This is a genomic window from Kribbella monticola, from assembly GCF_003261635.1.
GTDB classification, from domain to species: Bacteria; Actinomycetota; Actinomycetes; order Propionibacteriales; family Kribbellaceae; genus Kribbella; species Kribbella monticola.
In genome coordinates this window covers 229871-285637 of the sequence record NZ_QFXK01000034.1, presented here as the reverse complement: position 1 = coordinate 285637, position 55767 = coordinate 229871, and the positions used below count along the sequence as shown (strand labels likewise).

The 55767-nt window shown below is 67.7% G+C and carries 53 protein-coding genes and 2 tRNA genes (2 of these 55 only partly in view); 40 read left to right on the top strand and 15 right to left on the bottom strand.

The genetic code is table 11. The features are described from left to right. The 7 genes from DIZ26_RS25935 to DIZ26_RS37985 form a co-directional block, all read left to right on the top strand. Nucleotides 1-1168 carry the 3' portion of an ATP-binding protein gene (locus DIZ26_RS25935; RefSeq protein WP_198676287.1) on the top strand. 884 nt of this gene lie to the left of the window's left edge, so 1168 of the gene's 2052 nt are visible here — the last part of the coding sequence; the start codon falls outside the window, past its left edge; it ends in the stop codon at nt 1166-1168. A 288-nt stretch (nt 1169-1456) separates the two neighbouring features. Next, nucleotides 1457-5269, top strand: coding sequence for a phage tail protein (locus DIZ26_RS25930; RefSeq protein WP_198676286.1), 3813 nt, complete (start codon nt 1457-1459; stop codon nt 5267-5269). A 50-nt stretch (nt 5270-5319) separates the two neighbouring features. Continuing rightward, nucleotides 5320-6108: an eCIS core domain-containing protein gene (locus DIZ26_RS25925; protein ID WP_112246013.1), complete on the top strand. Its 789-nt coding sequence runs from the start codon at nt 5320-5322 to the stop codon at nt 6106-6108. Between the two features lie 287 nt (nt 6109-6395). Then, entirely contained in the window at nt 6396-7949 is a 1554-nt protein-coding gene (locus tag DIZ26_RS25920; RefSeq protein WP_112246010.1) for a phage tail sheath family protein, read from the top strand. 41 nt (nt 7950-7990) lie between these two features. Next, a complete protein-coding gene (locus tag DIZ26_RS25915; RefSeq protein WP_112246009.1) occupies nt 7991-8434 on the top strand; it encodes a phage tail protein in 444 nt (147 codons plus the stop codon). After that, entirely contained in the window at nt 8434-8964 is a 531-nt protein-coding gene (locus DIZ26_RS25910) for a hypothetical protein (RefSeq protein ID WP_232828598.1), read from the top strand. The genes DIZ26_RS25915 and DIZ26_RS25910 overlap by 1 nt, the downstream gene beginning before the upstream one ends. Then, nucleotides 8961-9119: a DUF6760 family protein gene (locus DIZ26_RS37985; protein ID WP_166678503.1), complete on the top strand. Its 159-nt coding sequence runs from the start codon at nt 8961-8963 to the stop codon at nt 9117-9119. The genes DIZ26_RS25910 and DIZ26_RS37985 overlap by 4 nt, the downstream gene beginning before the upstream one ends. Before the next feature lie 21 nt (nt 9120-9140). Here the strand turns inward: DIZ26_RS37985 and DIZ26_RS25905 are convergent, their stop codons facing one another. Continuing rightward, nucleotides 9141-9455, bottom strand: coding sequence for a hypothetical protein (locus DIZ26_RS25905; RefSeq protein ID WP_112246005.1), 315 nt, complete (start codon nt 9453-9455; stop codon nt 9141-9143). A gap of 757 nt (nt 9456-10212) precedes the next feature. Here DIZ26_RS25905 and DIZ26_RS25900 point away from each other — a divergent pair. Genes DIZ26_RS25900 through DIZ26_RS25865 form a run of 8 tightly spaced genes read left to right on the top strand, consistent with a single transcriptional unit; the run spans nt 10213 to nt 17878 of the window. Then, nucleotides 10213-11706 carry a hypothetical protein gene (locus DIZ26_RS25900; protein ID WP_157979816.1) on the top strand — a complete coding sequence of 498 codons (1494 nt, stop codon included), beginning with the start codon at nt 10213-10215 and terminating at the stop codon, nt 11704-11706. Between the two features lie 25 nt (nt 11707-11731). Beyond that, entirely contained in the window at nt 11732-12172 is a 441-nt protein-coding gene (locus DIZ26_RS25895) for a phage tail protein (protein ID WP_112246000.1), read from the top strand. Beyond that, nucleotides 12172-12909, top strand: coding sequence for a CIS tube protein (locus tag DIZ26_RS25890; RefSeq protein WP_112245999.1), 738 nt, complete (start codon nt 12172-12174; stop codon nt 12907-12909). Before DIZ26_RS25895 ends, DIZ26_RS25890 begins: the two co-directional genes overlap by 1 nt. Further along, a complete protein-coding gene (locus tag DIZ26_RS25885; protein WP_112245997.1) occupies nt 12909-14660 on the top strand; it encodes a VgrG-related protein in 1752 nt (583 codons plus the stop codon). Before DIZ26_RS25890 ends, DIZ26_RS25885 begins: the two co-directional genes overlap by 1 nt. 10 nt (nt 14661-14670) lie before the next feature. Further along, complete coding sequence (locus DIZ26_RS25880) at nt 14671-14952, top strand: PAAR domain-containing protein (RefSeq protein WP_112245994.1); 282 nt, start codon at nt 14671-14673, stop codon at nt 14950-14952. 1 nt (nt 14953) lies between these two features. Beyond that, nucleotides 14954-15388, top strand: coding sequence for a GPW/gp25 family protein (locus DIZ26_RS25875; protein ID WP_112245992.1), 435 nt, complete (start codon nt 14954-14956; stop codon nt 15386-15388). Nucleotide 15389: 1 nt separating this feature from the next. Next, a complete protein-coding gene (locus DIZ26_RS25870; protein ID WP_112245989.1) occupies nt 15390-17336 on the top strand; it encodes a putative baseplate assembly protein in 1947 nt (648 codons plus the stop codon). Beyond that, nucleotides 17336-17878, top strand: a complete 543-nt coding sequence (locus DIZ26_RS25865; RefSeq protein WP_112245986.1) for a phage tail protein — start codon at nt 17336-17338, stop codon at nt 17876-17878. Before DIZ26_RS25870 ends, DIZ26_RS25865 begins: the two co-directional genes overlap by 1 nt. On the opposite strand, the gene DIZ26_RS25860 is transcribed toward DIZ26_RS25865, so the two are convergent. Both DIZ26_RS25860 and DIZ26_RS25855 read right to left on the bottom strand, forming a co-directional pair. After that, complete coding sequence (locus DIZ26_RS25860; RefSeq protein WP_112245983.1) at nt 17844-20615, bottom strand: AAA family ATPase; 2772 nt, start codon at nt 20613-20615, stop codon at nt 17844-17846. The genes DIZ26_RS25865 and DIZ26_RS25860 overlap by 35 nt on opposite strands. Before the next feature lie 35 nt (nt 20616-20650). After that, nucleotides 20651-22714: an NlpC/P60 family protein gene (locus DIZ26_RS25855; protein WP_157979815.1), complete on the bottom strand. Its 2064-nt coding sequence runs from the start codon at nt 22712-22714 to the stop codon at nt 20651-20653. Nucleotides 22715-22832: 118 nt separating this feature from the next. Between DIZ26_RS25855 and DIZ26_RS37555 the strand changes: the two genes are divergently transcribed. Next, nucleotides 22833-25205 carry an Hsp70 family protein gene (locus DIZ26_RS37555; RefSeq protein ID WP_157979814.1) on the top strand — a complete coding sequence of 791 codons (2373 nt, stop codon included), beginning with the start codon at nt 22833-22835 and terminating at the stop codon, nt 25203-25205. Nucleotides 25206-25246: 41 nt separating this feature from the next. Here the strand turns inward: DIZ26_RS37555 and DIZ26_RS25835 are convergent, their stop codons facing one another. Continuing rightward, complete coding sequence (locus DIZ26_RS25835) at nt 25247-25804, bottom strand: hypothetical protein (protein WP_157979813.1); 558 nt, start codon at nt 25802-25804, stop codon at nt 25247-25249. Here DIZ26_RS25835 and DIZ26_RS25830 point away from each other — a divergent pair. Next, nucleotides 25782-26129 (top strand): hypothetical protein, encoded by a 348-nt coding sequence (locus DIZ26_RS25830; RefSeq protein WP_157979812.1) that lies wholly within the window; start codon nt 25782-25784, stop codon nt 26127-26129. The two genes, DIZ26_RS25835 and DIZ26_RS25830, sit on opposite strands and share 23 nt — an antisense overlap. A gap of 343 nt (nt 26130-26472) precedes the next feature. Here DIZ26_RS25830 and DIZ26_RS25825 read toward each other — a convergent pair whose 3' ends face one another. Continuing rightward, on the bottom strand, nt 26473-27003 hold the full coding sequence (locus tag DIZ26_RS25825; protein ID WP_232828597.1) for a hypothetical protein: 531 nt from the start codon (nt 27001-27003) through the stop codon (nt 26473-26475). A gap of 92 nt (nt 27004-27095) precedes the next feature. After that, nucleotides 27096-29669 (bottom strand): aminopeptidase N, encoded by a 2574-nt coding sequence (gene pepN / locus DIZ26_RS25820; protein ID WP_112245970.1) that lies wholly within the window; start codon nt 29667-29669, stop codon nt 27096-27098. Nucleotides 29670-29841: 172 nt separating this feature from the next. Here pepN and DIZ26_RS25815 point away from each other — a divergent pair, with 172 nt between their 5' ends. From DIZ26_RS25815 to DIZ26_RS25790, 6 genes are all read left to right on the top strand, one after another. Further along, nucleotides 29842-30438: a mycothiol-dependent nitroreductase Rv2466c family protein gene (locus DIZ26_RS25815; RefSeq protein WP_112245967.1), complete on the top strand. Its 597-nt coding sequence runs from the start codon at nt 29842-29844 to the stop codon at nt 30436-30438. Between the two features lie 186 nt (nt 30439-30624). Next, the gene (locus DIZ26_RS25810; protein WP_112245965.1) at nt 30625-31671 is read left to right on the top strand and encodes a hypothetical protein; all 1047 of its coding nucleotides are present in this window, start codon (nt 30625-30627) and stop codon (nt 31669-31671) included. A gap of 19 nt (nt 31672-31690) precedes the next feature. Further along, on the top strand, nt 31691-32164 hold the full coding sequence (locus DIZ26_RS25805; protein WP_112245963.1) for a ribose-5-phosphate isomerase: 474 nt from the start codon (nt 31691-31693) through the stop codon (nt 32162-32164). Nucleotides 32165-32311: 147 nt separating this feature from the next. Then, the gene (locus DIZ26_RS25800) at nt 32312-33142 is read left to right on the top strand and encodes an Fpg/Nei family DNA glycosylase (RefSeq protein WP_112245961.1); all 831 of its coding nucleotides are present in this window, start codon (nt 32312-32314) and stop codon (nt 33140-33142) included. A gap of 45 nt (nt 33143-33187) precedes the next feature. Beyond that, entirely contained in the window at nt 33188-34375 is a 1188-nt protein-coding gene (locus tag DIZ26_RS25795) for a PP2C family protein-serine/threonine phosphatase (RefSeq protein WP_112245959.1), read from the top strand. 194 nt (nt 34376-34569) lie between these two features. Then, nucleotides 34570-35016: a hypothetical protein gene (locus tag DIZ26_RS25790; RefSeq protein WP_232828596.1), complete on the top strand. Its 447-nt coding sequence runs from the start codon at nt 34570-34572 to the stop codon at nt 35014-35016. A 12-nt stretch (nt 35017-35028) separates the two neighbouring features. Here DIZ26_RS25790 and DIZ26_RS25785 read toward each other — a convergent pair whose 3' ends face one another. The 3 genes from DIZ26_RS25785 to DIZ26_RS25775 are packed head-to-tail and all read right to left on the bottom strand — an operon-like array spanning nt 35029 to nt 36197. After that, nucleotides 35029-35409, bottom strand: a complete 381-nt coding sequence (locus DIZ26_RS25785) for a PIN domain-containing protein (protein ID WP_112245956.1) — start codon at nt 35407-35409, stop codon at nt 35029-35031. Next, nucleotides 35409-35696, bottom strand: a complete 288-nt coding sequence (locus DIZ26_RS25780) for a type II toxin -antitoxin system TacA 1-like antitoxin (RefSeq protein ID WP_112245953.1) — start codon at nt 35694-35696, stop codon at nt 35409-35411. Before DIZ26_RS25780 ends, DIZ26_RS25785 begins: the two co-directional genes overlap by 1 nt. Nucleotides 35697-35729: 33 nt before the next feature. Continuing rightward, entirely contained in the window at nt 35730-36197 is a 468-nt protein-coding gene (locus DIZ26_RS25775) for a MarR family winged helix-turn-helix transcriptional regulator (RefSeq protein ID WP_112245950.1), read from the bottom strand. A 60-nt stretch (nt 36198-36257) separates the two neighbouring features. Here DIZ26_RS25775 and DIZ26_RS25770 point away from each other — a divergent pair, with 60 nt between their 5' ends. From DIZ26_RS25770 to DIZ26_RS25750, 5 genes are all read left to right on the top strand, one after another. After that, nucleotides 36258-36437, top strand: coding sequence for a hypothetical protein (locus DIZ26_RS25770; protein ID WP_112245947.1), 180 nt, complete (start codon nt 36258-36260; stop codon nt 36435-36437). 47 nt (nt 36438-36484) lie between these two features. Next, nucleotides 36485-36922 (top strand): nitroreductase family deazaflavin-dependent oxidoreductase, encoded by a 438-nt coding sequence (locus tag DIZ26_RS25765; RefSeq protein ID WP_112245944.1) that lies wholly within the window; start codon nt 36485-36487, stop codon nt 36920-36922. Between the two features lie 54 nt (nt 36923-36976). After that, nucleotides 36977-37414, top strand: coding sequence for a nitroreductase family deazaflavin-dependent oxidoreductase (locus DIZ26_RS25760; protein WP_112245942.1), 438 nt, complete (start codon nt 36977-36979; stop codon nt 37412-37414). Nucleotides 37415-37542: 128 nt separating this feature from the next. Then, on the top strand, nt 37543-38274 hold the full coding sequence (locus DIZ26_RS25755; RefSeq protein WP_112245939.1) for a CDP-alcohol phosphatidyltransferase family protein: 732 nt from the start codon (nt 37543-37545) through the stop codon (nt 38272-38274). Beyond that, the gene (locus tag DIZ26_RS25750; RefSeq protein ID WP_112245936.1) at nt 38275-39144 is read left to right on the top strand and encodes a hypothetical protein; all 870 of its coding nucleotides are present in this window, start codon (nt 38275-38277) and stop codon (nt 39142-39144) included. Here DIZ26_RS25750 and DIZ26_RS25745 read toward each other — a convergent pair whose 3' ends face one another. Further along, nucleotides 39145-40332, bottom strand: coding sequence for an AAA family ATPase (locus DIZ26_RS25745; protein ID WP_112245933.1), 1188 nt, complete (start codon nt 40330-40332; stop codon nt 39145-39147). A gap of 32 nt (nt 40333-40364) precedes the next feature. Beyond that, nucleotides 40365-41276: a LysR family transcriptional regulator gene (locus DIZ26_RS25740; RefSeq protein WP_232828595.1), complete on the bottom strand. Its 912-nt coding sequence runs from the start codon at nt 41274-41276 to the stop codon at nt 40365-40367. 50 nt (nt 41277-41326) lie between these two features. On the opposite strand from DIZ26_RS25740, the gene DIZ26_RS25735 reads away from it, so the two are divergent. Together DIZ26_RS25735 and DIZ26_RS25730 are read left to right on the top strand one after the other, a co-directional pair. After that, entirely contained in the window at nt 41327-42277 is a 951-nt protein-coding gene (locus DIZ26_RS25735) for a Gfo/Idh/MocA family protein (RefSeq protein WP_112245927.1), read from the top strand. After that, nucleotides 42274-43212: a quinone oxidoreductase family protein gene (locus DIZ26_RS25730; RefSeq protein WP_112245924.1), complete on the top strand. Its 939-nt coding sequence runs from the start codon at nt 42274-42276 to the stop codon at nt 43210-43212. The genes DIZ26_RS25735 and DIZ26_RS25730 overlap by 4 nt, the downstream gene beginning before the upstream one ends. Before the next feature lie 49 nt (nt 43213-43261). Here DIZ26_RS25730 and DIZ26_RS25725 read toward each other — a convergent pair whose 3' ends face one another. Both DIZ26_RS25725 and DIZ26_RS25720 read right to left on the bottom strand, forming a co-directional pair. Beyond that, nucleotides 43262-45118, bottom strand: a complete 1857-nt coding sequence (locus DIZ26_RS25725; RefSeq protein ID WP_112245921.1) for an ABC transporter ATP-binding protein — start codon at nt 45116-45118, stop codon at nt 43262-43264. Then, nucleotides 45115-46779 carry an ABC transporter ATP-binding protein gene (locus tag DIZ26_RS25720; RefSeq protein ID WP_232828594.1) on the bottom strand — a complete coding sequence of 555 codons (1665 nt, stop codon included), beginning with the start codon at nt 46777-46779 and terminating at the stop codon, nt 45115-45117. Before DIZ26_RS25720 ends, DIZ26_RS25725 begins: the two co-directional genes overlap by 4 nt. A 386-nt stretch (nt 46780-47165) precedes the next feature. Between DIZ26_RS25720 and DIZ26_RS25715 the strand changes: the two genes are divergently transcribed. Continuing rightward, on the top strand, nt 47166-47888 hold the full coding sequence (locus tag DIZ26_RS25715) for a transporter substrate-binding domain-containing protein (RefSeq protein WP_112245915.1): 723 nt from the start codon (nt 47166-47168) through the stop codon (nt 47886-47888). Nucleotides 47889-47914: 26 nt separating this feature from the next. Further along, a complete protein-coding gene (locus tag DIZ26_RS25710; RefSeq protein WP_157979811.1) occupies nt 47915-48385 on the top strand; it encodes a GNAT family N-acetyltransferase in 471 nt (156 codons plus the stop codon). 455 nt (nt 48386-48840) lie between these two features. Here the strand turns inward: DIZ26_RS25710 and DIZ26_RS25700 are convergent, their stop codons facing one another. Beyond that, nucleotides 48841-49455: a TetR/AcrR family transcriptional regulator gene (locus DIZ26_RS25700; RefSeq protein WP_157979810.1), complete on the bottom strand. Its 615-nt coding sequence runs from the start codon at nt 49453-49455 to the stop codon at nt 48841-48843. Between the two features lie 81 nt (nt 49456-49536). Between DIZ26_RS25700 and DIZ26_RS25695 the strand changes: the two genes are divergently transcribed. From DIZ26_RS25695 to DIZ26_RS25685, 3 genes are read left to right on the top strand one after another with little or no spacing between them, the layout of a single operon-like run. Next, on the top strand, nt 49537-50085 hold the full coding sequence (locus DIZ26_RS25695; RefSeq protein WP_112245904.1) for a cupin domain-containing protein: 549 nt from the start codon (nt 49537-49539) through the stop codon (nt 50083-50085). A gap of 31 nt (nt 50086-50116) precedes the next feature. Then, the gene (locus DIZ26_RS25690) at nt 50117-50410 is read left to right on the top strand and encodes a hypothetical protein (protein ID WP_112245902.1); all 294 of its coding nucleotides are present in this window, start codon (nt 50117-50119) and stop codon (nt 50408-50410) included. 56 nt (nt 50411-50466) lie between these two features. Then, nucleotides 50467-50796 (top strand): hypothetical protein, encoded by a 330-nt coding sequence (locus tag DIZ26_RS25685; protein ID WP_112245899.1) that lies wholly within the window; start codon nt 50467-50469, stop codon nt 50794-50796. Nucleotides 50797-51775: 979 nt separating this feature from the next. Here the strand turns inward: DIZ26_RS25685 and DIZ26_RS25680 are convergent. Next, nucleotides 51776-51849 (bottom strand) — tRNA-Gly (locus tag DIZ26_RS25680). A 107-nt stretch (nt 51850-51956) separates the two neighbouring features. On the opposite strand from DIZ26_RS25680, the gene DIZ26_RS25675 reads away from it, so the two are divergent. From DIZ26_RS25675 to clpX, 5 genes are all read left to right on the top strand, one after another. After that, nucleotides 51957-52029, top strand: a tRNA-Pro gene (locus DIZ26_RS25675). A gap of 77 nt (nt 52030-52106) precedes the next feature. Then, the gene (gene tig / locus DIZ26_RS25670) at nt 52107-53495 is read left to right on the top strand and encodes a trigger factor (protein WP_112245897.1); all 1389 of its coding nucleotides are present in this window, start codon (nt 52107-52109) and stop codon (nt 53493-53495) included. A gap of 443 nt (nt 53496-53938) precedes the next feature. Next, complete coding sequence (locus DIZ26_RS25665) at nt 53939-54562, top strand: ClpP family protease (protein ID WP_112245895.1); 624 nt, start codon at nt 53939-53941, stop codon at nt 54560-54562. Between the two features lie 28 nt (nt 54563-54590). Beyond that, on the top strand, nt 54591-55202 hold the full coding sequence (locus DIZ26_RS25660; RefSeq protein WP_112245893.1) for an ATP-dependent Clp protease proteolytic subunit: 612 nt from the start codon (nt 54591-54593) through the stop codon (nt 55200-55202). A 177-nt stretch (nt 55203-55379) separates the two neighbouring features. Beyond that, on the top strand, nt 55380-55767 hold the 5' portion of the coding sequence (gene clpX, locus DIZ26_RS25655) for an ATP-dependent Clp protease ATP-binding subunit ClpX (RefSeq protein WP_112245890.1). 908 nt of this gene lie beyond the right edge of the window; only the first 388 of its 1296 coding nucleotides appear in the window; its start codon is at nt 55380-55382; its stop codon lies beyond the right edge, outside the window.

The window sequence follows — 55767 nt, the reverse complement described above, 5'->3', positions numbered from 1 at the left end:
GTCGCTGGAATCGCTGCACCGGTTGAGCCGCTGGGATGTCCCGGTCCTGTTCATCGGTACGACGACTTGGGATCCGCGGTGGAGTCCGGAGACACCGCTGACCGTGGATGCGCCCGTCCTCGGAGCACATGACCGGATCGAGCTCTGGCGGGAACACCTGCAGGAGTCCGAGCTCGATCCCGAGATCCTGGCCTCGCATCTTGCACTGGGTCCCGGGCAGGTGCGGAATGTCTTCAAGACAGCGGCCGCCTCGGCGCTGCTGGCGGGCACTGCGATCACCGCGGACGACCTGCGCCGCGGCGTACGGGCTCAGAACGCCGCTGGGCTCGAGCGGCTGGCTCGAAGGATCGAACCCGAGGTCGGGTGGGACGACCTTGTGCTGGCCCCGGCGGTGCGGCGGGCGTTGCAGGGGTTGGCTGCTCGGGCCCGGCATCGGGACACGGTGTTGACCGACTGGCGGATGCGGCGGGGTGGCGGACGTGGGCGTGGCGTGACCGCCTTGTTCGCGGGCGATTCCGGCACCGGCAAGACGATGTCCGCCGAGGTGATCGCGACCGAATTGGGGCTGGATCTCTACACGGTGAACCTGGCGACCGTGGTCGACAAATACGTCGGTGAGACCGAGAAGAACCTGGAGCGGATCTTCAGCGAGGCCGGTGGCGTCAACGCCGTACTGTTCTTCGACGAGGCGGACGCGATCTTCGGCAAGCGCAGTGATGTCCGTGACGCGCACGACCGGTATGCCAACATCGAGAGCGCTTATCTGCTGCAGCGGCTGGAGAGTTTCGACGGGTTGGCGATCCTGGCCACCAACCTGCGGGCGAACATCGACGACGCGTTCACCCGGCGGCTCGACGCGATCATCGACTTCCCCGCGCCGACGCCAGACCTGCGACTCCGCCTCTGGCAGCAGTGCCTGGCACCACCGCTGCCACTCGGCGACGACCTCGATCTGTCCTTCTGTGCGGAGGCCTTCGAACTTGCCGGAGGCAACATTCGGTCGGCCTCGGTGAGCGCTGCCTACCTGGCGGCAGAATCCGGCCAGCCGGTGCGGATGGCCGACGTGATCGCGGCCGTCGGCCAGGAGTACCGCAAACTCGGCCGACTCGTCCTCGAACGCGAATTCGGCCAGTACTACGCGCTGCTCGACCGGCCGGTGCTTGGCTGAACGCCCTCGGGGGCGTCGAGTGCTTTCAGGGTGTTATCCCGGTGTCGTTCCAGTCGCTGGAGGGCCTTTCGGGCAGAGATGATTGCCCCGGGAAGTGCCTGCGTGCTGTCGGTACGGCGTACTCGGGCGGCCCACGCTCTTGGGATGGCCGGCGCGCGCCCGACGGGTCCCTCTGTGAAGGCCGACGTCAGTGACGCCCTCGCCGAAGGCCGGCGACGGGCCGCTGGCGATCGTCCGGAGCGTGCCGTTCCATCGGAGCGTGCTGGCGTTCCACCTGGGTTGCTGGCGTTGCAGCGGAAGGCTGGGAACGCCGCGGTCAACGCGTTGCTCGCTGGGAAGCTCAAGTCGCCTGGTGGTGATGCGGCCGGGGAGATCGACGCGGCGCTGGTGGAGATCCAGCGGGATGAGCCGGCTATCGACACGGTGGAGAAGGGGCTCAAGGCGGCGAAGGCGGCCGGCGTACCGGTTGATCTCGAAGGACCGAAGCCGCCGGCTTCGGCGCTCGCGGTGACGACGACCGGGTTCGGGCCCGAGTCAGTCGCGCCGAAGAAGGCGGTGCCGCCGCCGAAGCCCGTACCGGCGGTCAGTCCGTTGGGGAAGGCAGCTGCCAAGCCGGTCAAGCCTCGTGGTGGCAAGGGGGGCAAGGGCGGTGGTGGTGGCGGTGCGGCTGGTGGGAGTGGAGCAGGTGGTGGCGGGGCTGGGGCTGCTGGGCCGGCTGGACCCGCGCCGCTTTCGGGGGCGCAGCTGCTGGAACCGCCGGTGCCACCTACCGGCGTACGGCCTGAGCAGGATCCTGCCTTCACCGCTGTCACCGGGGGTGTGAAGGGGGTCGCGAAGGCGAAGCGGGCGCATCCGCCGGCGGCCTCGAAGGCGAAGGAGGCGCAGGACGCCGCGCTGGCGCCGACCGACGACCTCACCGGGCAGGCCAAGGCTGCCAAGGCCGACACGATGGACGCGCAGCAGGCTGGGACCTTCGACAAGAAGGCGTTCATCGCGGCGGTGAAGACGGCGATCGAGGCCAAGTCGCCGAAGACGCTCAAGGAGGCCGACGACTACAAGGAGTCCGGCAAGGCCGGCGAGGTCAAGGGCGAGATCAAGGGGATGGTCGGCCAGGGCAAGGAGGGCCAGGCCAAGGACATCGAGACCGCGACCGCCGCGCCGCCGGACATGTCCAAGGGGGTTGCCAAACCGGTCACGCCGATGGAGACCGAGGATCCGGGCCCGGTGGCCGCGATCCCGGCGGCCGGGGCCGCGCCGAAGGTGGCACCGCCCGAGCAGACCAATCTGGCGGCCGGTAAGAACCAGGCCAATCAGGAGATGGCCGAGGGTGAGGTCACCGACCAGCAGTTGGCGCAGTCGAACGAACCGCAGTTCCAGGGCGCGCTGGCCGACAAGCAGACCGCTGCGGCACATGCGGATACGGCACCGGCGGCGTTTCGTGCCGAGGAGCAGCAGGTCATCCAGCAGCACAAGACCGAAGCGACCGCCGAGACGAAGACCGGCGTCGCGGGAATGCAGGGATCCAAGGCGGCCGCGCTCGCCAAGATCGTCGCCGACAAAGGCAAGACCAAGTCCAAGGACGAGGCGAAGCGCGCCGAGGTCACCACCAAGATCCAGAGCATCTTCACTGCCACCGAGACGGACGTGAAGGCGACCCTGGACAGCATCGATCCGCTGGTGGACGCCGAGTTCGAGAAGGGTGAGAAGCAGGCCCGGACCACCTTCGAGAACTACGTGGCGGCCAAGATGTCGGCGTACAAGGAAGACCGGTACGGCGGCTGGCTCGGTGGACTGCGCTGGGCGAAGGACAAGCTGGTCGGGATGCCGGACAAGGTCAACGAGTTCTACGTGGCCGGTCGCGAGCTCTACCTGCAGCAGATGAACGGCGTGATCTCTCGGGTGGCCGACATCGTCGGGGCGGGGCTGACCAAGGCGAAGGTCCGGATTGCGGCCGGCCGGGGCGAGATCGCGGCGTACGTCAAGAGCCTGCCCGCCGACCTGCAGAAGGTCGGGTCCGAGGCGGCGAAGGAGATCGGGGACAAGTTCGCAGACCTCGAAGGCGAGGTCGACGCCAAGCAGGACGCGCTGGTCGACTCGCTGGCGACGAAGTACAGCGAGGCGCGCAAGGGCCTCGACGACCGGATCGAGGAATTGCAGGCCGAGAACAAGGGCCTGGTGGACAAGGCGATCGGCGCGATCAAGGCCGTCATCAACACCATCCGCGAACTCGTCGGGATGCTGAAGAACGTGCTCGCCCGGGTGGCCGGCGTGGTCGGCGAGATCGTCAAGAACCCGGTCGGCTTCCTGTCCAACCTGATCGACGGGGTCAAGGGCGGCATCCTCAAGTTCAAGGACAACATCCTCGACCACCTGCGCAAGGGGCTGATGAGCTGGCTGTTCGGGGCGCTGGCCGAGGGTGGGGTGACGCTGCCGGACAAGTTCGACATCCGCGGCATCCTGCAGTTGCTGCTGTCGCTGTTCGGTCTCACCTGGGCCAATATCCGCAACCGGCTGGTGAAGAACATCGGTGAGCCGGCGATGGCGGCGATGGAGAAGGGCGTCGAGATCTTCCAGAAGCTCCGCAGCGAAGGGATCGCGGGGCTGTGGCAGATGCTGATCGAGAAGCTCGGCGACATCAAGGAGATGATCCTCGAACAGGTGAAGGACTTCGTCATCACGAAGATCATCACCGCCGGGATCACCTGGCTGATCGGGCTGCTGAACCCGGCGGCCGCGTTCATCAAGGCCTGCAAGCTGATCTACGACGTGGTGATGTTCTTCGTCAACAACGGCAGCCGGATCCTCAAGTTCGTCAACACCGTCATCGACTCGGTGGCCGACATCGTCAAGGGCAACGTCTCCGGCGTCGTCAACAAGATCAACGACGTCCTCGGCCAGATGGTCCCGATCATCATCGGCTTCCTCGCCAGCGTCATCGGCCTGGGCGGCATCGGCCAGAAGATCCGCGAAATCGTCGAAAAACTCCAAAAACCAGTCAACAAGGCCCTCGACTTCGTCATCAAAACCGGCCTGAAGCTCGCCGGCCCCATCATCCGAGGCCTCAAGGGCCTGGGCAAGAAGGCCAAGGCGAAGATCGCCGCCGGCAAAGCCTGGGTCAAGGGCAAGGCCGAACAGGGCAAAGCCTGGGCCAAGGGAAAGATCGCCGGTGCCAAAGAGAAACGGGGGCTCGGCCCCAAGGAGGTCAAGGCGGCAGCCAAGGCCAAGGTGCTGAAGCTGCTCGGCACCGGGATCACCGCGAAGGAGCTCAGAGCGAGATTGCCCGGCATCCTGGCCGAACTCGCGCCACAGGGATTGAAGCGGCTGGAGTTCACCGGCGGGGACGGCGTACAGGGAGAGCTCGTCGCCGAGGCGAGCCCGCTCGAGGTTCTCTGCTTCCTGATCCCGGAGTACCTCAAGCGCGAGGACTCCCAGTCCTTCGATCAGAAGCCCCGGCAGGCCGCCGTCCGGATGAAGGTGACCTTGGAGCTCAGCGAGGCAATCAGTGGAAGCGACCTCAACGCGGGGAGCCCCGAGACCCAAAAGATCGATCAGCTCAGCAAAGGGGGCCGGCGACGGAGAGGAGCGAATCAACCTGACCTGCCGTCCGAGGTCGACGTGTACAAGCTTCCGCCCATCACGGAACGCGGCAAGCTCGTGGGCGGGGGACTCATCGCGGCACCGGCTGAAGGCGCGACAAAGGTCGAAATGGTCACCTTCAACACCAGCGACAATCCGAGGTCGGGCAGCAACGCGACGCACGCGGAGGCCCAGCTCGCGAGTTGGCTCGATGCCAACCCGCTCCGGCACAAGATCGTCGGCATCAAGGCTGAGATCAACATGAGTCCCTGCACAATGTGCGCCGACGATCTGCGACAGGTGACCGTCCTGACGCCGAATGCCAAGATCCGGACGTTGACCTGGGAGAAGCCGTACGTGCGCGAACCGCGACCCGGGGTGCCGGACACCAGCACCACCACGGCGTCGCTCCAAAGCATCAAAGGCTGGATCGTGACTCCGGGGGAGGTCCCTGGTCAGCCGGCTGCGCCCTCGCCGGAAGAGGCCAAGATCGTCGCGGTTCCGCCGATCAGACGCCGACGGTGACCAGCAGTGCGACGAGGCAACAAAAGCCAAGAAGTCTAGGAGGAACTGTCATGCGGGAGCACGGTTTCGACTCCGAGGAGTCGGCCCTTCGGCCGAAGGCCGGACGGATTGATGAGCAGGTTTCGGATCAGCAGGGGAAGGCGGCTGTTGAGGGGCGGACTGATGTTTTGGGTGGGGTTGGGATGTTGGGGTTGCAGCGGGCGGTGGGGAACAGCGGGGTGACGGCGATGGTGGAGGAGGAGCGGTCGCCGGTACATGACGTTGTCTCGTCTGGGGGGCGGCCGCTGGAGCCTGAGGTCAGGGGCGAGATGGAGGGGCGGCTGGGGCATGACTTCTCGGACGTGCGGGTGCATGACGACTCGGCGGCGCACGATTCCGCGAAGGCGGTGAATGCGCATGCGTACACCGTGGGGAGCAATGTGGTGTTCCAGCGGGACAAGTACGACCCGGGGTCCGCTGATGGGAAGACGATGCTGGCGCACGAGCTGACGCATGTGGTGCAGCAGCGGAGCGGGCCGGTGGACGGCTCGTCCGCGCCGGGCGGGATCAAGGTGAGCGACCCGTCGGACCGCTTCGAACGCGAGGCGTCGGCCAACGCCGAACGAGTGATGGCGGCGCCCGCGCCGATGGCTGTGAATGCGCCTGGAGTCCAGCGGCACGCCGAGGACGAGGCCGATGTGCAGCGGCACGCGGAGGACGAGGCCGATGTGCAGCGGCACGAGGAGCACGAAGACGACGTACAGCGAGCCGAGGCGCCGGCCGAGGAGGAGAAGGAAGACGAGGTCCAGGGGGCTTTCGTCCAGCGGGATGAGGAAGAGGGCAAGGAAGAAGAGGAGTAGCCCGCGGCTGGTCGAGGGATGGCGTATCGCCAGACAGGCAATGTGTTGATGTCTGGGCAGATCCCGCACGCTCGCTAGGCGGCGGGACGTGGGTGCCGGGGCGTCCGGCGGGTGTACTGCCTGGCTGGGCGATTCTTGCTGGGTCTTGCACGACCCGGTTGCCCTTCGTAGCGCGGATCGCTTCCCCTTCGGGCAAAGGGGTTTGCCCTTGTCTGCGGCCGGTTGGGCGGGTGGGGGTGGCGGGCTGGAGGTCAGGCTGGAGGAAATCCTGATCGAGGAGGGGCAGCATGCCGACGTACCTGTCACCAGGTGTGTATGTGGAAGAAGTCGAATCGGGCGCCCGCCCGCTCGAAGGTGTCGGTACGGCGGTGGCCGCGTTTGTCGGGCTCGCCGAGGACGGCCCCTTCAACACCGCGACGCTGGTCAGCAACTGGACGGCGTTCACCGATACGTTCGGCGGCTTCGTGGCCGGCTCGTATCTGGCGCAGGCCGTTTACGGGTATTTCCTGAACGGCGGCGGGAACTGTTACGTCGTACGGATCGGTGGTGGGGCCGATGCCGCTGACGGCAAGGGTGCGCGGGGGCGCAAGGAGTTGCCGGCCGGGCCGCAGGCGATGCTGGGACGGTTCCGGGTGGTCGCGCTCGACGCGGCCCAGGCGCCGGGCGAGGTGAGTGTCGAGATCGCCGACGCCGGCGGGGAGAACCCGTCCGACGACATGTTCAAGATCGTGGTTAAGCAGAACGGCAACCAGGTCGAGGAGTTCGACCGGCTGACCGTGTCGCGCGGCAAGACCAACGTCGCCACCGTGGTGAACGCGAACTCGAAGCTGATCAAGATCGAGGAGATCACCGGTGCCGCGCTGGAGAAGCCGGCGCATGGTGAGGTCGCCCTCAACGCGCCGCCGCCGGCGCCCGCAGTACCGTCGCCGCGGTTGACCGCCGAGGACTATGTCGGCGATGTGTCCGACCGGACCGGGTTCGGTGGGCTGGAGGCGGTCGACGAGGTCACCATGCTCTGCGTACCGGACCTGATGAGCGCCTACCAGCAGGGCTCGATCGACCTCGAGACCGTCCAGGCGGTCCAGCTGGCGATGCTCGCGCATTGCGAGTTGATGGGCGACCGGATCGCGATCCTCGACTCGCCGCCCGGGCTGAACGCCCAGCAGGTGAAGGAATGGCTGGTCGACAAGGCCGGCTACGACTCGGCGTTCGGGGCTTTGTATTACCCATGGATTAAGACGGCCGACCCCGCCACGGGGCAGCTCGGGTTCATGCCGCCGTGCGGGCACATGGCCGGGATCTGGGGGCGCAACGACGACACCCGCGGCGTCCACAAGGCGCCCGCGAACGAGATCATCCGGGGCGCCGTGAGTCTCGAAGTACAGATCACCAAGGCCGAGCACGACCTGCTCAACCCGGTCGGCATCAACGTACTGCGGACCTTCCCCGGCCGCGGCAACCGCGTCTGGGGCGCCCGGACCCTGTCGTCCGACCCGGCCTGGCGCTACCTGAACGTACGACGGTTGTTCAACTACCTCGAGGAGTCGATCCTCAGCGGTACGAACTGGGTCGTGTTCGAGCCGAACGACGAGGCACTGTGGGCCCGCGTACGCCGTACGATCTCCGCCTTCCTCGTGAACGAGTGGCGCAACGGCGCCTTGTTCGGTCAGACGCCGGACGACGCGTTCTTCGTCAAGTGCGACGCGGAGACGAACCCGGCCGAGGGGATCGACGCCGGCCAGGTCGTCTGCGAGATCGGGGTCGCGCCGGTGAAGCCGGCCGAGTTCGTCATCTTCCGGCTGTCGCAGTTCTCCGGCGGCACCAGCCTGGTCAGCGAGTGACCACCACCATCCAACGAGTCGAGCGGGAAAGGTAACAAATCATGGCTCTTCCGGACATGGACTCCGGTGTCGGTCACTCCTTCGGACTGGAGTTCGACGGCATCCAGATCAAGAGCATCACCGAGATCAGCGGCCTGAAGATGGAACAGGACGTGATCGAGCTCAAGGAGAACGGTGCCGACGGCAAGTATGTGATCAAGAAGCTGCCCGGTCGCTGGAAGGCGCCGGAGATCACGCTGACCCGTGGGTTGTCGTCGGACACGAGTTTCGACAAGTGGATCAAGGATTCGCAGTTCGGCAAGATGGGCGCGGTCCGCAAGGGTGGCGCGATCATCGTGTACGACTACGAAGGCGCGCCCCTCAAGCGGTACAAGCTCACCAACGCGTGGCCGAAGAGCCTCGAGATCGGCACCATGAAGGCCGGTGACACGTCGGTGATGACCGAGAAGCTGGTCGTCACCTGCGAGCGGCTCGAGGTGGAGTGATGCGCCGCACCACGTCCGCCACCCTCGATCAGTTCACCCCGCCGGGCGCGGGAATGGTTGCCGACGGCACCGGTACTGCGGGCGCCGGCGCGGCCGGGTCGCGAGAGGGTGCCGCGGCTGGGGCGCGGGAGGGTTTCGCGGCTGGGGGCTCGGCCGATGTGTTGCGGACCGAGTTCCCGTTCGTGCTGCCGCGCGGGTACGTCGACTCGGCGGGCGTGGTGCATCGAGACGGCGTGATGCGGCTGGCAACGGCTCGCGACGAACTGGTGCCGCTGCGGGACGACCGGGTGCGCGAGAACCCGGCGTACCTGACGGTCGTTCTGCTCGGTCGCGTCGTGACCCGGCTCGGTAGTCACACCGACATTCATGCCGGGGTGATCGAGGACCTGTTCGCGGCGGATCTCGCCTTTTTGCAGGACTTGTATCGCCGGGTGAACCAAGAAGGGCACACCCGGGCCGGGGTGAACTGCCCGGAGTGCGGGCACGCGTTCGCCGTCGACCTGGCCGGTGGTCGCCTGGGGGAATCGTGACGTACGCGCCCGAACAGCTCTACACCGAGGTCGCGTACGTCGCCTACCACTTCCACTGGTCCCGCGAGGAGATCCTCGACCTGGAACACCCCGAACGCCGCCGCTTCGTCGACGAGATCGCCGCACTGAACACCCGCGCCAACTCCGGAAGGTGACCCCATGCGCTGGCCCTTCCGTCACGCTGACCGGCCGATGCCATCGGTGTCGTCGGGCATTGGCGCGAGCGGTGCCGGGTCGGCGGCGGAGGCGATGCCATCCGTGTCGTCGGTGACTTCGGTTGCCGAGGGCAACGGCAGTGGGTTGGTGGACGGTGCCTCCGGGGGTGAGGCATGGCGGGGGTTGCCGCCGTTGCAGCGGTCGGTGGCGGACTTGGCGCCGATCGCGTCGCCGGGTTCGTTTCGTGAGTCGTTGGCCGCGCACCAGGATCCGCGGTTTCTGGCGCCGCTCGGGCATTCGCTGACGGCGGACGCGCCGGCCGGCGAGATCAGCAACTACGCCCAGGCTGCACCGGTTGAACAAGTCCGCGAGTTCCCACTGCCGCCGAGCGCAACAAGTTTCGGCTCTGCGACCAGCGGCGCTCCTGCTGCTGTACAGCGCGCGGTTGAGGGAGATGCCGCCGGCTCGGTCGCAGTTCAGCGGACGTCCGAGGGGGATGTCGGTTCGGTCGGGGTCCGGCGGGCGTCCGACGGGAACACCGGTTCGGTCGGCGTTCAGGGGGTGTTCGAGGGGGATGTCGGTTCGGTCGGCGTCCGGCGGCCGTCCGAGGGGGATGCCGGTTCCGTCGCCGTTCAGCCAGTGTCTGAAGGGGATGTCGGTTCGGCCGGGGTTCAACGAGTGGCCGAGGAGGGTGTCGGTTCCGTCGCGGTTCAGCGGGCGTCCGAGGGTTCTGTGCGGACGTTTTCGTTGCCGTCGAGTGCAAGTGCGGCGGGGCAGCTTCCGGCGATCGAGCTGCGGCCTACGCCGGTGGTTGCTGTACCCGCGAGCTCGTCGCCTGCTGGCGAGTTGCCAGTAGTCGCTCGGGTGGTTGAGTCGCCGGAGGTTCATCGTCACGGACCTTTCGGTCATGAGGCTGGGGCGAGCATGGTGGGGCCTGAGCGGTCGGCTGGGGTGGCTGCTGAGGAGGTGAGTGCGTCGAGTGCCGAGAGGGTTGACGGGCAGGTGCCGTTGATCGGTTCGGCGGAGGCGGTTGGTCAGTCGGCTTTTGTTTCGGCCCTGGGTGGTCCACAACCTGAGCCCGAGGAGGAGGTTGTGCAGCGGTCGGTCGAGCTCGGTGCAGCAGCCGCTCCGGTGGTGCAACGAGCCGGGACGCTGGATGCCTCGATGCAGCACGATCAGGCGAGCAGCCCGTCGGAGCCGTACACGGTGGGGTCGGTGCAGCGCGCGGTGACGCCGACCGCTCCGATCCAAGGAGAGCTGACCATAAGCCCGGTGGTGCAGCGCGACGCGGGAGTGAGCGATGTGGTGCAGCGCGGGGCGGAGACCAGCCTGCCGCTGCAGCGCGCGGCGGGGCCGAGTGGTGTGGTGCAGCGTGACGCCGACGTCAGCGTGCCGCTGCAGCGTGATCCGGGGGCGAGCGCGGTCGTCCAGCGTGACGCTGGGGTGAGTGCGGTGGTGCAGCGTGATGGCGGGGGCGGCCTGCCAGTGCAGCGCGATGCTGGCCTGAGCGCGGTGGTGCAGCGCGGCGCCGGGGTGAGTGCGGTGGTGCAGCGTGACGCCGGGGGCAGCCTGCCGGTGCAGCTTGGCGCGGTGGTGCAGCGTGATGGCGCGGGTGGCGGGGCGGTGCAGGGCGCGGTGGGGATGAGTGGGGCTGGGCAGCAGGGTGCGGAGATGGGCGTGCTGCAGCGTGGTGGGGCGGTTGGGCCGGTGGTTCAGCGAGTAGGTGTTGCGGGTGTGGGAGGACAGGGTGAGGTTGCGCTTGGTCCTGTAGTTCAGCGGGCGGTGGAGGCTCACGGTGTGGCGCAGCGCGCAGGGGAGCCCGGGGTAGAGCGGCCGCTGGTCGGCGAGTTGGCGGTGGGCGGTGGGATGCAAGCGGAGTTTGCTGTTCAGCGGGTGTTTGTGGGTGAGCAGGCGACTCGGCCGGCGGGGGAGCTGCAGCGGGAGGTTGGTGGTGAGCAGCGAGTCATGCCGAGGGCTGAGTTGTTGTGGCCGCCTCGGGAGACTGCGGACAGAGGCAGTGTGGTGCCGTTGTCGAGTGCGGAGCCGTTGACTGTGCCGGAGGTGCAACAGCCGACTAATGCGGGCAGTGTGCCGCCGGCTGTGCAGCGGGTGGTGTTTGATCATCCCGGTCTTCGTGCGCCGAGCAGTGGTCGAACGACTCCCACGCAGCCGACCAAGCCCACCGAAGTACAAGCGCCTGTTGAGCAACCCGAGGAGCGGGTGTTGTCGTGGTCGGTGGAGGATAGCTTTCACGAGGAGCCGGTGGTGCAGCGGGTCGAGAGTGTGCGGTCGGTGTCTTTGCAGCAGATGTTCAGCGGGGCTGCGTCGACGCAGGAGCAGCCGACAGAGCAGTACGCAGTACAGCGGGACGAGGCGCCCGCAGCAGAACCGACGGCCGCGCAAACCGTAGTACAGACAGCGCCGACAGCACAGGCACAGGCACAGGCGCCGGCGGGGGGCAAGAGCGTTAGTGCGGCCGAGGTGGAGGAGTTGGCCAAGCGGTTGTACGAGCCGTTGACCGCGAAGTTGAAGGCTGAGCTCTGGCTGGATCGCGAGCGGGCCGGGCGGGTGACTGACAGATGGTAGGACCGAGTGCAGTGGGGGTGGCGGGATGAATCCGCAATATCCGGAACCGGCGGTGACTGTCTGCTTCGGCGTGACCATCGACGACAAGCGGCTGGGTGCGTTCAACAGCTGTGAAGGACTCGGCCTGGAGATCGTGCTGGAACAGCGCGAGGAGGGCGGCCAGAACGGGTTCATCTGGCAACTGCCGACCCGGATCAAGTACACGAACATCAAGCTCACCAGGCCGCTGTGCCAGGACACCACCGAGGTGATGGCCTGGCTGGCCAGCATGACGTCGGGGGTGAAGCCGTCAACGGGCAGCATCACCGCGATGACGGCAGCGCTCAAGCCGGTCGCGACCTGGAAGCTGGACGGCGTGATCCCCGTGAAGTGGAACGGCCCTGGGCTGAACCTCGATTCGCCGAAGGTGGCGATGGAGACGCTGGAGATCGCCCACCACGGGTTCAAGGCCGAGCGGGTGGCCTGATGACCAAGCCGATCGCGCTCAAGGCGTCCGGTGGTGCGGGCAGTTCGGCGCCCGCCGAGGACAAGAAGTCGTTGCAGAAGGCGAAGTTGAAGCTGTTCGACTCAACCAAGGCCGGCGGCACGGATCGCGGCGAGATCCCGTTCCAGTTCAACCCCAAGGAGGTGACGATCCAGAAGTCGGCCAAGTGGGAGCGGAAGCCCGCGAAGAAGGCGAAGTCGGCCGGGTCGGTGGAGTTCAACGGTGCCGAGCCGTGCAAGCTCACCGTCGAGATGTTCTTCGATGCCTCAGGCAACCAGGACAACAGCGTCGTCACCGCGGTCGAGAAGCTGTTCAGCTGTTGCGTTCCGACCGAGGAGAGCCGGGGCAAGGACAAGCCGACGCCACCGCTGGTGATGCTGCAGTGGGGCAAGATCGCGAGTTTCCCGGCCTTCGTCACGTCGGTGAACGTGAAGTACACGCTGTTCAGCTCAGAAGGCGTCCCGATCCGCGCGGTTTGCAGCGTAGCGATGGAGGAGATGCCGAACGAACCGTGGCGGCAGAACCCGACCTCCGGAGGGCAGTCCGTACGCCGGTCACACCGGATGATCGATGGCGACACGCTCGCGTCGCTGGCCTACGCGGAGTACGGCGACCCCGGCATGTGGCGGACGATCGCGCGGTACAACGGGATCGACGATCCGATGCGGCTGCCGAGTGGCTCGGTGGTCGTGTTCCCGGGTGCCGAGGAGCTGGTCTGATGTCGATCGTCAACAGCTGCCTGATCGAGATCAACGGGACCGCGCTGCCCGACGACCTGGTCAACCTGCTGAGCACGATCTACGTCGACGACAGTCAGCGGTTGCCGGATCTGTTCGAGATCAGGTTCCGCGACGGCGACCACACCGTGCTGGCGAAGACCAACGCGAAGATCGGTTCGACGGTACGGATCTCGGTGCTCGCCAGTACCAGCCAGACGCCTGCCCTGCTGATGGCCGGTGAGATCACCGCATTGGAAGCCGAGTTCGACACCGGTGGTTCGTTCACGGTGATCAGAGGGTACGACCCGGCGCATCGGCTGTTCCGAGGACGCGGGACCGGGAGCTACCTGCAGATGACGGCGTCGGACATCGCGCAGAAGGTGTCCCAGCGGGCCGGGTTCACCAACGGCACGATCAAGTCGACGACGACCGTGTTCGAGCACGTGTCGCAAGCGGGCACCAGCGACTGGGAGTTGCTGGACGCGCTGGCGGCGGACTCGGGGTACGAGGTCTCGGTCCGCGACGGCAAGTTCAACTTCGGCCCGCCGGCGACCGCAGCCGGTGCCCCAAGCAACGAACAGAACCCGCTGGTGCTCAAGCTCGGCACGGATCTGCTCAGGTTCCGTGCCGTGCTGACCTCAGCGGGACAGGTGAAGGAGGTCGAGGTCCGCGGCTGGGACACCTCGACCAAGCAGGCGCTGACGACCAGGCGGCCGGCCAAGACGACCGGGGCGGAGCTGCCGCAGGCGAGTCCGGCCGAGTTCGCGCACGCCTTCGGCGACAAGGTGTACGTCGCGACCGACGTACCGCATCGGACCCAGGCCGAGGTGGACGCGGCCGCTGCTGCGATCGCGGAGGAGCTGGCGGGGTCGTTCGCCGAGTTCACCGGTGTTGCCCAAGGCAACCCATCTCTCAAAGCGGGCGTCGCGATCACCGTCGACAACCTGGGGGCGCCTTTCGACGGCAAGTACACCGTGACCACGACCAGGCACCGGATCGATCCGACCACGGGGTACACGACTTCGTTCGCGGTCACTGGTGCCCATGACCGCAGTCTGCTCGGCCTGACCGGCTCGACCGCGGCCCAGCGGGCGCCGACCGGAGTCGTCATCGGCCAGGTCAGCGACAACAACGACCCCGAAAAGCTCGGCCGCGTGAAGGTGATGTTGCCGTGGCTGTCGGACGACTACGTGAGCGCGTGGGCCCGGACGGTCCATGCGGGTGCGGGCAAGGACCGCGGCACGCTGATCATCCCCGAGGTCGGCGACGAAGTACTGGTCGTCTTCGAGCAGGGCGATCTGCGCAGGCCCTACGTCCTCGGCGGTCTCTACAACGGCGTCGACAAACCGGATGCCCAGGGCATCGATCCGATCGACTCCGGTTCGGGCGCGGTCAACCGGCGATCGATCGTGTCCAGGAAGGGCCATCGCATCGACCTGCTCGACCAGGACGGCCAGCACGAAGGCATCACGCTGGCCACCGGCGACGGCAAGCTCAGCGTGACGGTCGACTCGACCAGTACGACGATCACCGTGCACGCCGACGGCACCGTCAAGATCGAAGGCAGCAAAGGCATCGTGATCGACGCCGCCGCCGCCAAGCTCGAACTCAAGGGTGGCGAGGTCTCGGTCACCGCCACCGGCAACCTGCAGCTCAAGGGCGCCAACACAACCGTCGAAGGCAGCGCCAACACCGAGGTCAAGGGTGGCGCGCTGTGCTCGGTGTCGGCCGCCATGGTCAAGATCAACTGAGGAGACAGTCATGCCCGCAGCAGCCCGGGTCGGCGACCCGACCGGACATCCGGGGGTGATCGGGCCGCCCGGCGTACCGACCGTGCTGATCGCCGGGATGCCCGCGGCGACGGTCGGTACGCCGCACATCTGCTCGTTCCCGCCACCGGCCGTGCACCCGCCGAGCGTGATCGCGCCGCCCGGTTGCCCGACCGTGCTGATCGGTGGCATGCCGGCCGCGCGGATGGGCGATACGGCCGCTTGTGGTGCGCCGATCGTCATGGGCGCACCGACCGTCATGATCGGAGGCTGAGATGAGTACCGACTTCATCGGCGCCGGCTGGGCCTTCCCGGTCAGCACGGACGCCACCGGCGGGATCGCCCTGGTCGCCCGGGAACGCGAGATCGAGCAGGCGATCCGGCTGATCCTCGGCACCGCCCGGGGCGAGCGGCCGATGCGGCCCGAGTTCGGTTGCCGGATCCACGACCACGTCTTCGGTCCGGCGAACGCGGCGACCGCGGGACAGATCGCGTACGACGTCCGCGAGGCCCTGGAACGCTGGGAGCCGCGCATCTCGGTCGAGGACGTCGGCGTCGGCTACGACCGGATCGACCACGGCCGCGTGCTGGTCGACATCGGTTACGTCATCCTCGGAACGAACGACCCGCGCAACCTGGTCTTCCCGTTCTACACGATTCCGGACGAAGAGATCGCCGGTACGACGATGCCGGCCGAGCTGGGGGTCTGACATGCTGCCCGCGCCGAATCTGGACGACCGGACCTTCCAAGGGCTGGTGGACGAAGCGAAGCGACTCGTCCAGCGGCGTTGCCCCGACTGGACCGACCACAACGTGTCGGACCCTGGGGTCACGCTGATCGAGGCCTTCGCGCAGATGGTCGACCAGCTGATCTACCGGCTCAACCGCGTGCCGGACCTCAACTACGTGAAGTTCCTCGAGCTGATCGGCGTCGAACTGCGGCCCCCGGCGGCTGCCCGCGGTGGCGTGACATTCTGGCTCTCCTCGCCCCAGCCCCAACGCGTGCTGGTGAGAGCCGGGACCGAGGTCGCGACACCGCGGACCGATATCCACGAGCCGATCGTCTTCACCACGACCCAGGAGCTGGAGATCATCCCCTGCTCGTTCTCGCGAGCCGGTGCCGCACCGGCCGACGGTACGCCGTCCGATCTCACCACCGCGTTGTCCGGCAAGAACGGATTCCCTTGTTTCTCGGAGGAACCGGTCCCCGGTGACGCGCTCCTGATCGGGCTGAGTGAGGCGGTGCCGTCTTGCGCGGTGACGATCCGGCTGGGCTGCAGTGTGTCCGGCGTCGGCGTGGATCCGCGGCACCCGCCGCTGGTCTGGGAGGCGTGGACCGGATCCGGTTGGAGCGAATGCGATCTCGACAAGGACGACACCGGGGGCCTGAACAAGCCGGGTGACGTCGTGATTCACGTTCCGCCGCAGCACGAGACGTCGATCATCGCCCGGCAACGGGCAGGCTGGATCCGGTGCCGCCTGCTGAGGGTGGACGACGGGCGACCGACGTACACGGCCTCGCCGCGGATCCTGTCCGCCTCGGCCTTCACGATCGGTGGCACGGTCCCGATGATGCATGCCGGGGTGGTCCGGCACGAGGTACTCGGCCGCTCGGACGGGACGCCGGGGCAACGGTTCGCGTTGAAGCGGCATCCGGTGGTGCTCTCCAACGAGCCCTGCACGGTCGAGATCACGGACGACGAGGGAGTCGAGACGTGGGAGCCGGTGCCGACGTTCGCCGACTCCACCGAGAGCGACCGGCATTTCCGGTTGGACGCATTCGCCGGTGGCATCCAGTTCGGCCCCGCGGTACGGACGGCCGACGGGGGACTTCAGTACTACGGGAAGACGCCGCCCTCGGGCAGCAGCGTCGCCATCTCGGCGTACCGGACCGGTGGTGGGCGGCGCGGCAACGTCGCGCGGGGACAGGTCCGGGTGCTCAAGTCCAGCGTCCCGTACGTCGCCCGGGTCGAGAATCGGGCGGCGGCGATCGGTGGAGCGGATGCGGAGACGCTGGACGAGGCCAAGGTCCGCGGACCGATGCTGCTCAGGTCACGGGGACGCGCTGTCACGATGGAGGACTTCGAGGAGCTCGCGCGCGAGGTCGCCTCGGATGCCGCTCGGGTGCAGTGCGTCCCGGCGACGGAGGCGGCCGATGCCGGCGGGATCCGCATCCTCGTCGTACCGCATGTGTCCGGCGATGTCGTCGGACGGATCCGCCGGGACGACCTGATTCCGCCCGAGGACATGCTCGAGCGGATCACCCGGACGCTGGACGAGCGGCGCCTGGTCGGGACGCGGCTGCTGGTGGCGCCGCCGGAGTACGTCGGGCTGACGGCCGTGGTCGACGTGAGCGCACGGTCCCGCTTCGAACCGGAGGAAGTGAAGGAGGGCGTCCTCAAGGCCCTGTACGACCTGCTGCATCCGTTGACGGGTGGGCCGGACGGGACCGGCTGGCCGTTCGGGCGGTCGGTGCAGTCGCACGAGGTACACGCTGCGCTCGCCCGGATCCCAGGGGTCGACATGGCTCAGGAGATCAGCGTGGCGCTCTTCCCGGCAGACCCGGTGACCGGGCGTCGGTCGGCGCCCGTGCAGCGGCTCGACCTACCGGCTACTGCTCTCGTGTTCTCCTACGAACACCAAGTGCGGGTGCGCTGATGCGCGGCGCACTGCGGGACCTTCCGAGCCCGCATCCGCTCGGCGAGACGCTGCCCTCGATCTACCGGACGGATTCGTTCACGCAGCAGCTCTGTGCGAGCTTCGACGACGTACTGGCGCCGGTGATCGGCGCGCTCGACAACCTGCCGGCGTACCTGGATCTCGGTACTGCACCTGAGGACATGCTGCCCTGGTTGGCGCATTGGATCGGGCTGGCGGTGGATCGCGGTGACGACCCAGCACGCCAGCGTGAGCTGCTGCGCTCGACCAGTGACCTGCACGGTCGTCAGGGGACACGTCTGGGCATCGAGCTGGCGGTCAGCGCAGTACTGGGCGTGCGGACCGAAGTAGTCGAGTCAGGTGGTGCCAGCTGGTCGGTGGACCCGACTGATCCGTTGCCAGGCGAGCCGCTGCCTGCCGTCGTAGTACAGGTGTTTCCGGTGGCAGGCCAGGAGATCGACGAGCAGCGCTTGAAGGACGTGGTGGCAGCGCTCAAGCCGGCGCACGTCATCCATCGCGTCCAGATCGTCCCCGCGGACTGAGGGGAGCCGCCAGCTCTGCACAGATCCTGGCGTGCTCGCGACGGGTCGCGGCCGCAGCGGTCGGATCGCCTTGCTCTGCTTGGAGATCGGCCAGCAGGAGCCAGGAGGAGTCCCGCAGCGAGTCCAGCTCGACAGCGCGGTGTGCTGCACGCAGGGCCTGGGCGTCCTCGGCCAGGCCGGCCACCTGTACTGCGGCGTCGGCTGCAGCTAGTCGGTAGCGTTCCCGCTCGGCCAGTACCCACTCAGCAGCGCCCACCTCGGGTAGCAGCTCACCGACGTACAGATCGAGTACGCCGGACCAGTCCGCCAACTTTCCCGAGCGCCGGGCCTGTCGCAGCTGCTCCTCGAACTCGGTGAGGTCGATCCAGGTGCCCGGAAGCACCAGCCGGTAGGCGTCGCCGTTGCGCTGGACTGCCTGGTCACCGAGCCCGACACCGGCCAGGCATTGCCGCACGTTCGAAGCGGCCACCTGCAAACGATGGGTTCCTGCGTCCGCGGGCGCATCCGGCCAGAGCGCGTCGATCAGCCGCTCCCGATGCAGGTCCTTCCCAGCGTTGATTGCCAACAGCAACAACAAGGCGCGGGCCCGCGGCCGCAACGGCGGCCAGTCCACGGCCTGTCCATCGAGCTCAAGGCGGAAGCCGCCCAGCGTGTACAACCGCGCAGCTCCCCGTACGGCGATGTTGGTGACCGGGTCGCTCTCGGCCAGCTGGCGGGCGTGGTCGAGGAGCCGATGGGCACCTGGTACGGCGGCGGAGCGGATCAGGCTCTCGGCCTCGGTCAGCTGCGCAGCCGTCCTCGGATGTCGCAGCCTGGCCATCGCGATCGCACCGAGCGCGAGCGCCCAGGCCTGTGGCACCCGCGCGTCGAGTCCGGCTGCCTCGGTCGCACCCCGGCGAAGCCAGTCGATCGCCGCATGGTCCTCACCTGCTGTCAGTTGTGCAGCCCCGATGAAGATTGCCATCAGCAACGATCCCCAGCGGTCGCCGTCGCGGTTGCAGTCGTCGACCATCGACGCGCAACCGTCGGGCCGCCAGTCATCGGGACGGGTCGCCAGCAGCACGGCGGCCTGTAGACCGCGCGCGACCCGGGCAAGCCAGGGGAGTTCGTCCAGCTCGGCAGAGAGCGCGATCTCCTCCAGCGGCACCTCGGCATGCGACCAGCTGCCGCGCGCGAGATCGGCCATCACGACCGCGATCGCCGCCCACAATCGCCCGGCATTGCGAACGGTCGAGTCCGCCGCGATCGGCATCAAGATGTCCCGAGCCGCGTCGAATTGTCCACTCAGCAAAGCGATCGTCCCGGCCGAGAGCGGGTCGACGCCGGCCTTCGCGTCCACCCCGGGCCCGAGCCCCGGCAACCGCCTGAGCGCTTGGCGGATCGCTTGCCCGGTACGCCGTACAGGAAAAGCAGGCGGTTGCGGCAGCCACACCTCGGCCTGGGCACGTTCGTTCGCACAGCGCGCCTGGAACTCGGGGTCGTCCAGCAGCGCCTCGGCATCGCGATAGGCAGTCACCGCGGCGCCTACCGACCCGGATCGGAACAGCCGCCGTGCCCGCGCCAACGCGAGCCAGGGGTCGTCGTCCGGCAGCCCGGAGCGCGTGACCCAGTCGTGCGCGACCGAGTTCCCTTGCTGCAACAGCCGCGCCACCGACGCCCAGTCGTCTGCCAGTGCGTAGGCCCGCATGGCCTCCCGTGGATGGTCGGCCTTCTCCAGCAGAGTCGCGCTGCGGGCGTGGATCTCCCGCGAGGCAGCCGCCCCCAACTCGTCGATGAGCAAACCTTCCAGATGCGTCTGCAGCACCTGGTGATACCTGTACGTCGCCCCGTCGTCCGTGGACGTCGTGAAGAACTGCAGCGCCTCCAACTCTTCCAGTACTGCGGCACTGCCGTGCTGTTCGAGCAGCTCATCGCAGAGCGGCCCAGTGAGCCTGCCTAGCGCACTGGTGACCAACAAGAAGTTCCGGCGCTCCGGAGCCAGGCCTGCCAACACATTGCGTGTCAGATAGGCGCGCACCAGCCGTGACCGGCCACCGAGCTCGGTCGCGGCCCGGATCCGCTCAGTGCTCGACTTCCCCATCGTGGCGAGGTGGAACAGTTGCAAGCCGGCAGCCCACCCACCGGTACGCCGGGTCAGCGCGGCAGCAGCCTCGGGCGACAGCGGTTGCCGATACACGGAGCGGAACAGCTCCTCGACCTCCCAGGACCGGAACCGCAGGTCGTCACTGTCCAGCTCCAGCAGGTCTCCGGAGACGATCAGCCGGGGTGTGTTCAGCGCGAGCGGCCGGCGCGAGCCGAGCAGCAGCCTCAGGTGCCGCGGCCGGAACTCCAGGAACCGCTCCAACGCGGCCTCCGCCGGGCTGCCGGCCAGCTCGTGCACGTCGTCCACGATCAGCTGAACGGGTCCGGGCACGCCGTTCTCGGTCGCGAGGATGAGGTCGTCGACCGTCGTCGAGGTGGACAGCGCCGCCGGCAACACCACCGACAGCGCCTCGGTCACGTGCCGGACGAGCGCGTCCTCGGTGCGATCCTCCGGACGCGCCCGGTACCAGGCTGTCGGCCGGAGCGGGGTCGCGGCGACCTGTGCAAGCAAGGTCGTCTTGCCCGACCCGGCCGGCGCCAGCAACAGTCCGACGCTCGGCCCCGTTTCGTCGAGCAGCGGACGCTCCAGCCGGACACGCGAAAGACCCGACGGCTCCGGTCGTCGGACCTTCTCCCTGAACACCACAGAACCCACGGCTAGCCCCCCGGCCTGGTGAAAGACACCAAGTCTCAGTGTGGAGCAATGTCGGGGGTCCCGCCCAGCCCCTCCGGCCCATGGATTCCGTCGGCACCGGGATCGAGGCCGTCGCCGACACCGGTCAGCATCCCGGTCCCGGCGTTCGCACCCAGGTCGCCGCCGAGACCGCTGTGCACCGGATCGGACCCGAACTGGACCTCGAGCGAGTCGCTGATCCCGTCGTGATCCGAGTCGAGCGCGGCCGCGTTCGTCCCTAGCGACAGCTCGGAGCTGTCGGACAGCCCGTCGCCGTCGGTGTCCATGCTGTGGGGGTTCAGCCCGGCCCTGGTCTCGTAGGTGTCGGTCAGGCCGTCGTGGTCGGTATCCACCACGCCACCCCGGATCACCTCGGCGAACTGGCCCTGCCCGCCGACCCCGGCGACGCCGGGAATCTTGCCCGGGTCGGTGCCGGCGGAGAGCTCGAACGGGTCGGACACCCCGTCGTGGTCGGTGTCCGCGCTCAACGGATCGGTGTGCGACTTGATCGCCTCGAACGCGTCCGGCAGCCCGTCCTTGTCGGTGTCGGCCGAGGTCGGGCTGGTGCCCGCCAGCTTCTCGAACGCGTCGGTGAGGCCGTCGTGATCGGTATCCGGTGGCGCGACGATCGACGTACCGAGATCGATCTGGTCGTAGTGGCTGACGGGGGTCGCGCTGACCGGCTGGAAGGACTCGGCCGCGTGGCCGGCCGGTGCCATCGACGAATCGAGCCCGGGGATCACGCCCGCGTAGTTGAACCGGTTGTGCGCGGTGAACTCACCCACGCCGTACTTCGTACCCTTGGCCTCGATCGTGCGGCCGTCCCCGAGACTGATCGCGACGTGCGCCCTCGACGGCCGGCCACCGCCCGGCGTGGGCTCGTCCGAGAAGTAGAACAGCAGCGCGCCCTTGGTGTGCATGGCCTGGTCGACCGAGATCAGCGAGTCCTTCTGCTTGAGGTCGAGGTACTGGTACATCGCGCCGTCCGGGATCTCCACCCCGGCCTGGTGCGCGGCCCACTTGGTCAGCTCGGAACAGTCGAACTTGTCCGGGTTCGGATCGTCCAGTTTCGCCCGGACGCCGAAGACGTACTTGTCGCCCTCCTGCGCCAGCGCGACATCGACGAACCGCTCCACCTTGGTCGAGCCGGCACCGGCCCCCGGCGTACCGGCCGCCTGCAAGGTCTGCAGCTGGACGCCTGTCTGCTGCATCGTCTGTTGCCCAGCGAACTGTTGCCCAGCGAGCTGTTGTCCGGCGAGCTGCGGTACTGCGGGTTGGGGTGGGCCGGGGATCACGCCGTCACCGGCGTCCGCGTGCTGCGGGTCCGATCCGTACGCGAGCTCGACCTTGTCCGAGAGTCCGTCGTTGTCGCTGTCCCACTTCAGCGGATTGCTGCCCAGCGACGCCTCAGTACTGTCCGACAGGCCGTCGGAGTCCCCGTCGGCCAGCAACGGGCTCGAGTGGCTGACGGCGACCTCGTACCCGTCGGTGAGGCCGTCATGATCGGTGTCGGCCACCTTCACGCCGGTGCCGGCCGCCTGCTCGAACGCGTCCGTCAGGCCGTCGTGGTCGCTGTCCGACTGCATCCCGACGACAGTGTGTCCGGCGTCGATCTGGTCGTACGTAGCGGGCTGCATCATCGCGGGATGCCCTGCACCGTTGGAGGAAGGCAGCGGCGGCGGCAGGTGAGAGCTGTACCCGCCGACTCCTCGGTCGTCGCCCTGCACGCCGGTGACGGCTTCCACCTGGTCGAGGTAGGTGCGGTAGTCGGCCGCGGTGCCCTTGTGCGAGTCGTGCGTCGTGGTCCACGGCCGCATGTCCGTGCCGTGGTTCGAGATCGCGTACGCCGCTCTTGCGTTCGCCCGCGGGTCGTTCAGGTCGCCGTACCGGCTGGCGCGGCCGCCGTCGGAGGCGACGTTGATCTGCCACAACCCCACCGAGTGCTCGCCCTTGTCGTTGAGCGCGCCGGTCCGGCCGCCCGACTCGGCCATCGCGATCGCGGTCCAGGTGGTTGCCTGCTGCGGCGTGAATCCCGCGGACAACGCGGCATCGTAGATTTCCGCGATCGACAATTTCGGCATCACAACCCCCTGCGATTTCCCCCGGTGGATCCAAGACCACTTTAAGGCTGTTGCCCTACGATGAGTGCACCGTCGGGCTGATCCATTCGGCCCGAGGGTGCTTATCCGAGGTGGGGGCATGGGATATCGGCTGGGCGTAGATCTGGGGACGACTTTCACTGCCGCGGCGATGCGCAACGGCGGTCCGCCGAGCATGCTCGGTCTCGGCAACCGGGCGCTGCAGATCCCGTCCGTGCTCTATCTGCAGGAGGACGGCCAGTTCCTGGTCGGCGAGGCGGCCGAACGCCGCGGCGCCACCGATCCGTCCCGGGTCGTCCGCGAGTTCAAGCGCCGGATCGGCGACCCGATCCCCTTGCTCGTCGCCGGTACGCCGTTCTCGGCGCAGGCGTTGTCCGCCCGGCTGCTCTCCTCGGTGGTCGCGACGGCCACCGAGCGCCGCGGCGCGCCACCGGACGAGATCGTCCTGACCTACCCGGCCAACTGGGGTGCGTACAAACGCGAACTGGTCGACCAGGTGATCGCCCTGGCCGACATCGGCCCGACCGTCACCTGCCCCGAGCCACAGGCCGCCGCCATCCAGTACGCCGCGCAGGCGCGCCTGCAGCCGGGTGACCGGGTGGCCGTCTACGACCTCGGCGGCGGCACCTTCGACGTCTGCGTGCTGGAGAAGACCGGCAACGGGTTCACCATTCTTGGCAACCCTGAGGGCATCGAGCAGTTGGGCGGCGTCGACTTCGACGAGGCCGTCTTCCAGCACGTCGTCGGCGCACTCGGCCCGGCGATGGAGCAGCTCGACCTGGACAGTCCGGAAGGGCGGACCGCACTGACCAGGCTCCGCCGCGACTGTGTGGAGGCGAAGGAAGCGCTGTCGGTCGACGTGGACACGATGATCCCGGTGACCTTGCCAGGCCGTAGTACGTCGGTCCGGCTGACCAGGGCCGAGCTGGAGACGCTGATTGCGCCCGCGCTTGAGCAGACCGTCGAGGCGACCGGCCGAGCCTTGCGAGCCGCCGGTACGACGAGCGACCAGCTGACCGCGATCGTGCTCGTCGGTGGCAGCTCGCGGATCCCACTGGTCAGCCACCTGCTGCAGTCGCGCTTCTCCACGCCCACGGCACTCGACACCCACCCGAAGCACGACATCGCCTTAGGCGCTGTGCAATACACGGACACTGCGGCGACTGCGCCTTTGGCAGCTGTCGGAGATACCGCATCACACCCAACAGTTGGTGGGCCCGCGGCAGCGAGCGGCGCAGCAGGGTCCGCGGTAGCAGGCGGCGGGGCAGGCGGCTCCGGTACGTCGCCTCGCGTGTTGCCGAAGCCGACCAGGACGCCGATCTCCAGCGAGACGCGTCGCCGGATCGCCATCGCGGCCGGGGGAGTGGCCCTGCTCGCCGTAGGTGTCTTCGTGGCGATCCAACTGGCGTCCGGCGACTCCACCGACAAAACGACTCAGAACCCGCCCGCCAGCGTCCCCACCTCGGTACTCACCTCGGCGCCGACATCAACCACGCCGTCCGTACCGGTTTCGACTTTGAAGGCTCTGCCGGTCGCGGCGGCTCCGGTCGGAGAGTCCGAACTCGTCATCCCGCTCCAGAAAGGCGACGGTCAGAGCCTGTACCTGGCCGACGCCGCCAACCCGGGCAAGGCCGTCAAACTCAGCCGGTTCGCCGGCAATTCGGCGGCCGGGGTCGACTCCGGGCCGGTGCTGTCGCCGGACCGCAAGTCGATGATCTTCACGCGCTCGGCGCCGCCTGCCAAACCCGCCTTGTGGGTGTCCGGAGCGGACGGCAGCGGCGCGCGTCCACTGTTCACGAAGACACCGGCGCAATGCGCGGACGGCATCACCCGCCCAGCGTGGAACAAGAAGGTGCCGACGCAGCTGGTGGTCGCCTGCCTCGCTGGCAAAACCAGCGGGCTCTACCTGGTCGACACCGATGGGAAGGTCCTGAAAGCTCTATTCAGCGCGAGCGGTGAAGGTGTCGGAGTCAGCGACCCCGCTATCTCGCCGGACGGCACCCGGGTCGCTTTCCAGGCGCAACGGGCCCGGCCCGTGCCCGGTGCCGCGGCAGGAACTGGTGTCTTCACGGTGCCGATGGACGGTACGCAGAAGGCTCGCGAGGTGACGACGGGCGCCGACGCGGACCCGGCCTGGTCGCCGGTTCTGCCGGGCGTGATCGCGTACCGGCATTTCTTGGCCGAGGGGTCGTGGGCGATCTTCCTGACCAACGTGGACGGCTCGACCGTGCCCTGCAACCGGGCGCTGGTGAGCAACCCGCTCGGCGGCGGCAAGCTCTGCCAGTTCACCGACGGCAGCACCCTCGACCAGGACCCGACCTGGTCCCCCTCCGGCGACCAGATCGCCTTCCGCCGCGGCCAAGTCACCTCAGCCCGCATCTACCTAGCTTTCCTGGACGGCCGCCAAGCCCCCCGCCCCATCTGGACCGCAAACCCCGGCAACCAAAGCGCCTCAAGCTGGACCGCCCGCTAACCACCCCTCAACCTCACGCCCGCGGGCTCGTGAGGCGGGTGTTAGTTGTGGACTGTGGCTGGTTCGTAGGTGGGGCAGGCTGGGAGGGTGCCTACGGCCTTTTGCGTCTTGGGGGATACGCAGAGGGCGTTGGCCGCGTCGGCGGAGCTGACGGGGCCGATGTAGACGATCCAGGTGCCACGGATCGGCTCGAAGCTGCTGTTCGCGAGGCCTGGGTACTGGCCGGAGGCGAGCAGCGCCTTCGCCGGGACGCCCGCGGCGATCAGCTTCGCCGCCAGACCCTTGGCCAGTTGGTCGGCCGCGACGCCCGCGTCCGCCTGGACGGAGTCGACGACGGCGATCCATTGACCGCGGCGGAAGGTCGGCGATTCGGATCCGGTGTTCGGAGTGGCCGGGGGCTTGGCCGTGGTCGCCTTGCTGGTGGCGGTCTTCCCCACCGGCGGCTTGCGGTCCGCCTTGCCGGACGCGAGCGTCGGTCCCGCGTTGTTCGACGGCTGCAGGACCGACGGGGTCGGCTGCGGCTCCGAGCCGGTACGGATGCCGTCGTCGGTCGTCTGGGAGTTACCGTTGGTGAGGATGAACGCAAAGGCAGCAACCATCGCGGCACCACCGACCACGGCAGCACCGATGGCGCTGTGCGACCGGCTCGCCTTGCGCGTCTTGCGCCGACTGGTGCCGTCGCCGGCCGCCCTGCCGTCGCCGAACGCGCTGCCGGTGCCGTCGCCGGACGGTCTGTCGGTGCTCGGCGAGCCGACCCTCTTCCTCCGGCCGGCGCCGTCGCCCTCGCTAGGCGAGCGGCCCGTCGTCTGCTGGCCGGCGCGGTCGCCGTACGAGCGGCTCGTCGCCTTCCGGCCGGCAGCGTCGCTCGATGGACTGCTGGCGCTGTGCTTACTCCTGGCGGCCCGGGTGGGCGGTTTCCGGTGATCCAGGTGTGTCACGACAAAGCCCCTCCCCGGGTTCCGTCGGGCATTCTGATGCCGCTACCTTAATGCCGAAACCCCAGAAAATGAGCCCTGCTCAGGTGTTGAGAATCTCCTTCTGGGCAAAGCATCGCGCCCCGGAACCAACCCACCACAATTGGTGTCCGAACGACCGTTTGAATGTCACCGCGAGCATTTCCACCAACACGCTCCGATTCTTCGGCTCAATGGTGCTCCCTTTCCGCGGCGATTCCACAATGGTGACCAATTAACAGTTAATCGTTAACTATGAGCTGTCAAAGTCGGGCTGAAGATAGTTCAGACGTACGACGCCGGTGCGGGCGCTTTCAGGTGCCGGAGGGGAAGCCGTCGGAGGGTGGGGTGGGGCGGGTGTCGAGGGCGTCGTCCAGCCAGGCTTCTACGTCGACCTCGGCGTTGAGGATGTGGGTGACGTAGGAGGCGCGTTCGTGGGCGAGGACCTCTAGTTCCCACACACACGGGGCCGCGCCGATGGGGGCGGGGCGGAGGTCTTCGACGTCGAAGCCGGAGAAGATGCTGAGGCGGGACTGGAAATCCTTGGCCCAGCTCTGGACGACGAGGTAGACGCCGTCGTCGCCGAGGTGCAGGACGACGACGCCGAGGCCGATGCCGCCCATCGCGTCGTCGAAGTCGAGTTGCCGGGACGCCGCAGTACGGGCCAGGGCGACCATCTGGTCGTCCCAGGAGCGACCGCGGGCCGTGACGACGTACGGCTTGACCAGGCGGTTCGGGTAGCGCCAGGGGAGGAGCGGGGTGATCGGTCGAGGGCGGTATGCCTCGGCCAGTCCGGTCAGAGCGACAGCAGCAGCACCAGCAAGGGCGGGATCAGGGGAAGCCACCCGCACAGTCTCCTAGATCGGAGCTCAGCACACTATCTCCGGTGTACCGAGCTCCGAGCCAAGAACTCTCCAGCACCGCTCCGAGTCGAGGGTTATCCGGCGGCGTCGCAGCGCTGGGCGTCCAGGGCGCGCATCAGGTCGGCGCGGGCCTCGCCGACGTACCGCAGGGTCGGTGCGTCGACCGACTCGGCCTCGGTGTCGAGCCAGCCGGTGAGGGCCTCCAGCGTCGACTCCTCGGGCAGGTTGCGCGGCGACAGGTAGACGAGGACGTTCTCGCCCATCGACGAGCCGAGTCGCGTGTAGACGTCCTTCGCGGCGGTCAGGTACCGACCGACGTACGGGCGCAGCAGTTCCTCCTGGCCCGGCTGCTGGAAGCCCAGGATGGTCCGGAACTGGGTTTCGTTCGGGGTGTCGCCGGCTTCCACCGCGATCCGCCACGCCTCCGCCTTCGCCTCGGCGGTCGGCCGGGCGGCGCGTGCCTGGGCGGCCCGCTCCTGCCCGGTGATGGTGGTGTCGTGGGTCAGCTCGTCGTCGATGCCGTCCGCGTCGATCCGGCCCAGCCGGGCCAGCGCGACGATCAGCGTCCAGCGCAGGTCGGTGTCGACCACCAGCCCGGCCGGCAGGTCGCGACCGTCCAGCCAGCCCGCCAGCCGGTCGGCGCCGGCGGCGGAGAAGACGCCGGTGATGTAGGCCCGCGCGAACGCGAGCTGGTGGTCGCTGCCTGCCTCGGCGCCGTCGACCAGTTCGGCCAGCGTCTGCTCGTACTGCGCGCGCAGGTCGGCCCGGTGCTCGGGCGCCGAGTAGCTGTTGATCGCCGAGGTCGCCTGGCCGAGCAGCGAACGTACGCCGGTCAGGTCGGTCTCGGCCCGGATGCCGCGCAGCACCATGCCGACGTACTGGCTGGCCGGCATCTCGGCGTCGCGGGTCATGTCCCAGGCGGCACCCCAGGCCAGCGCCCGCGCGAGCGAGTCGGACAGCTGGTCGATCGAGTCGACCAGCGTCGCGCGCGACCGCTCGTCGAGCCGGATCTTGGCGTAGGTGAGGTCGTCGTCGTTCAGCAGCACCAGGTCGGGCTGGGTGGCGCCGACCAGCTCGGAGAGTTCGGTGCGCGGACCGTCGATGTCGACCTCGAACCGCTCGGTGCGGACCAGGCCCGCGTCCGTCTTGCGGTACAGGCCGATCGCGAGCCGGTGCGGCCGCAGTACGGGGAAAGCCGCCGCCGCGGTCTGGTCGATCGCGAAGGTCTTGAACGCGCCCGCGTCGTCGACGGTGAAGTCGGCGCGCAGCGTGTTCACCCCGGCGGTCCGCAGCCAGCGCTCGGTCCAGTCGTCCAGGTCGCGCCCGGACGCCTTCTCCAGCGGCTTCAGCAGGTCGGCCAGTTCGGTGTTGCCGAACGCGTGGTCGGCGAAGTACTCCTTCAGTGCCTCGACGAAGGTGTCCTCGCCGACGAACGCGACCAGCTGGCGCAGCGCCGAGGCGCCCTTGGCGTAGGTGATCCCGTCGAAGTTCACCTCGACGGCGTGGAAGTCGACCATGTCCGCGGCGATCGGGTGCGTCGAGGGCAGCTGGTCCTGCCGGTACGCCCAGTTCTTCCGCGCGTTGCAGAAGGTCGTCCAGGCGCCGTTGTACTTCTCGGTCGCGACCACCTGGGCCCAGTGGCTGGCCCACTCGGCGAACGACTCGTTCAGCCACAGGTCGTCCCACCAGGTCATCGTGACCAGGTCGCCGAACCACATGTGCGCGAGCTCGTGCAGGACGGTGTTCGCGCGGCTTTCCAGCTCCGCGTGCGTCGTACGGCTGCGGAAGATGTACTCGTCCCGCAGCGTCACGCAGCCGGCGTTCTCCATCGCGCCCATGTTGTACTCCGGCACGAAGGCCTGGTCGTACTTGTGGAACGGGTACGGCGTACCGAAAGCGCGCTCGAACAGCTCGAAGCCCTGCTTGGTCACCTCGAACAGGTCCTCGGTGTCGAGGTGCTCGGCCAGCGACGGCCGGCACAGCAGGGACAACGGGTACGACCCGTTGGGACCCTCGTAGACGTCGGTGACCACGTGGTACGGACCGGCCACGACAGCAGTGATGTACGTCGAGATGCGCTCGGTCGGCGCGAACTCCCAGCGAGCGAACTCCTCGCCGTTGTCACCCTTGTACGGCGTGGGCTCGGGCGTCGGCGCGTTCGAGATGACGACCCAGCGGGCCGGTGCGGACACGGTGAACGTGAACGGGGCCTTGAGGTCGGGCTGCTCGAACGTGGTGAACACCCGGCGCGCGTCGGGCACCTCGAACTGGGTGTAGAGGTAGGTCTCCTTGTCGGCCGGGTCGACCGAGCGGTGCAGCCCTTCACCGGTACGTGAGTAGGTGCAGTCGGCGACCACGCGCAGCTCGTTGCGCTCGGCGAGGTCGTCCAGCTGGATCCGGGCGCCGTCGTACACGCTGTCCGGGTCGAGGCTCCGGCCGTTCAGGGTCACCTCGCGCACGGACGCGGCGATCAGGTCGGCGAAGGTGCTCGCGCCGGACTCGGCCGCGAAGGTGAGGACGGTCGTCGACGCGAACGTCGGTGCGCCGGCGGCGGCCGTGGTCAGGTCGAGCTCGATCGAGTAGCTCACGTCGCTGATCAGGCCGGCGCGGGTCCGCGCTTCGTTGCGCGTCAGGTTGGTTCCAGGCATGTCGGCATCCTATGCACCTGCCGACGAGCTTCGCCGACGGTTTCCCCCCGACTTGAGCAACGGATACGAAAGCGTTTCCAACGATTGGCCCGACGGTGCCGTGGCACTGCGGTTCGGTGACGGCGCCACGCCTCCCGGTGACCGAGTTGGTTGCACTTTGTACGATCTAGCTATGACCGCCACCGCTGATTTCTGGTTCGATCCGGCCTGCCCCTGGGCCTGGATGACGTCTCGCTGGATGCTCGAGGTCGAGCAGGTCCGGGACGTGCAGACGACCTGGCACGTGATGAGCCTGGCCATCCTGAACGAGGAGCGCGACGAACACGACGAGAACTGGCAGCGCAAACTCGGCATCGTCCGGGTGCTGATCGCCGCCGAGCAGGCGCACGGCAACGAGGTACTCCTGCCGCTCTACACCGCTCTCGGCAACCGGATCCACGTCGAGCACCGCGGCACGAAGTACGCCGATCTGCTGCCCGAGGCACTCGCCGAGGTCGGCCTGCCCGCCAACCTGGTCGAGGCCCAGGACACCGACCGGTACGACGACGCGCTGCGCAAGTCGCACCTGGCCGGCATGGAGCTGGTCGGCATGGAGGTCGGTACGCCGGTCATCGCGGTCGAGGGCTCCGCCTTCTTCGGCCCGGTCGTCACCCCGGCGCCGAAGGGTGAGGCGGCCGGCAAGCTCTGGGACGGGGTCCGGCTCGTGGCCGGCACCGAGGGATTCTTCGAGCTCAAGCGCACCCGCGACCGCGACCCGATCTTCGACTGACAGCGCGTCCGGCCGGCAACGCGTTCGACGGACAGCGCCTCCGGCCGACAGCAGGTTGGGCTCACAGCAGGTTCGGCGGCAGCCGTCAAGACCTGTTCGTTCTGCCGTACAGGGCTTGAACGTTCCACTCGTCGCGGGCGAAGGTTGCTCACCAACAGCTTTCCCCTCTGGTGAGTAGGTTTCGCGATGAAGCTTCTTGGCGACGGCCGGGCCCTGGCAGCGGCGAGTTCGGTCCCGCCGGACGTCGTGGCGGGGATCTCCGTGTTCGACCGGCAGACCGGGCAGTTCACCGAACAGGTGAACGCCGAACTGCAGTTCCGCTCGGCCTCAGTGGTGAAGCTCCTGATCGTGCTGGACTACCTGTGGGACCGCGGACCGGAGTACGAGATCCCTGCCGCCGACAAGGTCCGGCTGGACCCGATGCTGCGCAGCAGCGACGACGACGCGGCGAGCTACTACTGGGATCACCGTGGCGGTGGCGACATCGTCGACCGAATGGTCGAGCGCCTCGGCCTCACCCACACGGCACGGCCGCCCGCGACCCACCCCGGCTTCTGGGGCTACGTCGCGCTGACCGCGGGCGACACCGTTCGGATCTACCGCTACCTGCTCGACGAGGCGCCGCCTGCTGTGCGCGACTACATACTGGGCAACCTGCACCAGGCGACTCGCTACGGCACCGACGGCTTCGACCAGTACTTCGGGATCGCGTCGGTCTTCGACCCCGAGTTCGCCATCAAGCAGGGCTGGTCCGGGTTCATGGGATCGAGCGGCTTCCGATCTGAACGAGCTAAGCCTGAGCAGAACGCGCTCGACCTCACCAGCGAGGCCCTGCACACCACAGGCACCGTGGGGACGGGCGATCGCACGATCGTTGCCGTCTACACGCTGCACCCTGACGGCACGGCGTACGGGAAGGCCTACAGCGACGTAACCCGGTTGACCCGCACGTTGAACGTGCCGGGCGGCGTACCGGCTGCTGGTAGCTGGCTGCCCACCCTTGGCGTCGGCGTGCGAGTGCGAAGTGGGCCGAGCACGTCGAGCGGCATTCTGGGCACCCTGCCGTCGGGTGTGGACGTACTGGTGGGCTGCCAGAAGAAGGGCCAGCTCATCGACGCACCGTCCCGGTCCAGCGAGTGGTGGGCCTACCTCCCGAAGTACGACGGCTACGTCACCAACGTGTACGTCGGCACAGGCGCCCCGAAGCTCCCCGGCGTCCCCGATTGTCAGTAGCACCTGTAAGACTTCGCCCATGCGAGTGCACATCGGCTCTGACCACGCCGGCTTCGAACTGAAGAACCACCTTGTCGAGCACCTCCGAGGTGCCGGGCACGACGTCGTCGACCACGGCCCGGCCGTGTACGACGCCGTCGACGACTACCCGCCGTACTGCCTGCGCACGGCCGAGGCCGTCGTCGCGGACGCGGGGAGTCTCGGCATCGTGATCGGCGGCTCGGGCAACGGCGAGCAGATCGCCGCGAACAAGGTGAAGGGCGTCCGGGCCGCGCTGGCCTGGAGCGCCGACACCGCCAAGCTCAGCCGCGAGCACAACGACGCCAACGTGATCAGCATCGGCGCCCGGATGCACAGCGAACAGGACGCGACCTCGTTCGTCGAGCTGTTCCTGAGCACCGACTACTCCGGCGAGGACCGGCACACCCGCCGGATCAAGATGCTGGACAGTTACGAGGAGACCGGCGAACTGCCGCCCTTGCCGTCCTCCTGAGGTGCCCGGGCCGGCAGCTCCTTGGCCGGCTCGCTGGGGCGGGGCCGGGAGACGTCCCGGGCACGCATCGAGCGGCCGGTACCTACCACCGCCGGGGTGGGCGCACCGCCCCGGCCTTTGCCTGCTGTCACACCCATAAGAGGAATCATGCCCGAAGGTCACACACTGCACCGGCTGGCGAACGACGTCTGGGACGCTTTCGGCGGCCGGGTCGTCCAGGCCTCCAGCCCGCAGGGCCGCTTCGTCGAGGGCGCCGCGCTGCTCAACGGCAAGGTGCTGCGGCAGACAGAGGCCCACGGCAAGCACTTCCTGGCCGAGTTCGACGGGGCCGGCTGGCTGCACATCCACCTCGGCCTGATCGGCAAGGTCGACTTCGGCTCCGCGCCGGTGCCCGACCCGGTCGGCCAGGTCCGGCTCCGGCTGCAGAACAGCACGTCGTACGCCGACCTGCGCGGCGCGACCGTCTGCGAGGTGCTGACCGACGGCGAGCGCGAGACGCTGATCTCCCGGCTCGGCCCGGACCCGCTGCGCGACGACGCCGACCCCGAGCTCGCCTGGAAACGGATCCACCGCAGCAAACTGCCGATCGGCCGGTTGCTGATGAACCAGGAAGTGCTCAGCGGCGTCGGCAACGTGTACCGCGCGGAGGTGCTGTTCCGGGCCAAGCTGCACCCGATGACGGCCGGCAACGTGGTGAAGAAGCGCGAGTGGCAGGGGATGTGGGACGACCTGCTGGAGCTGATGAAGTACGGCGTCGAGACCGGCCGGATCGACACCGTCGCCGACGACCACACCCCCGAGGCGATGGGCCGCGATCCACGCCGCGACGACCACGGTGGCGAGGTCTACGTCTACCGTCGCCAAGGGCAACGATGTCACGTCTGCGACTCGGTGATCCGGACCGAGTTGATGGAGGGCCGCAACCTTTTCTGGTGCCCGAAATGTCAGCGCACCGGGCTGACCCGAAAGAAACTGTGACAACTTGATGCGCGGACCGCACGGTGCCGTTACATTCGTCTCACCATGAGTAGCGGCGCGGATTTCGCTGGCTTGCATCGGGTCCGCCGACAGGCGCGCTCGACGGTCCGCCACGCGCGGCAGTCGCACCTGCTGACCTTTGTCGGTCTGCTGGCGCTGACGATCACTCTCGGCGCTGCCGCGCTCTCGATGCCCTCCTTCATACCCACTTCGATCCTGATCATTCCGCTGCTGCTCGGTGGGTTGCTGCTGAGGTTCCGTCCGCTGGTCACGTTGACGTTGCTGACGCTGGTGCTCGGCTCGTACGTCGTGTCCGAGCGGGCGCAGGGGCTGCCCAAGACCGGGTTCGTCGTGACGCTCGGGCTGGCGGCGTGGATCGTGCTGGCCGGAGCGAAGGTGCGCAGCCGCCTCGGCGTACAGGGCACGCGGGGTGAGTCGATGCTGATCGAGTTGCGGGACACCTTGACGGCGCAGGGGGAGTTGCCGCGGTTGCCGCAGGGGTGGCGGGCCGAGGTGGCGATCAGGTCGGCCGGGGGAGCGTCGTTCTCCGGTGACTTCGTGGTGTCGACGATCCGCGACGGCGAGTTGCTCGAGGTCGCGCTGGTCGATGTGTCCGGCAAGGGAATCGATGCCGGGACGCGCGCGCTGTTGCTGTCCGGCGCCTTCGGTGGACTGCTCGGGGTGGTGCCGGTCGAGGAGTTCCTGCCGGCGGCGAACCATTACCTGCGCAGGCAGGACTGGGACGACGACTTCGCGACCGTCGTCCAGGTCGCGGTCAACCTGGCGACCGGCGACTTCGAAGTACGGACTGCTGGGCATCCGCCGGCGATCCTGTTCGACTCGTGGGCGGGGCGGTGGCAGACCCGGGAGGCCGAGGGGCCGTTGCTGGGGCTGGTCGAGATTCCGGAGTTCAAGGTGAACAAGGGGACGCTGCGGCAGGGCGACGCGTTGTTCCTGTACAGCGACGGGATGGTGGAGACGCCGCACCGCGAGATCGGCCAGGGGACGGACCGGCTCGCCGGGCACGCCGAACGCCTGATCGCCAAGGGTTTCAAAGGCGCCGCCCAGGAACTGGTCGTCCAGATCGGCGGCCGCGGCGACGACTCCGCCATCGTCGTCATCCACCGCCAGATGAACCCCGCCGACCCGGTCACCCCGCCCTGCCTCCCCACCATCCGCCCCACCCTCCGCCGCCGAGGCCACGCCCTTCTCCGCACCCTCCACCTCACCTGACCTCCCAACGCACCGCTTGGCGGCCACGCCCTCCACGCCACCTGACTTCCCAGCGCACCGCTTCGAGGCCACGCCTGCTCCGGCATCGTTCGCCTCACCTGACTTCCCAGCGCACCGCTCGGGGCCACGCCCTCCACTCCACCTGACGTCCCAGGACGCTGTTTCGAGCTGGGGGTGGCGTAGCGTGCTCGGTCGTGGCGATTGATGGGGTGGACGCGGCGGACGAGGATGCGCCGGACGTTTCCTTCGACGAGTTGCTGGCGATGACACCGGAGTCGATGCGCGAGGTGTTCCCGCCGACCCGCTGGCAGTTGGGCAAACTCCTCGCTCTGGACGTGAAGGTGGAGCCGGTGGAGGTCGCCGACCTGCTCTGGATGCTCGACCTGCCACTGTGGCAACTGAACGGCGAACGCTTCAAGGTCACCCCGAACCAGGTCGCCGCCACCCCGATGAACTTCCGCGCCCACTACGAGCGCGTGATGAACGCCGATCTCGACTTCCCGATCCACCTGGTCGCCTACCGCGGCCGCCTGGTCGTCCTCGACGGCATCCATCGCCTCCTCAAGGCGCACTTCCTCCGCCGCCGCTGGATCGAAGGCAAGATCGCCACCGCCGCCCAACTCGCCGAATGTGGCGGCTAGTACGGAACCCGGTCAAACGGTGAAAAGTTGAAGCTTGACGCCGATCGACGAAGCCAGGTGGGCCAGGTCGCCAGGATCGCTGGTGACGACCGCCGCCTGGTGTTGCACGGCCGCGACAACGACGATCGCGTCCACCACATCGGAAGTACCTGAGGACTTGCAGACGACACCGGCAGCGCGACCGATCCGCTGGTCGTCGGGCAGTATGTCGCAGCCCTTGAGCAGCCGGGAGATCTGATGTTGCGGTCCACCGCGCCAAACCTGGGCGAGTACGACGACCGGCACCAGGGGGCGGATGTGCGCAGCGGTCAACTCGTCGTGCAGGGCGAGCAGGTCGGGGGAGCGACGCTCGGCTGCGACCAACGCGCCGGCGTCGTACACGATCGAACGCACTAGCCGGCCGTCTGCCAGTTGTCGTCGTCGAGCAAGCCCGCGTCCATCATGAATTGACGCGCGCGTCGACGGGACTCCTCAGGAAGAGCACCGTTGTCCTTCTCGTACTCCGCAATCAGTTCCTTCGCGGCAACGCGACCTGCAGCGTGAGCGGCCGCGGCCTGAGCCTTCTCCACGGCAGCCTCGGCCAGCCAGGCGGACACGGGCTTGCCCTCTTCGGCTGCCGCCGCCTTGATCGTTTCCTCGACCTCGGGCGGCACCGAGATCGACAGCTTTCGCGCCGTCATGTCTCAAACAATAGCAGCGGTAGGAACGCATTCCTACCGCTGAGGCGGGCTCGTCTCGGTCGACGCCGCCGCGATCACTCGGGTCAGGTTCTTGTGCAGAGACTCGAGCTCGCTCAGGGACATGCCCAGCCGGGCGATGATGGCCGGCGGAATTTTCAGGGCCTCGGTGCGGAGTGCCTGACCGGAGTCGGTGAGGCGGACGGCCAGCGAGCGTTCGTCGCGCGGATCGCGCTGGCGGGTGAGGTAGCCGGCCGACTCCAGCCGCTTCAGGAGTGGGGACAGCGTGCCGGGGTCGAGTTGGAGCAGTCCGCTGAGTTGTTTCACCGACAGCGGTGACTCCTCCCACAAGGCGAGCATCACGAGGTACTGCGGATGGGTCAGCCCCATCGGCTCGAGCAGCGGCCGGTACAGCGCGATCACGCTGCGGGACGCCACCGCCAGCGCGAAGCAGACCTGACGGTCCAGCGCGAGCAGATCGACCTCTTCGGAATTCTCAGCCATGCCCGTATGCTATCAATTGGCGTACAAACAATTGCCACACCAAGCACCAGGGGAGACCTCATGTCCGACAAGAACGCCGGCCTCAGCCTCGCGTACCGTTTCCGCTGGCGCCTGACCTGGCTCCTGCTGCACGTCGCCGGCCCCGCAACCCTCCCTGACCACCTCGACCCCCGCCGCCGCATGGAGCGCGAACGCGCGGCCCGGGTAGCCCGCGCGCGAGCCACCCATCAGGTCGCCTGACCGCGCGTCGGCTTTTGCGTGGTGACATGTCAACCTATGCTGGTGACATGTCAACCGAAACGGAATACGCCCCCAGTCCGACGCCCTTCGTGCGCGACATGGTGGAGCAGATCGAGAAGGCCGGAACGACCGCGGTCATCGAGCACGGCAAGGGTGTCATCCTGCTGACCACGCGCGGCGCCAAGACCGGCAAGATCCGCAAGACCCCGCTGATGCGCGTCGAGCACGACGGCCGGTACGCCGTGGTCGCGTCGCTCGGCGGAGCGCCGAAGCACCCGGTCTGGTACTTCAACGTGAAGGCCGAGCCCAAGGTTCAGCTGATGGACGGCGACGTCACCCGCGACTTCGTGGCCCGCGAACTCGAGGGCGCCGAGCGCGAGCTCTGGTGGGACCGCGCGGTCGAGGCCTGGCCCGACTACGCCAACTACCAGACCAAGACCGACCGTCTGATCCCGGTCTTCGTGCTGGAGCCGGTCGACGCCTGAGCGGCCACCGGCCACGGACATTTCGGGGACATGTCACCCGCTACGATCGGTGACATGTCAACCGAAAACGAATACGCCCCCAGCCCGACCGATTGGGTTCGCGAGACGGTCGAGAAGATCGAGACGACCGGCAGCACCGAGACCGCCGGCTTCAACGGTATGGGCGTCATCCTGATGACCATGCGTGGCGCCAAGTCCGGCAAGATCCGCAAGGTGCCGGTGATGCGCGTCGAGCACGACGGCGTGTACGCCGCGGTCGCGTCGCTCGGCGGAGCGCCCAAGAACCCGGTCTGGTACAACAACCTCAAGGCGGACCCGAAGGTCCTGGTGCAGGACGGCACCACCACCAAGGAGTACGTCGCCCGTGAGATCGAGGGCGAGGAGTACGACCTGTGGTGGAAGCGGTCCGTAGCCGCGTACCCGGACTACGCGGAGTACCAGAAGAAGACCAGCCGGAAGATCCCGCAGTTCGTGCTGGAGCCCGTCGACTAACGCAACGGCAGGTGGTGGCAGGAGGAGCACCCCGCTTGTGAGACGCTGGCGGCGGCCGGTTTTTGTTACCTGGCACGACGCCTTGCGTCGACCGAGTTCTGGGAGTCCTCCTGACCACACACGACGCGGTGCGGGAACCGTTCGTCTACTCGACGCGGTTGCGTCTGGCCGGACTTGCACTGCATGCCTACACAGCGAGCGGAACGGTGCTCGCGCTGCTCATCGTGATCGCGGCGATCGACGGCGACGCGGTCCGGGCGCTCTGGCTCGGCCTGGCCGCGCTGTGGATCGACGGCACCGACGGAATGATCGCGCGCCGCCTGCGGGTCAAGGAGACGATCCCGTGGTTCGACGGGGCGATGCTCGACAATATCGTCGACTACCTGACCTACGCCTTCGCGCCGATCGTGTTGCTGTGGACCGGCAACTACCTGCCGCACGGCTGGTACGGCGCGGTGCTCGCGGCGCTGCCGTTGCTTGCATCGAGCTACCAGTTCTGCCGGGTCGACGCGAAGACCGACGACCACTTCTTCCTCGGCTTCCCCAGCTACTGGAACGTGGTCGCGTTCTACGTGGTCATCCTCGGACTCGGCCACACAGCGACGGCGCTGATCCTGTTGATCTGCTCGATCCTGGTCTTCGTCCCGGTCAAGTACGTCTACCCCTCGCGCACCAAGGCGTTCCGCTCGATGAACCTGCTGACCACGCTGGTCTGGCTCGCCGCGTACGCCGTACTGCTGACCCAGATGCCGAATCCGAACTCGATCGTGATCGCGATCTCGCTCGCGTACCTCGTGTACTACGCGGCGCTCAGCCTCTATCTCACGTTCGTGTCTCCGCGCCGGACCAAGGCCGTCTGAGTGGTACTCGGTCTGGGCGCGGCCCTCGGAGCCGCGGTGCTCTTCGGCATCGCGGCGATCTTGCAGGCGGTCGGTTCGCGGCGGGTGCCGACGAGTTCGGAACTCGACCCGCGCCGGCTGGCCGGTTTCGTCGGCGCACTGCTCAGGCAGCCGGCTTTCCTCGGTGCGCTGGCGCTCAACCTGGCCGGCTTCGGTTTGCACTTCGTCGCGCTGCGACTGCTCCCGCTCTACCTGGCTCAGGCCGGGATCGCGGCGAGTCTGGTCGTCACCGCGCTGCTGGCCACCCGGTTGATGAGCGATCAGTTGAGCGCTGTCGAGTGGTCCGCGGTGATCGGCGTCTGCGTCGGACTCGGCCTGCTCGCGGTCTCGGCCGGTGACGCGGGAGACAGTGCTCGCCACCATGGTCTGACGATCGGGCTGATCATCGGATTGGTCTGCATCGCCGTACTGGGTGGGCTGCTGAGTCGCTCGAAGCACGGCATCGCGACCGCGCTGCTCGGCCTGCTGGCCGGTCTCGGGTACGCCGGGGTCGCGATCTCGGCCCGGCTGCTTCAGGACGGTTCGCTGAGCGACTTGCTCAGCGGGCCCACGACGTACACGCTCCCGGTCAGCGGTGCGCTCGCCTTCGTCCTGTACTCGCTTGCTCTCCAGCGTGGATCGGTCACGCTCGCGACGACGCCGATGATCGCGTTGCAGACCATCACTCCGGCTGCGGTGGGCGTCTTCCTCCTCGGCGACGAGGTCCGCTCGGGCTGGACGCTAGGTGCCGTCGCCGGGTTCATCGTCACCGCCATCGGCGCCCTCATCCTCGTACGCTTCGAAAGCGTCAAGGATCCCGAGGAACAGGTCCCGGCCGAGAACCTGCACTGATCAGCGGCTCGGCCACTTCCAGGGTGGTTCGTCCAACGGGCCCTGGCCTTCGAGGGCGGTCTGGCCGAAGGACTTCACCAGTTCGATCGTGCGGACGTCGAGATCGGACCCGGATTGCAGGGCGGCCAGGAACGGGCGCGAGTGCGTGACCACGATGACCTGGGTGTCCTTCGCGGCGGTGGCGACGAGATTCGCCAACGCGGGCAGGAGATCCGGGTGCAGACTGGTCTCGGGTTCGTTGAGGACCAGCAGGGCGGGCGGTCGCGGGGTCAGCAGAGCGGCCACCCACAGCAGATATCTGAGCGTGCCGTCCGAGAGTTCGGCGCCGGAGAGCGGTCGGAGTAGACCGTGTTGGTGGAAGGCGATCTCGAACCGGCCGGCGTTGTTACGGATTTCCACCTTGCTGCCCGGGAAGGCTTGCTCGATCGCGACGTCGAGGGCACCTTGCGGGCCGATCTCGCGGATGGTCTGGAGCGCGGCGGCGACGTCGGCGCCTTCCGGACCGAGGATCGTCGTACGGGTGCCGATCTGCACCTGACGAGCTGGTGCGTCGACGTCTGTGCGGAGGTGGTCGTAGAACCGCCACGACCGCATCCGCTCCCGCAGCATCAGCAGCTCCGGCGCCCGTTCCGGGTCGGCGAACTCGCTCAGCATGCTGTCGAACGGCTGCAATGCGTGCCCGCCGTCGTGCCACTTGCCGTCGCCGTCGCGGATCCGCACCCCACCGCCACCGCGCTCGACCAGCAGCGACGCGGGTCGCAGGAACGGCCCGGCCCACAGGGCCTCCCGCTTGATCTCCGGATCGAGGCTGAACGCCGAGGGCCGGCCGCGCTCGCCGCCCAGCGGCTGCGGTAGCCCGAAATCCATCGCGTAGCCGTAGTCCTCGGAGGCGAACCCCATCCGCAGGCTGACCGCCTTGCTGCGCACGGTGCCTTGCAACGGTTGCTCGCCCCGGCGGACGGCCGGCGAGATGTTCTCCGGGCCGGCCCACAAGGTCGACGACAATCCGCCCTCGCGGGCCAGCGCCGCCACGGCGCCGTTCCGCGACGCGTCCGCCAGCAATCTCAGCGCCCGGTACAAGCTCGATTTGCCGGTCCCGTTCGCCCCGGTCACCACGTTCAACCGGCCCAGTGGCAGCACGAGCCGCCGCAGCGAGCGGTAGTTCTCGATGGCCAGCGTGGTCAGCATGCCGGCCAAGCTACCGGGCCGCGCCGACAGAATCAGTGGGTCAGGTGGCTGAGGATCTTCTGCAGAAGCGGCGAACCCTGGGCGCCGGCCGGGATAGCGGCGAAGAGGTGGCGGCGGGGCTGCTGGCGCGCGACTGGCCGTAGTACGAGGGTCGGGGGCAGGTCTCGTTGGGCGAGGCGGGGGAGGAGGGCGACGCCGTGGCCGTGGGCGACCAGTTGGGTGACGGCCAGCCAGTCGTCCACCTGATAGCGGACGTCAGGGGTGAAGCCGGCAGCGGCGCAGGCCGTCGCGGTGATGGTGGCGCAGCAGCTGTTCGGACTGCCGGTGATCCAGGCATCGGAGGCGAGGTCGCGCAGGTCGATGGTGCGATCGGCGGCGTGCGGATGGGATGCCGGTACGGCGACGTCCAGCACATCGGGTCCTAGTTCGACCCGGTGATAGCGCGGGTCACCGAGTGTCGGTGAGCCGTCGAAACTGACCGCGATGGCGAGATCGACCTGGCCCGCGTCGAGCTGATCGAACAGCACTGGCGGTTCAGATTGCCGAAGTTTGACCACCAATTCGGGCGCCTCGGTGGCGAGGCTTTCCAGAGCTGTCGGTAGGAGACCGGCGAGCGCTGTGGAGAAGGCGCCGATCGTGACCGTCCCGCGGAGTGCCTCGTCCCAGGTCTGCAGGTCGTGGCGCGCGTGTTCGAGGTGCGCGAAGACCACGTCCGCGTGGCTCAGCAGAGCGTCGCCGCGGGGCGTCAGCACGATCCGCCGGCCGCTGCGACGGGTGACCGGAAAGCCGAGATCGTGCGAGAGGCCGGACAGCTGCTGAGAGACCGCCGACGGCGTCAGGTGCAGCGCCTCGGCCGTGGCGGTCACCGTGCCACGTTCACGGAACTCGCGCAGCACCCGCAGCCGGCGCAGATCGTCCATGAAGTCCGGACTTAACTTATCCATGCACAAACTGTAGATGGACTGAACCATCGTTGGCGCCCGACGATGGAGACATGAGCACAGATCCGATCCGGCTCGGCATCGTCGGCCTCGGCGCGATGGGCCACCGCATCCTCGAAGTCGCTTTGTGCCATCCCCGGTACGCCGTCACGCACGCCGCCGATCTCGACTCCGCGACCGTCTCGCGGTTGCAGGCGGCGCACCCGGGCGTCCTCTTCAGTACGGCGCCCGCCGCTGTGCTCGAGGCAGACGTCGACGCCGTTTATGTCGCGACGCCGCCGGCGACCCACGCGGGTCTCGTAGTACCGGCGCTCGAAGGCGGGAAGGCGGTGTTCTGCGAGAAGCCGTTGGCCATCTCGGCGGCGGACGCGGAGGCGATGATGTCGGCGTCGGTCGGACGGCCGACCGCGGTCAACTTCGCGCTCTCGGATCGACGCGCCACCCGCCACATCGAGCAGGCGCTGGCGGACGGCCTCGTCGGTGACGTGCTCGGGGTGGAGATCCGGTTGCATTTCCCGGTCTGGCCGCGGAAGTTCCAGGCGGACGCGACGTGGGTGGCCGGACGTGAGCAGGGTGGGTTCGTGCGCGAGGTGTTCTCACACTTCGCCTACCTGACCGATCGGCTGCTAGGCCCGCTCTCGGTGGTGCAGACGCGGCTCGATCATCGCGACGGCCCGAGCGAAGCCACGGCGTACGGGCTGATGCTGGCGGGCGACGTCCCGGTGGTGCTGACCGGATCGGCCGGCGCGCCGGGGCCCACGACGTACGAGTGGATCCTGCGCGGTAGTCGTCGGTCTTTCCTGCTTCGCGACTGGCGCGAGCTTTTCGTTGCCGAGGGCTACGAATGGGTGCCGGTCGAGCTGGCCGGCGAGGAGGGTTCGGAGTACAGCAGGCTCTCGCTCTTCGCCGAGCTCATGGATGGGAGGCCGTCCACTGATCTGGCCGATTTCGCCGCTGCAGAACGGGTTCAGCACGTTGTCGAGTCGTTTCACGGGCAGCGATGAGGCAGGTCGAGGTCCATGGTCCGGACGACTTGAGGATCGTCCATCGGCCGTCGAGGGCGCTCACGTCCGGCGAGGTGCGGATCGAGGTCGCGGCGATCGGGGTCAACTATCTCGATGTCCAGGAGCGCATCGGCCTTTATCCGCGGGAGTTCCCGTATGTGCCGGGTGGTGAAGGCAGCGGCACTGTCACCGAGATCGCGGACGACGTCACCGGCCTGCGAGTCGGCCAACGCGTTTGCTGGCAAGGCGTTCGAGGCTCGTACGCCGAGGAGGTGGTCGCGCCGGCTTGGAAGGTGCTACCGGTACCCGACGAGGTGAGCGACCAGGAGGCGGCCGCGATTCTGCTGCAGGGGCTGACCGCGCAGTACTTGGCCACCACCTCGTATGCGATCCAGCCCGGAGATGTGGTGGTGATCCATGCCGGCGCGGGCGGCCTCGGGCTGCTTCTCACCCAGGTCGCCAAACTCTGCGGCGCCCGCGTCATCACCACTGTCTCCAGCACTGCAAAGGCGGTGCTGTCGCTTGAGGCAGGCGCCGACCTGGCAGTCCCGTACGAGGAACTGCCGGCCGTTGCCGCCGGCAACGCAGCAGTCGTCTACGACAGTGTCGGTCAGGCGACCTTCGAGGACTCCCTGGCCTGCTTGAAGAAACGAGGCACTCTCGTATTGTTGGGCCAGTCCAGCGGACCAGTGCCCCCCTTCGACCTCAGCCGCCTCGGCCGCCTCGGCTCCCTCACCATCACCCGCCCCACCTTGAGCGATTTCGTCAGCACCCCCACCGAACTCCACGACCGCACCTCCGCCGTCTTCAACTGGCTAGCGACCGGCCGCCTACGCCTTCGCATCGGCGCCACCTACCCCCTGACCCACACAGCCGAAGCCCACGCCGCACTCGAAGCCCGCACCACAACAGGCAAGGTGCTCCTGATCCCGTGAAATGACACCGGCCCCTCCCGATTGCCGGGAGGGGCCAGTCGTGGATGGATCAGGCCAGGGACTCTTCCCAGGCCTGGTGGAGGCCGGCGTAGTTGCCGCCGGTGGTGATGAGGTCGGCGGGGGAGCCGTCCTCGATGATGTGGCCGTGTTCGAGGACGATCACCCGGTCGGCCGTCTCCACGGTGGACAGGCGGTGGGCGATCACGATGGCGGTGCGTTCAGCCAGGATGGTCCGCAGCGCGCGCTGGATCAGCCGCTCGCTCGGGATGTCCAGGCTGGAGGTCGCCTCGTCCAGGATCAGTACGGCCGGGTCCGCCAGGAACGCCCGGGCGAACGCGACCAGCTGACGCTGCCCCGCGGACAGCCGGTTACCGCGCTTCTCGACCGCGGTCTCGTAGCCATTCGGCAGCTTGGTGATGAACTCGTGCGCGCCGATCACCTTGGCCGCCTCGACGATCTCGTCCATGGTGGCCGTCGGCTTGCCGAACCGGATGTTGTCGGCGACCGTGCCGGTGAACAGGAAGTTCTCCTGCGTCACCATCACGACCCTGGTGCGCAGATCGTCCTCGGTCAGATCGCGCAGGTCGACACCGTCGAGCAGCACGTGGCCACCGGTCGGGTCGTAGAACCTGGACACCAGCTTGGCGATCGTGGTCTTGCCGGCGCCCGTCGTACCGACCAGTGCCAGCGTCTGCCCGGCCGGTACGTCGAGGTCGAGCCCGGGCAGGATCGGTACGCCGTCGACGTACGAGAACTGCACGTTGCGCAGTTCGAGGTGACCCCGGGCGTTGCCGGGCCGCGCGGGCTCGAGCGGTTCGGCGACGTCGGGCTTCTCGTTGAGTACGCCGGACAGCTTCTCCAGCGCGGCACTCGCGGACAGGAAGGTGTTGTAGAACTGCGAGATGTCCTGCAGCGGCTCGAAGAACTGCCGCAGGTAGAGCAGGAACGCGGTCAGCACGCCGACGGTGACGTGACCGTGGTACGCCTGCCAACCGCCGTACGCGAGGATCGCGACGATCGTGATGTTGCCGACGCCCTTGATCGACGGCATGAAGATCGCGTTGATCCGGAACGACTCGAGGTTCGCCTCGCGGTACTTGTCGTTGACCTCGTGGAAGATCTCCTCGTTGCGCGGCTCCCGGCGGAACGCCTGTACCGCGCGGATGCCCTGCATCGACTCGACGAAGTGCACGATCACCAGTACGACGGCCTCGCGCGTCCGCCGGTAGACCACGGCCGACCTGCGACGAAACCAGGCCGTCAACAGGAACAGCACCGGGAACGACAACAGCGCAAGCAGGCCGAGCCTGATGTCCAGCGTGAGCAGGAGAACCGCCGTACCGACCAGAGTCAGCAGCGCGGTCACCAGACCGTCGAAGCCGGTCTCCAGCATCTCGTCGATGACATCGACATCCGAGGTCAGCCGGGAGATCACCCGGCCCGAGGTGTACTTGTCGTGGAACGACGGGCTGAGCCGCTGGAAGTGGTCGAACACCCGTCGCCGCAGGCCGAGCAGGATCGTCTGCCCGAGCCGGCCGGACCGCATCAGGAACACCTGCCGGGCGCCGGCCTGGATCAGCGCGGAGGCCAGCACGACGAACACGATCGTGACGAGGGTCTTGCTGCCCTCCCCAGCCAGGATCGGCGGGATGCCCTTGTCGATGCCGAGGTGGACCAGGTACGGCACCGACAGCCGGGCCGCGTTCTCCACGACAACGATGACGATCAGCAGCCAGATCATCTTCTTGTAGGGCCGCAGCAGTTCACCGAGCAGCTTGCGCGACTGTTCCTTCAAGCGGAGAGTCGTTGCCCTCGACAACTCGTCGTTGCCCTCTTCGGCGTACCCGCGCCAGGAATCGTTCTGCTGTTCGACCGTCGGCTGAGGTGTTTGCTGGGTCGTCGTCATGCGTGCACCTCCTCCTCTTCGGCCGCGAGCAGCGTCCGGTACGCCGGAACGGTCGCGAGCAGTTCGCCATGAGTACCGACGTGGGTGATCGTGCCGTCCTGCAGCAGCGCCACCTGATCGGCCAGCATCACCGTCGACGCCCGGTGCGCCACCACGATGCCGGTGGTCGCGGCGAGCACGTTGCGCAGCGCCTCCTCGACCAGGGCCTCGGTGTGGACGTCCAGCGCGGACAGCGTGTCGTCGAGCACCAGTACTGCGGGTCGCGCGAGCACCGCACGAGCAAGCGCGAGTCGTTGCCGCTGGCCACCGGACAACGACATGCCCTGCTCGCCGACGCGGGTGTCCAGTCCCCACGGCAGGTCGTTGGCGAAGGTCGCCTGCGCGATCTCCAGCGCCTGCTGCACGTCCTCCTCGGAGGCGTCCGGCCGGCCCAGCGTGATGTTCTCCCGAGCGCTCATGGAGAACAGCGTGGGGTCGTCGAACGCCGACGCCACCGCGCTGCGGAGTGACGCGAGAGTGAGGTCGCGTACGTCGTGGCCGTCGATGGTGATCCGCCCGCCGGTCACGTCGTACAGCCGGGGGACCAGGGCGGTCAGGGTGGTCTTGCCGGATCCGGTCGCGCCGACGAGGGCCAGCGTCGTACCGGGTGGCAGGTCCAGGTTGATGTCGTGCAGGACGTCGTCGGAGTCGGGGGAGAACCGGAAGCTGACGTTCTCGAACCGCAGGTGGCCGCGCGGGTTCACCAGTTCGTCCGGGCCGTCGGTGATGGTCGACTCGGTGTCCAGGATCTCGCTGATCCGGTCTGCCGACGTCATCGCCTCCTGGGCCATCGCCAGGATCGTGCCGAGCGATTCGACCGGCCAGATCAGCGACAGCATCAGCGTGATGAAGGCGACCAGCGTGCCCAGCGTGATCGAGTGCCGGCCGACGGCGAGTGCGCCGAGCAGCAGCACGATCACCAGGGTCAGGTTCGGGATCACCTCCAGGAAGGTCCAGAACCGCGACGCCAGCCGGACCTTGTCCACCGACGTCTCGTAGAGCTTCACCGCGCCGTCGTCGAACTGCTTCTTCACGTGCTCACGACGGCCGAAGGCCTTGATCACCCGGAAACCGACCGCGGACTCCTCGATCCGGGTGGCCAGGTCGCCCTGCTGGTCCTGCACCCGGCGGGAGATCGCCAGGTACTTCTTCTCGAACTTCAGCGACACGATGATGATCGGCGCCGCGGCCACCAGGACGACGACACCGAGCGGCCAGTAGAGCCGGAGCAGCAAGATGGTGACGACCACCAGCTGCAGGATGTTGATCACCAGGAACAGCAGGCCGAAGCCCATGAACCGGCGGATGATCGACAGGTCCGAGGTAACCCGGGAGAGCAGTTGCCCGCTCTGCCAGCGGCTGTGGAACTCCATCGGGAGCGCTTGCAACCGGACGTACAGGTCGTGCCGCAGGGTGGCCTCGAGGTCGCTGACGGTCTTGGACTGGGCCCACCGGCGCATCCAGACCAGCAGGACCTCGCTGATGCTGAGGCCGAGGGCCAGCAGCCCGAGCGGGAGGAGCAGGCTGATCTCGCGGCGGGTGACCGGCCCGTCGATGATCGCCCGGGTGACGAGTGGAACGGTCAGGCTGACACCGACGCCGAGAATGGCGGTCGAGAACATCGTCAGCAGGCGCCAGCGGTGCGGGCGCAGATAGGGGCGGAGTCGCCAGAGATTCTGGCTCCGCCGGTGGTTACGTTTCGAAGGGGCAGCAATCGACGGCGCTTTGACAGGTGGCTCTGAGGGCATCTGGAGGGGCGCACTTCCCAACATGCTCGGCACGGAAGGGGGTCTGCGGCCGGAAAACGGCGCAATTTCAAGTATCCCCCAGATGGGTAACCGCTGTCCCCCGAATTCCATTCCCCGGTGAACGATTGCCGCTTCCTGCATGGGTAGCCGCGGCAACTAGCGGTGACCGGGCTCTCAGTCATTACGAGTCGTGATCAGTACTGCGGCCGGCTTCTGCCGCACCCGTTCGGCCCCGGCGGCTCGCTTGTAGGGTCGGCGGCATGCTGAATGGGAGTGACGCGGTGGTCAAGGATCTGGCTGCGGACGGTGTGCTGCGAGCTTCGATCAATCTGGGGAATCCGGTGCTGGCCCAGGGGACGGCCGAGCAGCCGGCCGGGGTGACCGTCGACATCGCGCGCGAGATCGGTTCCCGGCTCGGCGTACCGGTCGAGCTGATCTGCTTCGACGCGGCGCGCAAGTCGTTCGAGGCGATGACATCGGGCCGGGCGGACATCTGCTTCCTCGCGATCGACCCGGCTCGCGAGGCGGAGGTCGCCTTCACCGCGCCGTACGTGGTGATCGAAGGCGTGTACGCCGTACCGCGGGAGTCGTCGATCCGCTCCGCCGCCGACGTGGATCGGCCCGGGATCCGGGTCGGCGTGAAGCGCGGATCGGCGTACGACTTGTATCTGTCCCGCACGCTCCAGCACGCGACCGTCGTCCAGGACGAGGAGGGCACCACCGCCTTCCGTACCCACAACCTCGAGGTCGCCGCCGGCATCCGCCAGCCGATCACCGACTACGTGGCCTCGCACCCCGACCTCCGCGTCATCCCCGACCGCTTCATGCAGATCCAGCAAGCAGTCGGTACGACGAAGTCCCGCTCGCCGGAGACGATCGCCTTTCTGCGGGCCTTGGTCGAAGAGCTGAAATCAACCGGTTTCATCGCCGCCTCGCTGACCCGCTCCAACCGCCCCGACGCCACCGTCGCCCCGCCCGCATGATCCTGGAGACCCCACGTCTTCGACTGATGCCGTTGGGGCCGGAGCACGCTGTCGCCCTTTGGAACGTGTACTCCGATCCCTTGGTCGCGCGCTATGTCGGCGGCGACTCGTTGACCCCCGACACCACCCGCGAGCAAACCGAGCGCTGGGCCCGAACGTGGACCGACCACGGCTACGGCCAGAGCGCAGTCATCCTGCGGTCGACCGGTGCGTTTCTGGGCCGCATCGGCTTGTCCATCTGGCCCGACTGGAACGAGACGGAACTCGGCTACGCCCTGTTGCGCTCTTCCCAGGGCCAAGGCCTGGCCCAAGAGGGTTGCCGAGCCTGGATCGACTGGGCTGCCACAAACCTCCCCGACGACCACCTGATCGCAGTCATCAACCCCCTCAACACCCCCAGCCTCCGCCTCGCCGCCCGCCTCGGCTTCACTCCCTCCCGCCACGAAACCGTCAACGACATCGAGGTCACAGTCCACCGCCTCAACCTCCCCCGCTGACCTCGAGCCCACGCCGGACCACGTGAAGGTTCCGCCTCGAGCCGTCGGGCTACAGCGGATCGACCCAGATGGGGCGATCGAAAACGGATGCGGGATTACAGGCATCACCTGCCCTTGGTCTCTACCTGCCGCGATCTTGACGAGTGGTGAAGAGCCGGTAGAGGCCCGTTGTGAGCGCGGCGATTCCCGCGCCTACGACCGGCAACGCTGACACGCCGAATACTGGAACGTCGTTGGCTATCAGCACCACGCCCACGACGATCACGACGCCACCCACAACGACCCCTCGCCAGCCCTGAGCTTTGCGCCTGTCCATCTCGCTCCCCGCTCATTCGGCTGCCCGATGAAGGGGCCAGATCCTCGCCAATCGTGGTCCGCTGCCTCAACTTGAACCGTATCGTCGAGGCGGCCGTCGCGGCCGCCCGCGATCCGAAGAACCCGACTCAGCTGCGGGTTCAGGCGTTCTCGATTGCCGCCGCGACGGTGGCGAGCATGAGGTGGGCGGCTTCGTCGTCGCTGAGTCCGCCGACGATGCACAGGGAGTGCCAGGTCCGGAAGTCCACAGCGTGTGCGAGGGCGGCTTTGAGTCGCCGGCTCTTCTTGCCAGGTGCTCGAAAGCCCTGGCGGAGGATCTCCACCCGCGTCTGCTGATCCTGAGCCAGGAACCGGCTGACGAACTCGGGCATGACGTGCAGATCGCGGTGGATCTTCGTCATCATCGGCTCCGCGCCCCGAGCCCACCGGTAGGTCTGCGACAGCGCAGTACGCAGTCGATTCATCGGGTCGTCGATGGACACCCAAGCCGCGGCATCCGGCCGCGGGTGCAGGCCTCGCCAGTGTGCTGAGCACGCCTTCACCAACGCCTCGTCATCGGGGAAGTGCCGATAGACGGTCAGACGCGTCACACCGGCCAGTTCGGCGATGGCAGACACAGTCGTGGCGGCAGGCCCAACCTGTTCGTGTAAGCGCGTCGTCGCTTCGGTGATGCGCAGGCGGGTCTCGTCGACGCGCTCCTGGCGCGCCCGCAGGGTGTAACCGCGGGGTGCCGGTACGTCGGGCTGCGCAGCCAAGCATTGACTCCTTGATCGGGGAGGCGTACACCTGATTTCACTATACATCGCTGTTCAGCGAAATCAGCGGGGGAGAAGCAGATGAATTCATCACCGGTCCCGACGACCCTCGAACAGGCCACCGCGGCAGCCCGCGCGCTCCCACTGACGGTGCTGCAGGGTCCGCACGCCCCCGACAGGTCCATCGGTTCCATCGGCGTCGGCTTCCGCCTGGGCGGCGAGGAGACGGGCGGTCAGCTGGCCATCGTCGAACATCCGTTCCCGGTCGGCGCTCTGGTCCCGCCGCACGTGCACACCCGCGAGGACGAGTTCTCGATCGTCACCGCCGGCACGATCGGATTCCGCTCCGGCCCCGACGAGGTCGTCCTCGAAGCAGGCGGCTACATCGCCAAGCCCCGCGGCGAACTGCACACGATGTGGAACGCCGGCGACACCGAAGCGCGAATGATCGAGATCATCACGCCCGCCGGCTTCGAACACTTCTTCTTCGAACTAGCCGAACTCGTTGCAGCCGGCCCCCCGAACCCCACCGACCTGGAAACCCTCGCCACCGCCTACGGCCTCTTCATAGACCCCACTTGGGTCCCCGACCTGATGCACCGCTACAACCTGAACTCTCCTTTCGGCTGAGCATCCCGACGCAGCGGGAGACACTGACGCCGTGGACACCTCAAACGGCTGGCATTTCCGAGCGATCGTGCTTGAGGGCGCCCCCGTGGACATCGCCGGCGTCAACCCATGGCAGGCAGAATGGGAGCCCATGCCAGTCGGAAGCGTTGTGGTCGCCGACCCGGCCCACCCCACCCAGCAACACACCATCACCGTCTACCGGCTCTCCGGCGCAAAACCGCCCACCTTCTTCGCTGCAGGCGAGTTCTCGAACGCGGTCTGGGCCTTCTACGAACCCACACAATCAACGCGGGAATTCTTGCTGACCCACTGCGTCAGCGGGTGACGAAACTCGGACTCGTGTAGCCAGTTCGAAAGCAGGACGTGCTGGATGATTGCCGGATGCGAAGAAGAGAACGTCGCGGCGAGGAGTTGGCCACGCGGGCGAACGTGGTCCTCATCCAGTGTGCGTTGGCCAGTATTCGCACGACTGCGTATCTTCGCCGAGATCCCGGACTCTTCTCGGGCGTAGTCGTCGACGACTACCACGAGCTGATCCGATCGCTGGCGGACACTGCCGCCAGTCTCCCTGGTTCTCTCCGCGCTGACACAAGGCAGACGCCCGCTGAAGGCCTGCAGTACGCGTGGGACAGCTCGAACGAGCTAATGCGCCGCTGGATACGGGAAACCCTCGCGAGTGAAGGCATCTTGCTCGACGATCTCGTCTCCTGACGCCGCTCCGCAGGCCCCAGGGTTCCGCCATGACCGATGACAGCGTTCGCGCCCGGCTCGTGCGGGCCGTCTGGCGGGACATTCGTTCCATCTACGAGGTCAACAGCCGACCCGACTGGACTGGAGGGGCGAGACTTCTTTGCCTAGGCACCCGTCTGCCGGCCTCGGGTCATCTGGCTGAGGGCAGTCCACGCTGAGGGCAGTCGACGCTGCCGGCGGCATTGATCCGTCAGCACACGACGACACAGGTCGCAGGAGAGACCGCAGACCGCCCGCGTGCCCCCCGCGCGGCCAGTGAGGGTCTCCACGCATCTGGGCAAGCCCACCGTGCGTTCGGACAAGGCAGCGGAGGTGCGACGGAGGAGCGCCGTAGCTCGGGGTGGGCAGCGGCGACGGAGGAGCCGCGTGGGCGGCTCTTCCTCGGCGTACGAGGCGGAGCGGGTGACGACGCCGAGAGGCCGGGCAACTTACCCTGGAGCGGTGGAGCCTGAAGGCACGGTCATTGTCCTGGTGCTCTTACTGGTTCTCCTCGTACGGGCCATCGGCTATCCCAGCGAACCATGGTGGTCCCGTTGGGCATCCATCGCGATTCTGGCCGTGTGGGCTCTCCTCGACCTTGTGGGAGTCGACTTCATCACTGGACCAGCGGCGGTGCTTTTCGTCGCTTCGCTGGTACTCCACGTCAGTTGGCGACTCGGCGAACGAGGTCGGCCGTGGACGATGCCCAGACGCCGCAGAAACTCTCCCGGTGAGGTGCACTGACGCCATGCCTGCCCCGTCCCACTGATGGGCTGCCAAGCGGCCTGTCCGGCACATGGGTACGCCGGACGGTGCGCCTTGATCCATCAGAGCCAACTCGGCAGTTCTAGCGGCGTGAGGATCGGAGACCCGTCCGACAGATGAACCCGTGCGTTCGGACGAAGGCAGCGGAGGTGCGACGGAGGAGCCGCGTGGGCGGATGCTCCTCCGTCGGACGGGGTGGAGCGGGTGACGAGAATCGAACTCGCGTAGCCAGTTTGGAAGACTGGGGCTCTACCATTGAGCTACACCCGCGTGCGTGTTGAGCGCTCGGACATGATTCCACATCCTCGGCGCCGGGCCCAATTCAGGGGTCGGGGCGCGAGCACTGGTTTTCGTCCACTAGACTCGTGCGGTCACTGCGGGGCGTAGCGTAGTGGCTAGCGCGCCTGCTTTGGGAGCAGGAGACCGCAGGTTCGAGTCCTGTCGCCCCGACAAACCCCTGCAGCACCCTGCAGCGTGGCCTGCCCGGTCACGGCTGTGAACGTCACCAACCAAGGAGAACCGCCACCGTGAAGAGCACCGTCGAGTCCTTGAGCCCGACCAAGGTCAAGCTCATCGTCGAGGTGCCGTTCGAGGAGCTCAAGCCGAGCCTCGACGCGGCGTACAAGAGCATTGGCAGCCAGATCGTCGTGCCGGGCTTCCGCAAGGGCAAGATCCCCCCGCAGGTGATCGACCAGCGGGTCGGGCGCGGGCCGGTGCTCGAAGAGGCGATCAACGACGCGCTGCCGAAGCTGTACTCGCAGGCTGTCCAGGACAACCAGGTCAAGGCGATCGGCCGGCCTGAGGTCGACGTGACCGAGTTCAACGACAAGGAGAGCCTGCAGTTCTCCGCCGAGGTCGAGGTCCGCCCGGAGATCACGCTGCCGGACCTGGACGGGATCGAGGCGTCCGTCGAGGACATCGCGATCAGCGACGACGAGGTGACCGAGCAGATCGAGGCGCTGCGGCAGCGGTTCGGTTCGCTGAACCCGGTCGAGCGCGCGGTGGCCGACAAGGACTTCATCACGATCGATCTGTCCGCCACCAAGGACGGCGAGAAGATCGAGGAGGCGCAGGCCACCGGATTGTCGTACCAGGTCGGCAGCGGACAGCTGCTGGACGGTCTCGACGAGGCCGTGATCGGCCTGTCCGCCGGCGAGTCCGCCACGTTCACCACCCAGTTGGTCGGTGGTGAGCTGAAGGGCGAGGACGTCCAGGTCGAGGTCACGGTGACCGCGGTCAAGGAGCAGGAGCTGCCGGCGTACGACGACGACTTCGCGCAGACCGCGTCGGAGTTCGACACCGCCGACGAGCTGACCGCCGACGTGCGTGCCCGGCTGGAGCGTGGCAAGCGCCTCGAGCAGGCCGGCGACGCCCGCGACGCGGTGCTCGAGAAGATCCTGACCATGGTCGACGTGCCGGTCCCCGACGGCCTGCTGACCGACGAACTGGCCGCCCGCAAGGAGAACCTCGAGCAGCAGCTCGGGTACTCCGGGATGACCTTCGCGCAGTTCCTCGAGGGTGAGGAGCAGACCGAGGAAGAGTTCGACGAGGACCTGAAGAAGCGTTCCGAGGACGCGATCAAGGCCCAGTTCGTGCTCGACATGGTCGCCGAGCAGCAGCAGCTGAGCGTCAACGACCAGGAGCTGACCGAGCACATCGTCCGGCACGCGCAGCGTTCCGGTGTCAGCCCGGACCAGTTCGCCCAGCACGCGGTCGAGAACAACCTCGTCCCGAGCCTGGTGTCCGAGGTCGTCCGCGGCAAGGCGCTCGCGCACCTGGTCGAGAACGCCAAGGTCACCGACGCCTCCGGCAACGTGGTCGAGCTCAAGACCCTGCAGCCGGACGGCACCTACGCCGACCCCGAGGCTGAGGTCGCCGCCGACGAGACCCCGGCCGAAGAGCCCGCCAAGGCCTGACAGCCCCGAAACACCCGCAACGGCCCGGATCCCTTACGGATCCGGGCCGCTGCCTTTCCCGTACTACGTCCTGCCGCACGTCGCAGCGAACGGTGCGCGACGCCACGCAGTACGAGGACGGTGACGCACGTAATGCGTTGCCCTGCTGCAGGTCGCAGCGGAGGGGGCGACGTCACGCAGTACGAGGAAGATTGCGCTCGTACTGCGTTGCCCTGCCGCACGTTGCAGCGGAGGTGCGCGGCGGCACGTAGTACGAGGGAAGATGCAGCCTGTACTGCGTGGTGCTCTGCCACCTGTTGCAGCGGGTGACCCCGGGGTGCGGCTTCGTAGTGCGAGGCTGGTGGGGTGGGTGGGAATTCGCTGAGGGCAGACACAGTGCGCCGTGAGCGAACACTTGCCGACCGGCCTCCGGTCTGTCGACGGCGACCAGTAATGTCGGCTTCGTGAACGAGACATTTGCAGCCAGCCCCACCGCAGCGGGCGGCAACGGATCCGGCGGACTCGACGACCACATCTATCAGCGCCTGCTGAGCAACCGGATCATCTTCTTGGGGTCCGAGGTTCGCGACGACAACGCGAACGCGATCTGTGCTCAGATGCTGCTCCTCAACGCAGAGGACCCCAACAAGGACATCTGGCTGTACATCAACTCGCCGGGTGGTTCGGTGGACTCCGGCATGGCGATCTACGACACCATGCAGTGGATCTCCAACGACGTCGCCACCGTCGGGATGGGCCTGGCCGCGTCGATGGGGCAGTTCCTGCTCTGCGCCGGCGCGAAGGACAAGCGCTTCGCCCTCCCGCACGCGCGGATCATGATGCACCAGCCGTCCGGCGGGATGGGTGGAACGGCCTCCGACATCAAGATCCAGGCCCAGCAGTCGCTGCACATCAAGGCGCAGCTGTTCAAGCTGATCGCCGAGCACACCGGCCAGGCGCTCGAGCAGGTCGAGACCGACGCCGACCGCGACCGCTGGTTCACCGCTGACCAGGCGAAGGACTACGGCTTCATCGACCACGTCGTGGCGAGCGCCGCTCAGCTGAGCAGCGGCAGCCCGAACTCCTGATCTCCCACTCCGTAGTAAGGACAAACCCATGAACTACTTCATCCCGCAGTGGGAGGAGCGCACGTCGTACGGCATGCGCCGCGTCGACCCCTACACCAAGCTGTTCGAGGAGCGCACGATCTTCCTCGGCACGCCGATCTCCGACGAGATCGCGAACGCCGTGATGGCGCAGCTGCTCTGCCTGGAGTCGATGGATCCCGACCGCGACATCAGCATCTACATCAACTCGCCGGGCGGCTCCTTCACGGCGCTGACGGCGATCTACGACACGATCCGCTACATCAAGGCCGACGTCCAGACGGTGTGCCTCGGCCAGGCGGCCTCCGCTGCCGCGGTACTGCTCGCCGCCGGTACGCCGGGTAAGCGGATGGCCCTGCCGAACAGCCGGATCATCATCCACCAGCCGGCCACCGAGGGCACCTACGGCCAGTCGAGCGACATCGAGATCCAGGCGAACGAGATCCTGCGGTTGCGCTCGCTGCTGGAGAAGATGCTGTCCGACGCCAGCGGGAAGTCGCTGGAAGAGGTCTCCCGTGACATCGAGCGGGACAAGTTCCTCACCGCCGAGCAGGCCGTCCAGTACGGTCTGATCGACTCGGTCCTGGAGTCGCGGAAGACTCCGGTCGGCGTCGGCGCCTGAGTTTCTCGACAGTGCGGTGGTGCCGCCGCCTGGAGTGCTGCACGTTCGCCACGGGCGTAGTCACGACGCGTGCGAGAGGGCAGCGTTCGGACTCCAGGCGCGGTACCGTCGGAATCTAGGTTCGAGACGAACTCGGCTCGACCCGGCCTCAGCTAGTGAGAGAAGGGATCTGTCCCGGTGGCACGCATAGGTGACGGCGGCGACTTGCTCAAGTGCTCGTTCTGCGGGAAGAGCCAGAAGCAGGTCAAGAAGCTCATCGCCGGTCCCGGCGTCTACATCTGCGACGAGTGCATCGATCTCTGCAACGAGATCATCGAGGAAGAGCTGAACGAGGGCTCCGAGGTCGGTCTGACGGAGCTGCCGAAGCCCCGCGAGATCTATGACTTCCTCAACGCCTACGTCGTCGGACAGGACGTGGCGAAGAAAGCCCTCGCGGTGGCTGTCTACAACCACTACAAGCGGGTGCGCGACGGGCAGGCCTCGTCGACGGCCGGCCGGCACGCCAAGGACGAGGCAGTCGAGCTCGCGAAGTCGAACATCCTGCTGATCGGCCCGACCGGCTGCG

What these genes read in the sequence shown, in the direction of transcription:
- DIZ26_RS25830 (WP_157979812.1), top strand. Translation starts at nt 25,782, where the DNA reads ATGAACGCAAAGGCAGCAACCATCGCGGCACCACCGACCACGGCAGCA.
- DIZ26_RS37555 (WP_157979814.1), top strand. Translation starts at nt 22,833, where the DNA reads ATGGGATATCGGCTGGGCGTAGATCTGGGGACGACTTTCACTGCCGCG.
- DIZ26_RS25915 (WP_112246009.1), top strand. Translation starts at nt 7,991, where the DNA reads ATGGCTCTTCCGGACATGGACTCCGGTGTCGGTCACTCCTTCGGACTG.
- DIZ26_RS25805 (WP_112245963.1), top strand. Translation starts at nt 31,691, where the DNA reads ATGCGAGTGCACATCGGCTCTGACCACGCCGGCTTCGAACTGAAGAAC.
- DIZ26_RS25925 (WP_112246013.1), top strand. Translation starts at nt 5,320, where the DNA reads ATGCGGGAGCACGGTTTCGACTCCGAGGAGTCGGCCCTTCGGCCGAAG.
- DIZ26_RS25760 (WP_112245942.1), top strand. Translation starts at nt 36,977, where the DNA reads ATGTCAACCGAAAACGAATACGCCCCCAGCCCGACCGATTGGGTTCGC.
- DIZ26_RS25765 (WP_112245944.1), top strand. Translation starts at nt 36,485, where the DNA reads ATGTCAACCGAAACGGAATACGCCCCCAGTCCGACGCCCTTCGTGCGC.
- DIZ26_RS25865 (WP_112245986.1), top strand. Translation starts at nt 17,336, where the DNA reads ATGCGCGGCGCACTGCGGGACCTTCCGAGCCCGCATCCGCTCGGCGAG.
- DIZ26_RS25795 (WP_112245959.1), top strand. Translation starts at nt 33,188, where the DNA reads ATGAGTAGCGGCGCGGATTTCGCTGGCTTGCATCGGGTCCGCCGACAG.
- DIZ26_RS25715 (WP_112245915.1), top strand. Translation starts at nt 47,166, where the DNA reads ATGCTGAATGGGAGTGACGCGGTGGTCAAGGATCTGGCTGCGGACGGT.
- pepN (WP_112245970.1), bottom strand. Translation starts at nt 29,669, where the DNA reads ATGCCTGGAACCAACCTGACGCGCAACGAAGCGCGGACCCGCGCCGGC.
- DIZ26_RS25800 (WP_112245961.1), top strand. Translation starts at nt 32,312, where the DNA reads ATGCCCGAAGGTCACACACTGCACCGGCTGGCGAACGACGTCTGGGAC.
- DIZ26_RS25725 (WP_112245921.1), bottom strand. Translation starts at nt 45,118, where the DNA reads ATGACGACGACCCAGCAAACACCTCAGCCGACGGTCGAACAGCAGAAC.
- DIZ26_RS25835 (WP_157979813.1), bottom strand. Translation starts at nt 25,804, where the DNA reads ATGGTTGCTGCCTTTGCGTTCATCCTCACCAACGGTAACTCCCAGACG.
- DIZ26_RS25920 (WP_112246010.1), top strand. Translation starts at nt 6,396, where the DNA reads ATGCCGACGTACCTGTCACCAGGTGTGTATGTGGAAGAAGTCGAATCG.
- DIZ26_RS25740 (WP_232828595.1), bottom strand. Translation starts at nt 41,276, where the DNA reads ATGGATAAGTTAAGTCCGGACTTCATGGACGATCTGCGCCGGCTGCGG.
- DIZ26_RS25730 (WP_112245924.1), top strand. Translation starts at nt 42,274, where the DNA reads ATGAGGCAGGTCGAGGTCCATGGTCCGGACGACTTGAGGATCGTCCAT.
- DIZ26_RS25890 (WP_112245999.1), top strand. Translation starts at nt 12,172, where the DNA reads ATGACCAAGCCGATCGCGCTCAAGGCGTCCGGTGGTGCGGGCAGTTCG.
- DIZ26_RS25910 (WP_232828598.1), top strand. Translation starts at nt 8,434, where the DNA reads ATGCGCCGCACCACGTCCGCCACCCTCGATCAGTTCACCCCGCCGGGC.
- DIZ26_RS25880 (WP_112245994.1), top strand. Translation starts at nt 14,671, where the DNA reads ATGCCCGCAGCAGCCCGGGTCGGCGACCCGACCGGACATCCGGGGGTG.
- DIZ26_RS25875 (WP_112245992.1), top strand. Translation starts at nt 14,954, where the DNA reads ATGAGTACCGACTTCATCGGCGCCGGCTGGGCCTTCCCGGTCAGCACG.
- DIZ26_RS25780 (WP_112245953.1), bottom strand. Translation starts at nt 35,696, where the DNA reads ATGACGGCGCGAAAGCTGTCGATCTCGGTGCCGCCCGAGGTCGAGGAA.
- DIZ26_RS25810 (WP_112245965.1), top strand. Translation starts at nt 30,625, where the DNA reads ATGAAGCTTCTTGGCGACGGCCGGGCCCTGGCAGCGGCGAGTTCGGTC.
- DIZ26_RS25775 (WP_112245950.1), bottom strand. Translation starts at nt 36,197, where the DNA reads ATGGCTGAGAATTCCGAAGAGGTCGATCTGCTCGCGCTGGACCGTCAG.
- DIZ26_RS25815 (WP_112245967.1), top strand. Translation starts at nt 29,842, where the DNA reads ATGACCGCCACCGCTGATTTCTGGTTCGATCCGGCCTGCCCCTGGGCC.
- DIZ26_RS25895 (WP_112246000.1), top strand. Translation starts at nt 11,732, where the DNA reads ATGAATCCGCAATATCCGGAACCGGCGGTGACTGTCTGCTTCGGCGTG.
- DIZ26_RS25710 (WP_157979811.1), top strand. Translation starts at nt 47,915, where the DNA reads ATGCCGTTGGGGCCGGAGCACGCTGTCGCCCTTTGGAACGTGTACTCC.
- DIZ26_RS25770 (WP_112245947.1), top strand. Translation starts at nt 36,258, where the DNA reads ATGTCCGACAAGAACGCCGGCCTCAGCCTCGCGTACCGTTTCCGCTGG.
- DIZ26_RS25745 (WP_112245933.1), bottom strand. Translation starts at nt 40,332, where the DNA reads ATGCTGACCACGCTGGCCATCGAGAACTACCGCTCGCTGCGGCGGCTC.
- DIZ26_RS25695 (WP_112245904.1), top strand. Translation starts at nt 49,537, where the DNA reads ATGAATTCATCACCGGTCCCGACGACCCTCGAACAGGCCACCGCGGCA.
- DIZ26_RS25855 (WP_157979815.1), bottom strand. Translation starts at nt 22,714, where the DNA reads ATGCCGAAATTGTCGATCGCGGAAATCTACGATGCCGCGTTGTCCGCG.
- DIZ26_RS25870 (WP_112245989.1), top strand. Translation starts at nt 15,390, where the DNA reads ATGCTGCCCGCGCCGAATCTGGACGACCGGACCTTCCAAGGGCTGGTG.
- DIZ26_RS25735 (WP_112245927.1), top strand. Translation starts at nt 41,327, where the DNA reads ATGAGCACAGATCCGATCCGGCTCGGCATCGTCGGCCTCGGCGCGATG.
- DIZ26_RS25885 (WP_112245997.1), top strand. Translation starts at nt 12,909, where the DNA reads ATGTCGATCGTCAACAGCTGCCTGATCGAGATCAACGGGACCGCGCTG.
- DIZ26_RS25685 (WP_112245899.1), top strand. Translation starts at nt 50,467, where the DNA reads ATGCGAAGAAGAGAACGTCGCGGCGAGGAGTTGGCCACGCGGGCGAAC.
- DIZ26_RS25660 (WP_112245893.1), top strand. Translation starts at nt 54,591, where the DNA reads ATGAACTACTTCATCCCGCAGTGGGAGGAGCGCACGTCGTACGGCATG.
- DIZ26_RS25720 (WP_232828594.1), bottom strand. Translation starts at nt 46,779, where the DNA reads ATGTTCTCGACCGCCATTCTCGGCGTCGGTGTCAGCCTGACCGTTCCA.